The 57,671-nt window shown below is 69.2% G+C and carries 52 protein-coding genes (1 of these 52 running past the window's edge); 21 read left to right on the forward strand and 31 right to left on the reverse strand.

Going from position 1 to position 57,671, the window contains the following annotated elements:
- Positions 1–36 precede the first annotated feature (36 nt).
- The 4 genes from ON34_RS18395 to ON34_RS18405 form a co-directional block, all read right to left on the reverse strand.
- Complete coding sequence (locus ON34_RS18395) at positions 37–1,461, reverse strand: vWA domain-containing protein (RefSeq protein WP_245548089.1); 1,425 nt, start codon at positions 1,459–1,461, stop codon at positions 37–39.
- Between the two features lie 124 nt (positions 1,462–1,585).
- On the reverse strand, positions 1,586–1,717 hold the full coding sequence (locus ON34_RS38120) for a hypothetical protein (protein WP_281032457.1): 132 nt from the start codon (positions 1,715–1,717) through the stop codon (positions 1,586–1,588).
- A 48-nt stretch (positions 1,718–1,765) separates the two neighbouring features.
- Positions 1,766–2,656, reverse strand: a complete 891-nt coding sequence (locus tag ON34_RS18400) for an AAA family ATPase (RefSeq protein ID WP_040780848.1) — start codon at positions 2,654–2,656, stop codon at positions 1,766–1,768.
- A 30-nt stretch (positions 2,657–2,686) separates the two neighbouring features.
- Positions 2,687–3,736 carry an acyl-CoA thioesterase gene (locus tag ON34_RS18405; RefSeq protein ID WP_245548090.1) on the reverse strand — a complete coding sequence of 350 codons (1,050 nt, stop codon included), beginning with the start codon at positions 3,734–3,736 and terminating at the stop codon, positions 2,687–2,689.
- 451 nt (positions 3,737–4,187) lie between these two features.
- On the opposite strand from ON34_RS18405, the gene ON34_RS18410 reads away from it, so the two are divergent.
- Complete coding sequence (locus ON34_RS18410) at positions 4,188–4,472, forward strand: hypothetical protein (protein ID WP_157172330.1); 285 nt, start codon at positions 4,188–4,190, stop codon at positions 4,470–4,472.
- 127 nt (positions 4,473–4,599) lie between these two features.
- On the opposite strand, the gene ilvC is transcribed toward ON34_RS18410, so the two are convergent.
- The 3 genes from ilvC to ON34_RS18425 form a co-directional block, all read right to left on the reverse strand.
- Positions 4,600–5,601: a ketol-acid reductoisomerase gene (ilvC, locus tag ON34_RS18415; RefSeq protein WP_174372052.1), complete on the reverse strand. Its 1,002-nt coding sequence runs from the start codon at positions 5,599–5,601 to the stop codon at positions 4,600–4,602.
- Between the two features lie 228 nt (positions 5,602–5,829).
- Positions 5,830–6,333 carry an acetolactate synthase small subunit gene (gene ilvN / locus ON34_RS18420; protein ID WP_040780853.1) on the reverse strand — a complete coding sequence of 168 codons (504 nt, stop codon included), beginning with the start codon at positions 6,331–6,333 and terminating at the stop codon, positions 5,830–5,832.
- A gap of 7 nt (positions 6,334–6,340) precedes the next feature.
- Positions 6,341–8,263 carry an acetolactate synthase large subunit gene (locus ON34_RS18425; protein ID WP_040780855.1) on the reverse strand — a complete coding sequence of 641 codons (1,923 nt, stop codon included), beginning with the start codon at positions 8,261–8,263 and terminating at the stop codon, positions 6,341–6,343.
- A gap of 393 nt (positions 8,264–8,656) precedes the next feature.
- Here ON34_RS18425 and ON34_RS18430 point away from each other — a divergent pair, with 393 nt between their 5' ends.
- A complete protein-coding gene (locus tag ON34_RS18430) occupies positions 8,657–9,160 on the forward strand; it encodes a PH domain-containing protein (RefSeq protein ID WP_245548091.1) in 504 nt (167 codons plus the stop codon).
- 133 nt (positions 9,161–9,293) lie between these two features.
- Here the strand turns inward: ON34_RS18430 and ON34_RS36800 are convergent, their stop codons facing one another.
- A complete protein-coding gene (locus ON34_RS36800; RefSeq protein WP_169333880.1) occupies positions 9,294–9,641 on the reverse strand; it encodes a hypothetical protein in 348 nt (115 codons plus the stop codon).
- On the opposite strand from ON34_RS36800, the gene ilvD reads away from it, so the two are divergent.
- The gene (gene ilvD / locus ON34_RS18435) at positions 9,526–11,367 is read left to right on the forward strand and encodes a dihydroxy-acid dehydratase (protein ID WP_040780859.1); all 1,842 of its coding nucleotides are present in this window, start codon (positions 9,526–9,528) and stop codon (positions 11,365–11,367) included. The two genes, ON34_RS36800 and ilvD, sit on opposite strands and share 116 nt — an antisense overlap.
- Before the next feature lie 186 nt (positions 11,368–11,553).
- Here the strand turns inward: ilvD and ON34_RS18440 are convergent, their stop codons facing one another.
- The gene (locus ON34_RS18440; protein WP_051022860.1) at positions 11,554–12,420 is read right to left on the reverse strand and encodes a DoxX family protein; all 867 of its coding nucleotides are present in this window, start codon (positions 12,418–12,420) and stop codon (positions 11,554–11,556) included.
- 134 nt (positions 12,421–12,554) lie between these two features.
- On the opposite strand from ON34_RS18440, the gene ON34_RS18445 reads away from it, so the two are divergent.
- Positions 12,555–13,661 (forward strand): PQQ-dependent sugar dehydrogenase, encoded by a 1,107-nt coding sequence (locus ON34_RS18445; protein ID WP_040780861.1) that lies wholly within the window; start codon positions 12,555–12,557, stop codon positions 13,659–13,661.
- Between the two features lie 297 nt (positions 13,662–13,958).
- Here ON34_RS18445 and gatB read toward each other — a convergent pair whose 3' ends face one another.
- The 4 genes from gatB to ON34_RS18465 all read right to left on the reverse strand — a co-directional run bounded on the left by gatB (position 13,959) and on the right by ON34_RS18465 (position 18,969).
- A complete protein-coding gene (gatB, locus tag ON34_RS18450) occupies positions 13,959–15,464 on the reverse strand; it encodes an Asp-tRNA(Asn)/Glu-tRNA(Gln) amidotransferase subunit GatB (protein WP_083889557.1) in 1,506 nt (501 codons plus the stop codon).
- A 57-nt stretch (positions 15,465–15,521) separates the two neighbouring features.
- Positions 15,522–16,898, reverse strand: coding sequence for an alpha/beta hydrolase family protein (locus ON34_RS18455; RefSeq protein WP_040780864.1), 1,377 nt, complete (start codon positions 16,896–16,898; stop codon positions 15,522–15,524).
- A 63-nt stretch (positions 16,899–16,961) separates the two neighbouring features.
- Positions 16,962–17,996: an ATP-dependent 6-phosphofructokinase gene (locus ON34_RS18460; protein WP_040780865.1), complete on the reverse strand. Its 1,035-nt coding sequence runs from the start codon at positions 17,994–17,996 to the stop codon at positions 16,962–16,964.
- A gap of 82 nt (positions 17,997–18,078) precedes the next feature.
- Entirely contained in the window at positions 18,079–18,969 is an 891-nt protein-coding gene (locus ON34_RS18465; protein WP_040780866.1) for a serine hydrolase, read from the reverse strand.
- A gap of 799 nt (positions 18,970–19,768) precedes the next feature.
- Between ON34_RS18465 and ON34_RS18470 the strand changes: the two genes are divergently transcribed.
- The 5 genes from ON34_RS18470 to ON34_RS18490 all read left to right on the forward strand — a co-directional run bounded on the left by ON34_RS18470 (position 19,769) and on the right by ON34_RS18490 (position 24,165).
- Entirely contained in the window at positions 19,769–20,770 is a 1,002-nt protein-coding gene (locus tag ON34_RS18470) for a permease (RefSeq protein ID WP_040781155.1), read from the forward strand.
- Entirely contained in the window at positions 20,767–21,513 is a 747-nt protein-coding gene (locus ON34_RS18475; RefSeq protein WP_040780867.1) for a TIGR03943 family putative permease subunit, read from the forward strand. Before ON34_RS18470 ends, ON34_RS18475 begins: the two co-directional genes overlap by 4 nt.
- 73 nt (positions 21,514–21,586) lie before the next feature.
- Positions 21,587–22,195, forward strand: coding sequence for a hypothetical protein (locus ON34_RS35575; protein WP_157172331.1), 609 nt, complete (start codon positions 21,587–21,589; stop codon positions 22,193–22,195).
- Between the two features lie 184 nt (positions 22,196–22,379).
- A complete protein-coding gene (locus ON34_RS18485; RefSeq protein ID WP_040780871.1) occupies positions 22,380–22,826 on the forward strand; it encodes a CBS domain-containing protein in 447 nt (148 codons plus the stop codon).
- A 52-nt stretch (positions 22,827–22,878) separates the two neighbouring features.
- A complete protein-coding gene (locus ON34_RS18490) occupies positions 22,879–24,165 on the forward strand; it encodes an ArsB/NhaD family transporter (protein ID WP_040781157.1) in 1,287 nt (428 codons plus the stop codon).
- Between the two features lie 200 nt (positions 24,166–24,365).
- Here ON34_RS18490 and ON34_RS37190 read toward each other — a convergent pair whose 3' ends face one another.
- From ON34_RS37190 to ON34_RS18510, 3 genes are all read right to left on the reverse strand, one after another.
- Positions 24,366–26,720: a serine/threonine-protein kinase gene (locus tag ON34_RS37190; protein WP_245548092.1), complete on the reverse strand. Its 2,355-nt coding sequence runs from the start codon at positions 26,718–26,720 to the stop codon at positions 24,366–24,368.
- Positions 26,721–26,790: 70 nt separating this feature from the next.
- The gene (locus ON34_RS18505) at positions 26,791–27,480 is read right to left on the reverse strand and encodes a response regulator (RefSeq protein ID WP_174372053.1); all 690 of its coding nucleotides are present in this window, start codon (positions 27,478–27,480) and stop codon (positions 26,791–26,793) included.
- 160 nt (positions 27,481–27,640) lie between these two features.
- Positions 27,641–28,954 (reverse strand): sensor histidine kinase, encoded by a 1,314-nt coding sequence (locus tag ON34_RS18510; protein ID WP_063821705.1) that lies wholly within the window; start codon positions 28,952–28,954, stop codon positions 27,641–27,643.
- 159 nt (positions 28,955–29,113) lie between these two features.
- Here ON34_RS18510 and ON34_RS18515 point away from each other — a divergent pair, with 159 nt between their 5' ends.
- The 3 genes from ON34_RS18515 to ON34_RS18525 are packed head-to-tail and all read left to right on the forward strand — an operon-like array spanning position 29,114 to position 32,671.
- On the forward strand, positions 29,114–29,422 hold the full coding sequence (locus ON34_RS18515) for a hypothetical protein (RefSeq protein WP_040780873.1): 309 nt from the start codon (positions 29,114–29,116) through the stop codon (positions 29,420–29,422).
- Positions 29,423–29,474: 52 nt separating this feature from the next.
- On the forward strand, positions 29,475–30,182 hold the full coding sequence (locus tag ON34_RS18520; protein ID WP_040780875.1) for an ABC transporter ATP-binding protein: 708 nt from the start codon (positions 29,475–29,477) through the stop codon (positions 30,180–30,182).
- On the forward strand, positions 30,179–32,671 hold the full coding sequence (locus ON34_RS18525) for an FtsX-like permease family protein (RefSeq protein ID WP_040780876.1): 2,493 nt from the start codon (positions 30,179–30,181) through the stop codon (positions 32,669–32,671). The genes ON34_RS18520 and ON34_RS18525 overlap by 4 nt, the downstream gene beginning before the upstream one ends.
- 5 nt (positions 32,672–32,676) lie before the next feature.
- Here the strand turns inward: ON34_RS18525 and ON34_RS18530 are convergent, their stop codons facing one another.
- The gene (locus ON34_RS18530; protein WP_083889559.1) at positions 32,677–34,521 is read right to left on the reverse strand and encodes a serine/threonine-protein kinase; all 1,845 of its coding nucleotides are present in this window, start codon (positions 34,519–34,521) and stop codon (positions 32,677–32,679) included.
- Positions 34,522–34,789: 268 nt separating this feature from the next.
- Between ON34_RS18530 and ON34_RS18535 the strand changes: the two genes are divergently transcribed.
- A complete protein-coding gene (locus ON34_RS18535; protein ID WP_040780877.1) occupies positions 34,790–35,683 on the forward strand; it encodes a serine hydrolase in 894 nt (297 codons plus the stop codon).
- Between the two features lie 7 nt (positions 35,684–35,690).
- On the opposite strand, the gene ON34_RS18540 is transcribed toward ON34_RS18535, so the two are convergent.
- Entirely contained in the window at positions 35,691–36,356 is a 666-nt protein-coding gene (locus ON34_RS18540; RefSeq protein ID WP_040780878.1) for a response regulator, read from the reverse strand.
- 144 nt (positions 36,357–36,500) lie between these two features.
- The gene (locus tag ON34_RS18545) at positions 36,501–37,721 is read right to left on the reverse strand and encodes a sensor histidine kinase (protein WP_051022823.1); all 1,221 of its coding nucleotides are present in this window, start codon (positions 37,719–37,721) and stop codon (positions 36,501–36,503) included.
- A gap of 168 nt (positions 37,722–37,889) precedes the next feature.
- On the opposite strand from ON34_RS18545, the gene ON34_RS18550 reads away from it, so the two are divergent.
- Genes ON34_RS18550 through ON34_RS18560 form a run of 3 tightly spaced genes read left to right on the forward strand, consistent with a single transcriptional unit; the run spans position 37,890 to position 40,540 of the window.
- Positions 37,890–38,675, forward strand: a complete 786-nt coding sequence (locus tag ON34_RS18550) for a hypothetical protein (RefSeq protein WP_051022824.1) — start codon at positions 37,890–37,892, stop codon at positions 38,673–38,675.
- On the forward strand, positions 38,672–40,051 hold the full coding sequence (locus ON34_RS18555) for an alpha/beta-hydrolase family protein (protein ID WP_051022825.1): 1,380 nt from the start codon (positions 38,672–38,674) through the stop codon (positions 40,049–40,051). The genes ON34_RS18550 and ON34_RS18555 overlap by 4 nt, the downstream gene beginning before the upstream one ends.
- Before the next feature lie 42 nt (positions 40,052–40,093).
- Positions 40,094–40,540 (forward strand): SRPBCC domain-containing protein, encoded by a 447-nt coding sequence (locus ON34_RS18560; RefSeq protein ID WP_040780882.1) that lies wholly within the window; start codon positions 40,094–40,096, stop codon positions 40,538–40,540.
- A gap of 192 nt (positions 40,541–40,732) precedes the next feature.
- Here the strand turns inward: ON34_RS18560 and ON34_RS18565 are convergent, their stop codons facing one another.
- Positions 40,733–41,320, reverse strand: coding sequence for a TetR/AcrR family transcriptional regulator (locus ON34_RS18565; RefSeq protein WP_040780884.1), 588 nt, complete (start codon positions 41,318–41,320; stop codon positions 40,733–40,735).
- Between the two features lie 109 nt (positions 41,321–41,429).
- On the opposite strand from ON34_RS18565, the gene ON34_RS18570 reads away from it, so the two are divergent.
- Positions 41,430–42,362: an SDR family NAD(P)-dependent oxidoreductase gene (locus ON34_RS18570; protein ID WP_040780886.1), complete on the forward strand. Its 933-nt coding sequence runs from the start codon at positions 41,430–41,432 to the stop codon at positions 42,360–42,362.
- 83 nt (positions 42,363–42,445) lie between these two features.
- Here ON34_RS18570 and gatA read toward each other — a convergent pair whose 3' ends face one another.
- Both gatA and gatC read right to left on the reverse strand, forming a co-directional pair.
- The gene (gene gatA, locus ON34_RS18575) at positions 42,446–43,927 is read right to left on the reverse strand and encodes an Asp-tRNA(Asn)/Glu-tRNA(Gln) amidotransferase subunit GatA (RefSeq protein ID WP_040780888.1); all 1,482 of its coding nucleotides are present in this window, start codon (positions 43,925–43,927) and stop codon (positions 42,446–42,448) included.
- On the reverse strand, positions 43,924–44,223 hold the full coding sequence (gatC, locus tag ON34_RS18580) for an Asp-tRNA(Asn)/Glu-tRNA(Gln) amidotransferase subunit GatC (RefSeq protein ID WP_040780891.1): 300 nt from the start codon (positions 44,221–44,223) through the stop codon (positions 43,924–43,926). Before gatC ends, gatA begins: the two co-directional genes overlap by 4 nt.
- Before the next feature lie 439 nt (positions 44,224–44,662).
- On the opposite strand from gatC, the gene ON34_RS18585 reads away from it, so the two are divergent.
- On the forward strand, positions 44,663–45,313 hold the full coding sequence (locus tag ON34_RS18585) for an ACT domain-containing protein (RefSeq protein ID WP_040780894.1): 651 nt from the start codon (positions 44,663–44,665) through the stop codon (positions 45,311–45,313).
- A 77-nt stretch (positions 45,314–45,390) separates the two neighbouring features.
- Here the strand turns inward: ON34_RS18585 and ON34_RS18590 are convergent, their stop codons facing one another.
- Genes ON34_RS18590 through ON34_RS18600 form a run of 3 tightly spaced genes read right to left on the reverse strand, consistent with a single transcriptional unit; the run spans position 45,391 to position 47,533 of the window.
- On the reverse strand, positions 45,391–45,915 hold the full coding sequence (locus tag ON34_RS18590; protein WP_083889536.1) for a GNAT family N-acetyltransferase: 525 nt from the start codon (positions 45,913–45,915) through the stop codon (positions 45,391–45,393).
- Between the two features lie 23 nt (positions 45,916–45,938).
- Complete coding sequence (locus tag ON34_RS18595) at positions 45,939–46,268, reverse strand: hypothetical protein (RefSeq protein ID WP_040780901.1); 330 nt, start codon at positions 46,266–46,268, stop codon at positions 45,939–45,941.
- Positions 46,269–46,288: 20 nt separating this feature from the next.
- A complete protein-coding gene (locus ON34_RS18600; protein WP_040780903.1) occupies positions 46,289–47,533 on the reverse strand; it encodes an AAA family ATPase in 1,245 nt (414 codons plus the stop codon).
- 222 nt (positions 47,534–47,755) lie between these two features.
- On the opposite strand from ON34_RS18600, the gene ON34_RS18605 reads away from it, so the two are divergent.
- Positions 47,756–48,304 (forward strand): Uma2 family endonuclease, encoded by a 549-nt coding sequence (locus ON34_RS18605; protein ID WP_040780906.1) that lies wholly within the window; start codon positions 47,756–47,758, stop codon positions 48,302–48,304.
- Positions 48,305–48,439: 135 nt separating this feature from the next.
- Positions 48,440–48,766, forward strand: a complete 327-nt coding sequence (locus tag ON34_RS18610) for a hypothetical protein (RefSeq protein WP_157172332.1) — start codon at positions 48,440–48,442, stop codon at positions 48,764–48,766.
- Between the two features lies 1 nt (position 48,767).
- Here ON34_RS18610 and ON34_RS18615 read toward each other — a convergent pair whose 3' ends face one another.
- The 6 genes from ON34_RS18615 to ON34_RS18640 form a co-directional block, all read right to left on the reverse strand.
- Entirely contained in the window at positions 48,768–49,802 is a 1,035-nt protein-coding gene (locus tag ON34_RS18615) for an S-adenosylmethionine:tRNA ribosyltransferase-isomerase (RefSeq protein ID WP_040780911.1), read from the reverse strand.
- Positions 49,799–50,494, reverse strand: coding sequence for an SDR family NAD(P)-dependent oxidoreductase (locus ON34_RS18620; protein ID WP_040780913.1), 696 nt, complete (start codon positions 50,492–50,494; stop codon positions 49,799–49,801). The genes ON34_RS18615 and ON34_RS18620 overlap by 4 nt, the downstream gene beginning before the upstream one ends.
- A gap of 70 nt (positions 50,495–50,564) precedes the next feature.
- Positions 50,565–52,679 (reverse strand): NAD-dependent DNA ligase LigA, encoded by a 2,115-nt coding sequence (ligA, locus tag ON34_RS18625; RefSeq protein ID WP_040781174.1) that lies wholly within the window; start codon positions 52,677–52,679, stop codon positions 50,565–50,567.
- Positions 52,680–52,801: 122 nt separating this feature from the next.
- Positions 52,802–53,836, reverse strand: coding sequence for a methionine synthase (locus ON34_RS18630; RefSeq protein WP_040781176.1), 1,035 nt, complete (start codon positions 53,834–53,836; stop codon positions 52,802–52,804).
- Positions 53,837–54,016: 180 nt separating this feature from the next.
- The gene (mnmA, locus tag ON34_RS18635) at positions 54,017–55,132 is read right to left on the reverse strand and encodes a tRNA 2-thiouridine(34) synthase MnmA (protein WP_040780916.1); all 1,116 of its coding nucleotides are present in this window, start codon (positions 55,130–55,132) and stop codon (positions 54,017–54,019) included.
- The gene (locus ON34_RS18640) at positions 55,132–56,358 is read right to left on the reverse strand and encodes a cysteine desulfurase family protein (protein WP_040780917.1); all 1,227 of its coding nucleotides are present in this window, start codon (positions 56,356–56,358) and stop codon (positions 55,132–55,134) included. Before ON34_RS18640 ends, mnmA begins: the two co-directional genes overlap by 1 nt.
- A 322-nt stretch (positions 56,359–56,680) precedes the next feature.
- On the opposite strand from ON34_RS18640, the gene ON34_RS18645 reads away from it, so the two are divergent.
- Positions 56,681–57,671, forward strand: partial view of an erythromycin esterase family protein gene (locus tag ON34_RS18645; protein WP_040780918.1) — the 5' portion only. The gene runs 236 nt beyond the window's last position; only the first 991 of its 1,227 coding nucleotides appear in the window; the start codon lies at positions 56,681–56,683; its stop codon lies off the right edge, out of view.

Raw genomic sequence — 57,671 nt, forward strand, 5'->3', positions numbered from 1 at the left:
GCGAGATAGACCCGGTGGCGGCATGACTCCTAACGTCTATGCAGGTAGAAGCCGCGCGATGACCTCGGTGAGTTGTTTGACGTTGCGGCACTCGTGCATCGTGACGCACTCCGCGTATGCATGGGCGGCGGAGTCTCCGGTGGACCAGGAGCGAGAGGGTTCCGGATTCAGCCAGTAGGTGTGTTTGGCGCGGTCGGCGATCGTTTGCAGGGCAGCGAGGTTCGGATCGGTGCGGTTGGTGCGGGCGTCGCCGAGGATGAGCACGGACGTGCGGGGACCGAGGGCGTCGGCGTAGTGGTCGAGGAAGCCTTGGAGTGCTTCACCATAGTTGGAGCTGCCGAAGCGGGCGACCTTGGTGGAGCGGATGATTCGGGCTGCTGTGCCGGGGGTGGGTGGTTCGCCGGGGGTGAAGAAGTCGGTGATTTCGTCGCAGGTGTCGATGAAGCCGAAGCTGCGGACCTTGCTGAATTGGCCTTGGAGGGCCTGGATCAGGTGGAGGGTGAATTCGGCGAAGCCGGTGACCGAGCCGGAGAGGTCGGCGAGGACGACGAGGTCGGGGCGGCCGTGTTTGCGGGCGCGCAGGACCGGGTCGATGGGGACGCCTCCGGTGGACATGGAGCGGCGCAGGGTGCGGCGGAGATCGATCTGGCCGCGCACGGCTTTGCGGCGGCGGACGGCGAGGCGGGTGGCGAGTTTGCGGGCCAAAGGGTGGACCAAGCGGCGCATTTCGGCGAGGTCTTGTTCGCGGGCGCCCAGGAAATCGATCTGGTCGGTGCTGGAATCGACGCCGCGGCGGGCGATGTATTCGGTGCCGCGCAGCTGTGCCGAGCGCAGGCGGGCCTCGGATTGGACGGCGGCGCGGAATTCGGCGAGGCGGCGGTTGGCTTCGATCGTGTGGACGGTGGTGTCGAGCTGGGAGGTGCCATTCATGCCCGCGACAATGCGATCGATGAGGTCGTCCGGCTGTAGGGCTTTCATGGTCAGGTAGGAGGACCAGCCCGCACCGGAGGCGGTGGTGACCGGACCTGAGGTCTGCCCGGTGCCGATCCCGCCATAGCCGCCGAGTTCGGTCAGCGCCTGGCGAGCGAGAGCAACCACCGCCTCCGAATCATCTCGGGCCAGAGCGGAAACGAGTTGATCCCGTAATGCATCGACAGATTCGGGCGTCGACGGGGACGCGGGCTGCGGCTGTTCCGCGGTAAGGAAGTAGAGGTCGAAGAGCTGGTCGAATACGGCGCGTTGACCGTTGCGGCGCAGTAAGCAGGCTGCCATGCCGGAGCGCAGGCGATTGCGATCGGCGATCCCGAGGGCGACCATCGCCTCGGCCGCGTCGATGGTTTCACTCGGCCCCGCGTTGATGCCGTGATCACGCAGCAACCCGACGAATTCGACGAGCCGATCGCTCATCGTGTCGGCGATTCGGGACCTCGTCTCGTCCCGGCCCGCTTCCGCCGTGCTCATGGCGTGCCGCGAGTTGTCGAAGGCAGGCCAATGGTGGCCGGACCGTTCCCTTCCGCGTCCAAATCACTACGCTCGCCGGAACAGTCGAGAAATGCGAGGTCGGGTTGCACCGCGAGGACGAGCTTCATCGCGCCCTCCCCGGTTCGGCGTCCGGGTCCAGAAGCCCCAGACGTTCGCGGTGCTCGATCAACAGCACGCCGACGGTTGACAGGCCAAAGGCGACCAGGCCGTTCCGCGGCCAAATCACCACGATCACCGGAACAGTCGAGAAAAGCGAGGTCGCGTTGCACCGCGAGGACGAGCTTCATCGCGCCCTCCCCGGCTCGGCGTCCGGGTCGAGAAGCCCCAGACGTTCGATGGCGACGCGGTGGTCGGATTGATACTTCAACAGCACGCCGAGGGTTGAGCGGACAACAGTTCCGGTCAGGGTGCGAGCACCGAGGGCGACCAGGGTCTTTGCCCAGTCGACGGATTCGGCGATCGACGGGGCCTTGCGCAACGACAGCTGCCGGAGCGCGCCGACCACCTGGACCACCGGCTCGCCGAGCGCCTCGTCCAGTTCGGGCACCTTCATGCGCACGATCGCCCGCTCCAACTCGGCGGTCGGGTAGTCGATGTGCAGGTACAGGCAGCGTCGTTTCAGCGCCTCGGACAACTCGCGGTTGGCGTTGGACGTCACGATGACGAACGGCTTGCGCACAGCGGTGACGGTACCGAGTTCGGGGATGCTCACCTGATAGTCGCCGAGCACCTCGAGCAACAGACCCTCGAGCTCCACATCGGCCTTGTCCAGTTCGTCGATGAGCAGCACGGTGGAGCGCGGGTTGCGGATGGCGGCCAGCAGAGGCCGGGCGAGCAGGAACTCCTCGGTGAAGACGTGGTCGCGCGTGCTGTCCCAGCTCTCGTTGTCCGTGGCGGTGATGCGCAGCAGTTGCTTGGCGTGATTCCACTCGTAGAGCGCGCGGGCCTCGTCGATGCCCTCGTAACACTGCAGGCGCACGAGATCGGAGGTGGTCGCGGCGGCGACGGCCTTGGCCAGTTCGGTCTTGCCGACGCCCGCCGGACCCTCGATCAGCAGCGGCTTGCCGAGGTGCCCTGCGAGGAACACCGCGGTGGCGATGTCGAGGGACGGGAGGTACCCGGCCTCGGTGAGGCGAGCGGTCACCTCGTCTACCGACGAAAAGAACTTACTCATCGGTAACTAGTTTAGCCGCGAGGTCGCGACCTACCTCGGCACCGGTACCCGGTAAAGACCGGGCTCGGCGTCGTCCGGCACCGCGCTCGCCGGAGTGAACGGCTCCACCAGCGCACGCAGTTCGACCAGATGCCTGGCATGCGCGTCGAGCGCCTGGTCTTCCTCCGAGACCGGCACCCATTGCCGCACAGCCCGCGCCTTTCCGTCCTCATCCATCGCGACCACCACCGCTAGACCGTGCGCGGCGAGCGCGGGTTCGTCGGAGTGCGTATCGGCGGACGTCACGTGCACACTCATATGCATGCTGCGTGGGCCGGTATGGATCAGCCGAGCGGTGACCTCGACGACGTGGCCGATGACGATCGGGCGGTAGAAGCGGATCCCGCCGAAATAGGACGTGATGACGCGCTGTCCGGCCCAATCGGCGCCACACACGTAGGCGGCCTCGTCGATCCAGCGCATCGTCCGTCCACCATGGACCTTGCCGCCCCAGTTGATGTCCGAGGGCGCTGCCAGGAACCGGAGCGTGGCGCTCGGTGCGGTGCCCGCGACCGTGTACCGCTGCGCGGACATCGCCTCCTCGATACGCTTGCGCACCGAAATCCTGGCCCGCGCTTGCCGATGCCGCCGCAGTTCCAGGATTGTGGTCGGATTCCATTGCGGGACTGCGACGGTGCGCCGGTCGGCATCCATCGCGACGAAGATCGTCAGGCATTGGGCCGACTGCACCGGCTTCACCCGCGTGGGATCGGTCGAATACACGGTGACGAGGATGTGCATGCTGGTGCGGCCGGTGTGGACGAGATTGGCATGCAGTTCGACCAGCTCACCGACCGCGATCGGCCGGTCCAGATGGATATTGCCGACATAGGCGGTGACGCAGTAGTGGCCGCTCCACTGCGCGGCCGCAGCGTAGGCGACCTTGTCGATCCATTCGAGCAGTTTGCCGCCGTCGACGGATCCCACGATCCCGGCGTCGGCGGGCTGGACGAGAAAGCGGTGGATCGCCTCGGGGCGGCGACCGGCCGAGGCCGGACCCGGCACGGTCGCAAGGAGGTCGGGATTCGTCGAGTTCGGCAAGGTGCACAATCCGTTCGGGCGGAGAATCTTCGGGATAGACAATTCCTCGACCCCGTTGTCCCGGAGAACCTTAAGCCCCCGCGACAGTACGAGCGAGTAACGAGCCGACGCCAGCGGCGATCTCTCGCACGCGGTCGTTCAATCCTGTCCGGAAGCCGAAGTCTGAGGTCATCGGCCGCGCCGAGATGTGAGACCGAGCCGAACAACTCGGTGGATAGGGGGATACCCCTAATTCCGCGGATTGAATTTTCCCCAAGGGGAGCCAACCCCCGTGACCTTTCTGGACAAGTGCGCAAGAGTGGAGACGTGCGGTCGCTGCCCCGTCGGTAAACCTGCCCGCGAAGCAGCGACGACACGGTCATTGCGACTTGTCCGCGGGTCGCCGTGGCCAGAACCCACAACGGGGGTTGGTGAGCCGATGGCTCACCGGAGAGTGAAAGAAGGATCCACGTTGTTCTCGACAACCAGCACCGCGCGCCGCAACCTGGCCCGGGTCGTCGTCGCAGGTGCGATCGCCGCAGTTCCGTTGACTGCTTTGACGGTGCCCGCCTCCGCGGACCCCTCCCCGGGGGTCACCGAGGTCAGGCATAACCGCCATTGGAACGACCGCGACTGCGACTTCGGCCCATTCCAGGACTGGAGCTGCGACAACGGACCGTTCTCCGGATGGGGCAAGAACATCCCGTTCGGTCAGTTCCGGCGACTCGTGCCGCCCGGCACGTTCGGCAGCAGCTAGAAACCGTCCGGCACCACCGCGACGGCCCGGCGCTCACCTAGTGCCGGGCCGTTGCGTGTGAGAACCCACATACGCCGGTGGCCCGCTCCGAAACCGGAGCGGGCCACCGTGCGAATCAACCTGGAAATCAGGCGGTTTCGGTGATCGGCCGGTCGACCCAGCTCATCAGGCCGCGCAGCTTGGCGCCGGTGACCTCGATCGGGTGCTCGGCGTTCTGCTTGCGCAGCGCCTCGAGCTCCTTGTTGCCGCCCTCGACGTTGGCGACCAGGCGCTTGACGAAGCTGCCGTCCTGAATGTCCTTGAGGATCTCCTGCATGCGCTTCTTGGTGTCGGCGTCGATGACCCGCGGACCGGACAGGTAGCCGCCGAACTCCGCGGTGTCGGACACCGAGTAGTTCATCCGCGCGATGCCGCCCTCGTACATCAGGTCGACGATCAGCTTCAGCTCGTGCAGCACCTCGAAGTAGGCCATCTCCGGCGCGTAACCGGCCTCGACCATGACCTCGAAACCGGTCTTGACCAGTTCCTCGGTGCCGCCGCACAGCACGGCCTGCTCACCGAACAGGTCGGTCTCGGTCTCTTCCTTGAAGGTGGTCTTGATGACACCCGCGCGGGTGCCGCCGATGCCCTTGGCGTAGGACAGCGCCAGCGCCTGGCCCTCACCCTTCGGGTCCTGCTCGACGGCGATCAGCGCCGGAACACCCTTGCCGTCGACGAACTGGCGACGAACCAGGTGGCCGGGGCCCTTCGGCGCGACCATGCCGATGGTCACGTTGGCGGGCGGCTTGATCAGGCCGAAGTGGATGTTGAGGCCGTGGCCGAAGAACAGCGCGTCGCCGTCCTTCAGGTTCGGCTCGATGTCATTGGTGAAGATCGACGCCTGCGCGGTGTCGGGCGCCAGCAGCATGATGACGTCCGCCCAAGCCGACACCTCGGCCGGAGTGCCGACGGTCAGGCCCGCCTCCTCGGCCTTCGGACGCGACTTCGACCCCTCCGCGAGACCGACCCGCACCTCGACGCCCGAGTCGCGCAGGCTCAGCGAGTGCGCGTGACCCTGGCTGCCGTAGCCGATGACAGCGACCTTGCGGCCCTGGATGATCGACAGGTCGGCGTCGTCGTCATAGAACATCTCGACTGCCACTGTGGTTCCTTCCGAGGTCATCCCCGCGCCAAGCGGGGCACACCGTTCTCCGGTGTTGCTTTACGTTGTTTCTGGATCGGATCACGCCCGCGCGTGCGGGAGGTGATCATTCCCGCGTACGCGGGGAGGGCGGCACACCAACCGTCGATCGCAGAAAGGTTAGCGTGTGGCCGCCGCTGGGCGGTCGGCCCCATCGGGGTGCGCCGCCCCGCCGCGTCATCGGGTGGCGGTGATGGACTTCGGTCCACGTCCCACCGCGACGACACCGGACTGCACGATCTCGCGAATGCCATACGGTTCCAGCATCCGCAGCAGCGCGTCGAGCTTGGACCGGGTTCCGGTCGCCTCGACGGTGAGCGCGTCCGGGGACACGTCGATGACCTTGGCGCGGAACAGCCCGACGGCCTCGATCACCTGGGTCCGCACGCTGGCGTCCGCGCGGACCTTCACCAGGATCAGTTCGCGGGCCACGGAGCTGTCGGCGTCCTGCTCCACGATCTTGATGACGTTCACCAGCTTGTTGAGCTGCTTGGTGACCTGCTCCAGCGGCAGGTCCTCGACGGTGACGACGATGGTCATGCGCGAGATCTCGGGCAGCTCGGTGCCGCCGACCGCCAGCGACTCGATGTTGAAGCCGCGGCGGGAGAACAGCGCCGCGACCCGCGCCAGCACGCCCGGCTTGTCCTCGACGAGAACGCTGAGGGTGTGGGTGGTACTCATCCGTGGTTCACCTTGTCTGCTCATGCGACATCGCCGCGTGGATGACCGCGGGTTCGGCGGCCTGCTCGTCCTCGTCGAACAGCGGCCGGATACCGCGCGCGGCCATGATCTCGTCGTTGCTGGTGCCCGCGGCGACCATCGGCCACACCTGGGCGTCCTTGCCGACGATGAAATCGATCACCACGGGGCGGTCGTTGATCGACTGCGCCTCGCGGATGGCGGCCTCCACGTCCTCTTCGCGCTCGACCCGGATGCCGTGGCAGCCGAGGGCTTCGGCGAGCTTGACGAAGTCGGGGATGCGCTTGGTGTGCGTGCCCAGGTCGGTGTTGGAGTAACGCTCCTGGTAGAACAGCGTCTGCCACTGGCGGACCATGCCGAGGTTGCCGTTGTTGATCAGCGCGACCTTGATCGGCACGCCCTCGAGGGCGCAAGTGGCCAGCTCCTGATTGGTCATCTGGAAGCAGCCGTCACCGTCGACCGCCCACACCTCTTTGTCCGGCGCGCCCATCTTGGCGCCCATGGCGGCCGGGACGGCGTAGCCCATGGTGCCGAGGCCACCGGAGTTCAGCCAGGTGCGCGGCTTCTCGTACTTGATGAACTGCGCGGCCCACATCTGGTGCTGACCGACACCGGCGCAGTAGATCGCGTCGGGTCCGGCCAGGCGGCCGAGCGCCTCGATGACGAACTCCGGCGACAGCGACCCGTCCGCGGGCGGGGTCCAGCCCAGCGGGTAGGCCTTGCGGATGCCGTCGAGGTAGGTCCACCATTCGCCGAGCGCCAGCGGCAGCGCGTCGCCCGCGGCGGGGTCGGCCTTGAGCGTCTCGATGAGCTCGGCGATCACCTCGCGGCAGTCGCCGACGATCGGGACGTCGGCGTGCCGGTTCTTGCCGATCTCGGCCGGGTCGATGTCGGCGTGGATGACCTTGGCGCCGGGCGCGAAGGAATCCAGCTGACCGGTGACGCGGTCGTCGAAGCGCGCGCCGAGGGTGATCAGCAGGTCGGACTTCTGCAGCGCGGCGACGGCGCCCACGGTGCCGTGCATGCCGGGCATGCCCATGTTCAGCGGGTGGCTGTCGGGGAACGCGCCGCGCGCCATCAGCGTGGTGACCACCGGAATGCCGGTCAGCTCGGCCAGTTGCCGCAGCGCGGCCGATGCTTCGGCCTTGATCACGCCGCCGCCGACGTACAGCACCGGCGCCTTGGCCTCCATGATCATCCTGGCGGCCTCGCGCACCTGCTTGCCGTGCGGCTTGGTGACCGGGCGGTAGCCGGGCAGGCGCATCTCCGGCGGCCAGCTGAAGGTGGTCTGCGCCTGGAGCACGTCCTTGGGGATGTCGACCAGCACGGCGCCGGGGCGGCCGGAGGCGGCGAGGTAGAACGCCTCCGCGATGATGCGCGGGATATCGATGCCGTCGGTGATCAGGAAGTTGTGCTTGGTGATCGGCATGGTGATGCCGGAGATGTCGGCTTCCTGGAACGCGTCCGTGCCGATCAGGCCGCGACCGACCTGACCGGTGATGGCCACGATCGGGACCGAGTCCATCTGGGCGTCGGCGATCGGGGTGACCAGGTTGGTGGCGCCGGGGCCGGATGTGGCCATGCACACCCCGACCTTGCCGGTGGCCTGCGCGTACCCGGTCGCCGCGTGACCCGCGCCCTGCTCGTGCCGGACCAGGACGTGGCGCACCTTGGTCGAGTCGAACAGCGGGTCGTAGACGGGAAGGATCGCACCGCCCGGAATGCCGAATACGGTGTCGACGCCGAGCTCCTCGAGCGAACGAACGACCGACTGCGCGCCGGTGACCCGCTCGGGCGGGACCTGGCGGCGGTTGGCCGCGGACGTCGCGTTGGCAGCGGGCGTTGCCTGCTGATTCGCCGAAGGCGCTGACCTGCGGGCCGAGGGCCCGGGCCGTGCGGTAGGTGCGCTCACCGTCTTCGTTCCTTACTGGTTGTCGTTCCGACCCCGGAATGGACATTAGTCCGAACATAAAAAAGCCCCCGACAGCACAAGGCTGATCGAGGGTGGCGCGTCGCAACGCGAGCTGACGTATTCGACTCAGTGTGTCAGGCTCAACGCTGGACGCGCCGGCCGATTACGAGCAACTCGTTTCGATTCACGCGCACGACGTTAAGCGTGTGTGAACCGAAGAGTCAAACAGAGGACCCCTTGTGTCCCATTATGTGGGACAGTGCGGTTGCTTGTGTCCGTTCACCAGGATGCGAGGATGGTGGTGTGTCATCACCGCATCAGTCCGTGCCACCTTCTGAATCGTCCCATACGTCCGCCGCGACGACGGATACGGGTAGCGCACGGGACGCCCATGTGATCCGCATCCCACGACTGGCGTTCCTCGGCGTGTTCATCCTGCTGATGTGCGTGTTCTTTCCGTTCGTCGGCTGGCCCGCCGGACTGTGGTGGCTGCTGCTCATCCCGGTCGTGGTGCTGGCCTGGGTGCTGCGGACGCAGACCACGGTGTCGGACGCCGGACTGGACCTGCGGACGCTTTTCGGCTCGCGTCATCTGGACTGGGCACAGGTGAAGGGCGTACGGATCCCGAAACGCGGATACGTGCGCGCCGACCTGACCGACGGCACCGAGGTGAAGTTGCCCGCGGTGAGCTATGACCGGCTGCGCGATCTTGCGACGGCGTCCAATGGGCGGATTCCGGACCCGTTCGCGAGGCCGGAGGAAACCGAGGCGCGCAGCGCCGATGGCGAGACCGCGGACGGTGACCGGGAGGCGCAACCCGCCGACGACGCCTCGCGCACCAACGGCGTCCCCAAGACGGCCGAAGCCGAGGACACCGACGGCAAGGGCGCGCAGTAACTCCGCGATACACCGCATCGATCCGCAGGCGACCGAGACCACAACGCGGCCGCCCCGGCAGGGAACATCCGGGGTCGGTCGGGTGTTGCGGCCAAGTGATGGGATGATTTCACCGGGAGCACCGATCCCCCCATCACTCTCGACGGTCCGGCACCTCCGGCGACACCGTCAGCGTCGACCACACCACTGGCGGCGACGAACCGAAAAGGCCGAGACCGAAACACGGACTGATACCCAGCGACACACACAGCGCGTCGGCCGTGACCGACATGTCGGCGCGACCAGCGGCGGGAGTAACGTAAAGCCGCCGCCGAGCGAGCTCTGCGCCGTCGCACGTCAGCCCCCGCGACCCGAGGACCATCGAAATGCCACCGCTTCGTTCACGAACCACGACCATCGGCCGCAATGCCGCAGGCGCCCGCGCACTCTGGCGCGCCACCGGCATGACCGACACCGACTTCGGCAAGCCGATCGTCGCCATCGCGAACTCCTACACCCAGTTCGTGCCCGGGCACGTGCATCTGAAGAACGTCGGCGAGATCGTGGCCGACGCGGTGCGCGCCGCCGGTGGCGTGCCGCGCGAATTCCACACCATCGCCGTGGACGACGGCATCGCCATGGGACACGGCGGCATGCTCTACTCGCTGCCCTCGCGCGAGATCATCGCCGACTCGGTCGAATACATGGTGAACGCGCACACCGCCGACGCGCTGGTCTGCATCTCCAACTGCGACAAGATCACCCCGGGCATGCTGAACGCCGCCATGCGACTGAACATTCCGGCCGTGTTCGTCTCCGGCGGACCGATGGAGGCGGGCAAGGCCGTGGTCGTCGGCGGCGTCGCGCAGGCCCCGACCGACCTGATCACCGCGATCTCCGCGAGCGCGAATCAGGCCGTGTCGGAAGAGGGTTTGGCCGAGGTCGAGCGGTCCGCGTGCCCGACCTGCGGCTCGTGCTCGGGCATGTTCACCGCCAACTCGATGAACTGCCTCACCGAGGCGCTGGGTCTCGCCCTGCCCGGCAACGGCTCCACGCTCGCCACGCACGCCGCGCGGCGGGCCCTGTTCGAGAAGGCGGGCACGGTGGTGGTGGACATCGCCAACCGCTGGTACCGCGAGGACGACGCGTCCGTGCTGCCCAGGAACGTCGCCAACGCCAAGGCTTTCCGCAACGCCATGGCATTGGATGTCGCGATGGGCGGCTCGACCAACACCGTGCTGCACACGCTGGCGGCGGCGCAGGAGGGCGAGATCGACTTCGATCTGCACACCATCGAGGAGATCAGCCGCCGCGTGCCCACGCTGTCGAAGGTGTCGCCCAACTCCGACTACCACATGGAGGACGTGCACCGCGCCGGCGGCATCCCCGCCATCCTGGGCGAGCTGCGCCGCGCAGGCCTGCTGGAGACCGACGTCACCACGGTGCACACCAAGACCTTCGACGAGTGGCTGGACACCTGGGACATCCGCTCCGGCAAGGCATCCCAGGAAGCCGTCGAACTGTTCCACGCGGCGCCTGGCGGGGTGCGCACCACCGAGCCGTTCTCCACCGACAACCGCTGGTCGTCCCTGGACACCGACGCCGAGGGCGGGTGCATCCGCGATCTGGAGCACGCCTACACCAAGGAGGGCGGCCTCGTCGTCCTGCGCGGCAACATCGCGCCCGACGGCGCGGTGCTCAAGACCGCGGGCATCGACGAGGAGCTGTTCTCCTTCCAGGGTCCGGCCGTGGTGGTGGAGTCGCAGGAGGAGGCCGTGTCGGTCATCCTGGGCAAGAAGATCAAGCCGGGCGACGTCATCGTGGTCCGCTACGAGGGCCCCGCCGGTGGCCCGGGCATGCAGGAGATGCTGCACCCCACCGCCTTCCTGAAGGGCTCGGGGCTCGGCAAGCAGTGCGCGCTGATCACCGACGGCCGATTCTCCGGCGGCACCTCGGGTCTGTCGATCGGGCACATCTCCCCCGAAGCGGCCAGCGGCGGCGTCATCGGCCTGGTCGAGAACGGCGACCAGATCCGCATCGACGTCGCCACCCGCACGCTCGAGGTGCTCCTCGACGACGCCGTGCTCGCCGAGCGCCGCGCGAAGATGGAGGCCTCCGAGCGTCCGTGGCAGCCGGTCAACCGCGATCGTCCGGTCACGACGGCCCTTCGCGCCTACGCCGCGATGGCGACGTCGGCCGACAAGGGTGCCGTGCGCCAGGTGCCGTAGCGGTCGCCCCTGCGGCGCTGACGGTCTCGTTTCCGCCCGCGACGGATCAGCGCTGTCCACTGAGCGGCGCTGTTCAGTCCCGCTCGCCGTGGTCGAGCCGTCGCGGACGACGCCGGTGACTCGCTACCCGCGATACCTCCACACCAACTGCCGGGTGAACCCGCGAACAGGGTGACCGCGCGGGCCCTAGTCGAACGGGCCGATGCCGGTGAGCGGGTTGCCTCCGTGCAGGTACCAGTAGGCGCCGACCGCGGCGGCGATGGCGAGGAGAAGGACGACGAACGAGCCCCCGGCGGGCCGCGTGGCCCAGCCGCGGTTGCGGTCGAAGGACCAGCGGCCCGGGCCGGTCAGGATGATGGCGGTGGCCGCACCGGCGAGAATGCTCTCCAACTCGACCGCGCCCTGGCCCTCCATGTACTGGAACCCGGGGGCCATCCCCTGCTTCCAGGCCCAGGCGTCCAGGACGACCGCGAGCACGGCGCCCGCCGCCAGCGGGGTGGCCAGGCCGAGGATCAGCAGCGCGCCGCCACCGACCTCGCCAGCGGTGAGCAGGATGGTGGACACCGTCGGATGGTCCCAGCCACCGCGCTCCATCATCTCGCGGGTGCCGTCCAGACCGGGGCCGTGGAACCAGCCGGTGAGCTTCTGCAACCCGTGGTAGAGGAACGTGCCGCCGACGACCAGGCGCAGCAGGAACAAGCCGAGATCGAGGGTGCCGCGGCGGTTCTCGGCGGTGCGGCGGCGCAACCTGCCGGTGTCGGTCGGCGGGGCCGCCGCGGGCGGGATGCTCGCGTAGTCGTAGGTGGGCGTGGCCTTGGTCTCCGCCGTGGTCGGAACCTCCGGGTCGAGCCCGAGTTCGTCGTCGGTGCGGGGGACGTCCTTGCCCAGCCGTGGGCGCCCGGACGGATCCACGCGATCGAATTGCTCGGTGGGCGAGTCGAACGGGCTGCTCACGCCTCGACCAGTGGACGACGCCGCCGACTGCTGGGCCGTGGACGGCGCGGTGGCCTCGGCTCGCGGAGGTTCGGGCGTGTCTTTCGGCTTGTCGGTCACGGCCACTACCCTAGGCCGCGCCGCGCTGCCACGGGCGGGTAAGCGGTACGGCGTGTCAGTCGCTGACCGGCTGTGTGCGCGCAACACCCACCCGGAGGGGGCGCGCGCGACCGTATTTCCGTAACGTCTGAGCTATGAGTTTGGTTGTCGTTGGCCGCCTCGCGGCGAGCTTGGCGCTCGGTGCCGCGCTGCTGGCCGGTTGCGCCCGGTTCGATGATTCGGCGTCCAGCCCGTTCACCCCGGAACCGACCCTGCGCGGAGCCAACATCGACCCGAAGAAACCGAACCAGCCGCCCACCTCGACCACCCGGCCGAGCGGGCCCTGCATCGATCCGGACCCCGCGGTGGTCGCGACCTGCCTCGACACGCTCGGCGGGCTGGTCACGCTCGGCGACGGCGCACTGGTCGCCGAACGCCGCACCGGACGGATCCTCAAGGTCGCCCCGGAGCAGCCGCCGGTCGAGATCGCCCAGCTCGACGTGGACGGCTCCACCGACGGCGGCCTGAGTGACATCGCGCTGTCCCCGACCTACCGCGAAGACGGCCTGATGTACGCCTACATCACCACCTCCAGCGACAACCGGGTCGTCCGCATCGCCGAGGGCGGCGCGCCGAAGGACATCCTCACCGGAATCCCCAAGGGGCCCAGTGGGAATCGCGGCGCGATTGATTTCGCCGGCCCCGACCGGATGCTCGTGTTGACCGGCGACGCGGGCAACCCATCGGCGGCGGCCTCCGCCGGCTCGCTCGCCGGCAAGCTGCTGCGGGTGAACTCGCTGGTGCCCGGCCGCACGTCGCAGCCGGAAATCGCCGTCTCCGGCATCGGCACCGCGGGGGATGTGTGCCGGGACACCAAGGACAGCATCTGGATCACCGACCGCACCGCGGCCGAGGACCGGTTGCAGCGCATCGACGGGGACGGCGTGGTGACCACCGCGTGGACCTGGCCCGACCGCCCCGGCGTCGCTGGTTGCGCCGCGGCCGTCGACGGTGTCGCGATCTCGCTGACCCGCGCGAAGGCACTCGCCATCACGGCCGCCGACCCGAACACCCACGCGGTCACCGCGGCGCCGACCCTGGTCGCCCAGGACCGATACGGCCAGCTCGGCGGCGCCGCGGTCGGCGCGGACGGCACCATCTGGGTGACCACGGTGAACAAGACCGACGGACAGCCCGGCCCGTTCGACGACCGCGTCGTCCGCATCCCGCCGCCGCAGGCCGGAGGCGGCGGACCGGACTAGACGCGAAAGGGGCCGATTCCGCGGAGTCGGCCCCTTCGATCGATCGCCACCCGGTAGCTGCGAGCCTTCCGACCGCCGATGGCGGCCCGGCCCGCGTCCGAGTGGCCGCGTCCGGTCCCTGAGCAGCGCTCGTCAGCCCTAGCCGCGAAGAGGCTGTTGCGTCCGCACGAGGTCCGTCGCTTGCGCTAGCCGCGGAAGAGCCGCAAATCCACGTAGTTCAGTCGCGACTCGTCGGCGCACGCCCGTTGTCCAGCGAAGCGAGACCGTACCCGTTCGCAGCGCCGCTGACGCGGCACATCAAGCACACGCGGCGAGCACGAGTTCGCGCACCCGCGCGGCGTCGGCTTGGCCGCGGGTCGCCTTCATGACGTCGCCGACGATCTTGCCCGCGGCCTGGACCTTGCCGGAGCGGATCTTGTCGGCGATGTCGGGGTTGGCGGCGAGAGCCTTCTCCACCTCGGCCTGCAAGGCGCTGTCGTCGCTGACCATGCCGAGTCCCTTGGCCTCGACGATCTGCGCCGGGTCGCCCTCACCCGCCAGCACGTAGTCGACGACCTGCTTGGCGACCTTGTTGTTGATGGTCTTCGCGTCGACCAGCTTGATCACCTCGGCCACCTGGGCGGGGGTGATCGGCAGCTCGTCCAGCGGGACGTCGCGCTCCTTGGCCTTCTCGGTGAGGTAGGCGACCCACCAGGAGCGCGCCTCGTTGGCCGGGGCGCCCGCGTCGACGGTGGCGATGATCAGGTCGAGCGCGCCCGCGTTGACCAAGTCGCGCATCACCTCGTGAGACAGGCCCCATTCGGACTGGATGCGCGCGCGGCGCAGCCAGGGGTACTCGGGGATGGTGCCGCGCAGCTGCTCGACCCACTCGGCGTCGGGCGCGATGGGCTCCAGGTCCGGCTCGGGGAAGTAGCGGTAGTCCTCGGCGGTCTCCTTGCGGCGGCCGGGCGAGGTGGTGCCGTCGGTCTCGTGGAAGTGGCGGGTCTCCTGCACGATCGTGCCGCCATTCGCGAGCACGGCGGCCTGCCTGCGCATCTCGAAACGCACCGCGACCTCGACGCTGCGCAGCGAGTTGACGTTCTTGGTCTCCGTGCGGGTGCCGAACTCGGCGGCGCCGATGGGCATCAGCGAGACGTTCGCGTCGCAGCGCAGCGAGCCCTGCTCCATCTTCACGTCCGAGACGCCGAGCGCCTTCAGCAGATCGCGCAGCGCCGTCACGTACGCCCGCGCCACCTCCGGCGCGCGCTCCCCCGCGCCGGTGATCGGCTTGGTGACGATCTCGATCAGCGGGACGCCCGCACGGTTGTAGTCCAGCAGGGAGTGACTCGCGCCGTGGATGCGGCCGGTCGCGCCGCCGATGTGCACCGACTTGCCGGTGTCCTCCTCCATGTGCGCGCGCTCGATCTCGACCCGGAAGGTGCTGCCGTCGTCGAGCAGCACGTCCAGGTGACCGTTCGTGGCGATCGGCTCGTCGTACTGGCTGATCTGGTAGTTCTTCGGCTGGTCGGGGTAGAAGTAGTTCTTGCGCGCGAAGCGGCCCCACGGGGTGATCGCGCAGTTCAGCGCCAGCCCGATCCGGATCGCCGACTCGACGGCCTTCTGGTTCACCACCGGAAGCGAGCCGGGCAGACCGAGGCACACCGGGCACACCTGAGTATTGGGCTGGGCGCCGAACTCGGTCGGGCAACCGCAGAACATCTTCGTCGCGGTGTTCAGCTCGACGTGGACCTCCATGCCGAGCACCGGCTCGAACCGGGCGATGACATCCGAGTAATCCATCAGGTCGACCGTGGGTGCGCTCATGGCCATAAGTCTAAGTAAGCGTTCGGGCCGCAGCGCAGCGGCTCTCGCGGCGCGCTGCTACTTCGCCGGGACCCGCTGCCGCAGCCAGCCGGTGACGTAGTCGAGCACCTCGGGCGCGATGGTCGTGTGGATGGAGCTGTACTCGCTGGGACGGCCGGTCTCGGTGGGCTGCATCAGGTGGTTGAGCCCAGGGAAGACGTGGACGGTCGCGTCCGGATCGGCGGCCAGGTGGTCGCGCATGGGCTGCTCACTCTGGGCGGCGGGAACCTGGAGGTCCTTGCCGCCGAAGAACGCCAGCACCGGGATGCGCAGGGCGGCGAGGGCGGGCGCGGGGTCGTAGGCGACCAGGGCGGCCAGATTCGGCGTGATTCCCGCGGCCGCCTGCTCGTCGGGCACGCGCTGATCGGCGGGCAGCGCCTGGTTCTGGCGGCGCGCCAGGTCCTTGGCGCCCGCCAGGTCGCCCGCCTTCAGCAGAGCGGCCAGCTCGCTGATCTCGCGCACCCGGGTGTCCACCTGGTCAGGGGGCGTGCCGTTCGCGGTCGCGATCAGGCGGGTCTGCTCGACGAGGATGTCCGAGCCGGGCACGCCCGGTCCGGCCATCAGGATGGCGAACGCGACGCCGCTGTCCGGGCGCGCGGCGACCAGCGGCGCGAGGTAACCGCCCTCGCTGTGGCCGAAGAGCCCGACGCGGGCCGGGTCGATCTCGGGGCGGGCACGGAGGAATCGGACGCCCGCGGCGGCGTCCTCGGCCAGGTCGGTGTAGGTGGCGTCGTCCAGCTTGCCGCTGGTGCCGCCTACGCCGCGATCGTCGGTGCGCAGCACGGCGTAGCCCGCGCGGGTGAAGGTGTCGGCCAGCAGCAGGAAGGGCTTGTGGCTCATGAGTTCTTCGTTGCGGTCCTGCGGGCCGCTTCCGGTGATCATCAGAATGGCGGGGAACGGGCCCGCCCCCTGCGGCTCGGTCAGTGTTCCCGCGATGGTGATGTCGCCGTTGCGGTAGGTGACGTCCTCGGATTTGTACGGGAACGGCGGCTTCGGCTCCTGCGGCCGGGCCAGCGGTTCGACCTCGCCGCGGCTCAGCGCGAGGCGGAAGCTTTGGCCTCCCTGCGTGAAATCGCCGGTGATCTCGTCGGATCCGGACTCGTACCGGCCGCGGAACACCGGGTCGCCCGGGATATCGGGAATCGCGAACGACACCGCGTTGCGGTCGGAGCTGACGTCCTTCAACTGCACGTCGGTCGCGCCCTGCGACGGGATGTCGATCGTGGCGGTCCCGTCGTCGCGGAAACTGACCCCGACCTGGATCGGCTGACCGGGTACCTCGATGGAGCCGTGCCAGTCGCCGGTGATCGGCTCGGGCGGATTCGACTCCGAGCACCCGGCCAGCAGCGCCGCGATCACGAACAGAACCAACGCGATCAGTCGCCCACTGCGCATGCGATTCACAGTACCGACGATCGGGATCGGTTCGGGCTATTCGCCGCGCGCATACCGCAGCCGCTATCCGAAGAACGCCTCCGCCTCGCGGTAGCGCTCCGGGGGCACGCGCTTGAGCTGCTTGGTGGCCTCCGACAATGGAACGAGGTCGATCGTGGTGCCGTGCAGTGCGACCATCTGGCCGAATCGGCCCGCGTGCACCGCTTCGGCTGCGTGCAAACCGAAACGGGTGGCCAGGACTCGGTCGTACGGGGTGGGGCTGCCGCCGCGCTGGACATGGCCGAGCACGGTGGTGCGGACCTCCTTGCCGATGCGGCGTTCGATCTCGACGCCGAGCTGCTGGGCGACGCCGGTGAAGCGCTCGTGGCCGAACTCGTCGATGCCGCCCTCACGCAAGGTGAATCCGGAATCCGGGGCCGGATGCGAGCCCTCGGCGACGACACAGATGAAATGCTTGTCGCCGCGCTGGAACCGGCGCTTGATCATGGTGCACACCTCGGCCACGTCGAACGGGACCTCCGGCACCAGGGTCAGGTGCGCGCCCGCCGCCATGCCCGCGTGGATCGCGATCCAGCCCGCGTGGCGGCCCATCACCTCGATGAGCATGACGCGCTGATGCGACTCGGCGGTGGTGTGCAGCCGGTCGATCGCCTCGCTGGCGATGCTCAACGCGGTGTCGTGGCCGAAAGTGACGTCCGTGCAATCGATGTCGTTGTCGATGGTCTTGGGGACGCCGACCACCGGGACGCCTTCGTCGGACAGCCAGCTCGCGGCGGTGAGCGTGCCCTCGCCGCCGATCGGGATGAGCGCCTCGATGCCGTTGTCGTCCAGGGTCTGTTTGATCCGGCCGAGACCGGCGCGCAGCACGTCGGGATTGGTGCGCGCGGTCCCGAGGATGGTGCCGCCCTTGGTGAGGATGCGGTCGGTGCGGTCGTCGTTCTGGATCTGGATCTTCCGGTCTTCCAATAGGCCGCGCCAGCCGTCCTCGAAGCCGACGATCGCGTCGCCGTAACGGCCGTTCGCGGTGCGAACGACGGCCCGGATGACCGCGTTCAGTCCTGGGCAGTCTCCGCCTCCGGTCAAGACTCCGATGCGCATGGCCGCTATCTTGCCCCCCATATCCGATCTCGGCAGCCTCGACCCCGTGAACGATGGGTAACAGTGACCTGGACGGATGACCTTACGCTGCGGGGCAGCGACCGCCGGGCAACTCGTCGAGATGCTCGGAGACGACCGCGGCCAGCCGGTCCAGGATGTTGATGCCGTCGCTGAAGGTTCCCGAATCCGGCTGCACCGCCACCGCGATCGCGATCTGTCCGGACGGAACCGTGATGACCCCGAACTGGCGCACCAGGTAAGACCCGGACGGTTCCGGACCCCACCCGCCCTTGAATTCGGCTCCGCTGAACTCGCCGAGACCCCAGCGCTGGCTGGCGACGACCTGCTCCATCAGCGCGGTCACGCGGCCGGACTCGGACAGGCAGGGCAGCCGCGAGGCGAACCGGACCTGATCGAGCAGCGACCACTCGGCCTGCCCGAAGGCCGAATGCTCCGGACGGGTACGGGTAGCGGGCACGACGGTCTTGGTGTCGCCCCCTTCGCGCAGCACCGCCTGCACGGCCTGGGCCGCTTCCTGCGGGCTGCCGAGCGATTGCCACAGCGTCTCGGCGGCGGAGTTGTCCGAGGCGGTGATCGCCGCGGACGCGGCATAGTTCGAGCTGCTCGGATTGCGGCGCAGCGCGGCGATGGTCAGCGGGACCTTCATCGTCGACCACGCCGGACCGCTGGTCCAGTCGCCGAAGGTCACCGGCTGAGTGCCGCCGACCGGCATGACCGCCATCCCGAGCTTGCCGCGCACGCCAGCGGCCAGGTCGGCGAAACCCGCGGCCAGCGTGCCGGGCACGATGAGGGAGAGGCCCTTTTGATCGGTCCGCGCCGCGGCCTCGGTGATGGTCGGCTCGCTCGCCGCCGGATCCTCGGGGCGGTTGGTCCCGCACCCGGCGACAACGCATGCGACAAGCGCCGCGCAGCCCAGGACTTTTCGAGCTTTGCGGAATTGATCAATAGACATTCTTCGACACATTCTTCTTGCGAACTCCCCCGGGCCTCCGTGTCAGCACGGCGTCCCGACGCCGTACCGCGTCGTCTCGCCGACTGCCCCCTCGATCGACAGGGCGGATGCCACGGGCAATGACGTACCGGGAGTTCTGATTCCGCGCGTCGCCCGACTTGCGGTGGGCTCCACCTGCCACGATCAGCTGGTTCTCGCGCGCCCCACCCCGCCGCCGATGGCTGGACCGCACCCGCCCACCACGATCTACGGGGTTCGCACGGTCGACGCCGGAGGAGGACTCATCGACACGATCGTGCTGAGCGCGCCGGATCGGACGACCGGCTGCGCACACGATCGGTTGATCCTTGTCTCCCAGCCAGGTGACGACGGCCTGGTCAACAAGCATGGACACCTCCACCTACCCGCCCGGCATCACAGGGCGGCCGGGATCAGCACCGGCCGCCGAGCACTGCCAGCTGCGGGCCTCACCCGAGAACTGCTTCTCGTTATCCCAGAGAACGTACTAGATGAATTGGTCACACCCCACCTCTCCGAATGCACCGGAGCGAACCCACCCACCCCACAGCGATCGCATAGCAAATCGTCTACAGCGTAGTAATTTTCAATAGCCGGAGCGTATTGTCGCAGTACTTATGGCCTGATCAGCCGTTGCGCAGCCCATGTCAACCTTCACCGAATAAGTGCCGCAGATTCGCCACAGTGCTGAGCCTTGACTCAAACCAGCCAATCCGTCGCAGCCCGCCGCCGGTGAACAGCGGAAACATTGCCGACCAACGGCTCCTGGCAGGATGTGGTGATGGCCGATCAGAGCCTGCGGCGCTCGCCGCGCAGCACCATGTCCTCGACCTATGTCCTCGCCGGATTGGTGGCCCTTGGCGTAGTCGTGCAATCGCAGCTCGTCTCGGTGGTCGGCGCGTCGGCGCGGCTACAGACCGCGATGACGGTCTTCGTCGGCGTCTTCGTCCAGGCGGTGCCGTTTCTGGTGCTCGGGGTCCTGGTCAGCGGGTGTATCGCGGCGTTCGTCTCGCCTGCCGTGCTGCGGAAGGTGCTGCCGCGCAACGAACCGGCGGCGATCGGTGTCGCGGGGTTGGCAGGGATGGCGTTGCCCGGCTGTGAGTGCGGTGTGGTGCCGGTGGCTCGGCGGCTGATCGAGCAGGGTGCGCCGAGTTCGGTGGCGCTGGCGTTCTTGCTGTCGGCGCCGGCGATCAACCCGGTCGTGCTGGTCGCGACGGCGGTCGCGTTTCCCGGCGAGCCGGGGATGGTGGCGGCGCGGTTCACCGGCTCGCTGGCGACCGCTGTCGTGATGGGTCTGGTGTGGTCGCGGATCGGGCGTCCGGGCTGGATGCTGCCGCACGGCGGTCATGATCACTGCGCGACCGGTCGAAGTCGCTGGGAGGTCTTCACCGAGGCGGCGCGGCACGATCTGCTGCAGGCGAGCGCCTTTCTCGTGCTCGGCGCCGCGGCGGCGGCAGCACTGCGGGTGCTGGTTCCTCCGGTCTGGTACGAGCGGTTGGCCGGACAGATGGTGATCGCGATCGTGGTGATGGCGGTGCTGGCTCTCGTGCTCGCCCTGTGCTCCGAGGCGGACGCGTTCGTCGCGGCGAGCATGTCGAGCTTGCCGCTGCTGCCGCGGCTGGTCTTCCTCGTGGTCGGCCCGGCGGTCGATGTGAAGCTGTTCGCCATGCAGGCAGGCAGTTTCGGACGGCGGTTCGCAATCCGCTTCTCGCCATTGACCTTTGCGGTGGCGGTAGTGGGCGGCACAATCGCGGGGTACGTTTTTCTCGGGGGTGCGCGATGAATCGAGAAACGCAGAATCTGTTGCTGCTGTTGATCGGCGGCGCGGTGCTGTGGACCGCGCTCGACGGCAGTTACCTGCGCTATGTGAAACCTGGTTTGTTTCCCTTCTTGGTGATCAGCGGCGTGTGCTTCCTCCTGCTCGGGCTCATCGCGATCGTTCGCGATATCCGGCGAGGCGAGGGCGCGGCCGACCATGAGCACCACACCGGCCGAGCGCAGTGGCTGCTGCTGGCACCGGCCGCCGCGCTGCTGCTCATCGCCCCACCGGCGCTGGGCGCCGGTGCCGCGACCACCGCGTCCCCGGTCCGCGTGGTGTCCCGCACGTCCGCGGACGAACCGGAATCCCGTCCGTTCCCGCCCCTTCCGGACGAGCCCGCACCGACCCTGACGATCTATGACCTGGTGAATCGGGCATTGCTCGACTCCACCCGGTCACTGGACGGCCGCGAGGTGACCATCAGCGGCTTCGCCCTCGAGACCGAGGACAGCGGACAACCGCGGCCGCCCGGCATCGATCTCGACCTGGCGCGCGTGCTGATCACCTGTTGCGTGGCCGACGCCCGATACATCTACGTCCACCTGGCGGGAATAACGGAGCCGATCGAGAACGACACCTGGCTCGAAGTTCGCGGCGTCGTCACCCCCGGCAGCGCCCACCGCGACCCCGCCCGGACACCCACGCTGGTGGTCACCGACTACCACCCGATCCCCGCCCCTGATCGCCGATACGAGCACTCCCGCTGAAACTTCCGGATCCATGCGCGTCCCACACCCATCCAGCGTGGGCGAGCATTGGACCGTCGACCGAGGAAAACGCATGACGTCGTCCACATCTCGCCGCCGATGGGGCTGCCTGTTACCGCTGGCCACCGTGATTCTGCTTGTCGTCGGATTCGCCGGGTACCTGGCACTCCAGGCCAGGTCCGAGCGGTCGCACCCGGCCGCCGCGGCCCCCGCCGACCTCTGCGAAGCGATCGGGCCCGCCGTGTTCGAGCGTTCGGTACCCGATGGAGTTCCGCAGAGGGAGTCGAATTACTCGTCGGGATCGGACGCCGCCTGCGTCTACTCCACCGCGGACAGCCGTCCCCCCACCTCCGGCATGTACGGCTTCCTGCGCGTGCGTCTGCTGCGCTACGGCCAGGTCGGCTGGGACTCGGGCGCCGAGCGAGCCGCGGCCGCTCTCGCCGATTCCTGCGCGGCCACCGCGGTAGCCGGGCAGTTCCAGAGCGCGAGCGGCCTGGGAAACGAGGCGTGCACCGCCTACAGCGAGACGGACCAGGACGGTACCGCGCACGGGTCGGCGGTGATCCGCCGCGGCGCGGACCTGATCTGGGTGGACTACTACCGGCACCCCGGAACCGCCGACCAGGCGCGCCAGGCGGTCACCGAGGTGGCGCTGGCGTCCCTGGCCGCGACCGCACAGTAGACTTGCCCGGCGAGAACCTTTACGGCATCTTTACCGATGGCGCGCCGGGAAGTCTGGTCGGCAAACGTGACCCGAGACCCGGGTGACGTGGACCGATCCTGGAGCGAGCCGGTGGCACACTCGTATTCGATCTCGACGTCTTTCGCACGGGCGATCATGCCGCGTCCGGACGTATCCTGCACATGTGCACGCCGCGCAGATAGCCGAGGACTATCCGGTGGTCGATCTCGACACCGATGCGATGGACGCCGCTCGGCTACTGGCCGAACACCGGCTACCCGGCATCGTGGTCACCGACGGGCAAGGCGCTCCGAAAGCGGTATTGCCCGCCTCGCAAGTGGTGCGGTTCTTCGTCCCGAAGTACATCCAGGACGACCCGTCCCTCGCGGGTGTGCTGAACGAATCGATGGCCGACCGGGTCGTCGACAAGCTTCGCGGCAAGAAGGTCCGCGACGTGATTCCCGAGCACCTCAGCACGGTGCCGCCGGCCCAGGCCGACGACACCATCGTCGAAGTGGCCGCGGTGATGGCGCGCTTGCGCTGTCCGCTCATCGCGGTCATGAAGGGCGACGAACTGATCGGCGTGATCACCGCCTCGCGGCTGCTGGCGGCCGCGCTGCGGAGCGGCTGAGCCGCCGCGCAGCTTCGGCCTCCGCCGCCGTTCGCCATGGGCGGTGGGCGGGGTGACGGTCACCGCGGTCGTCGTCTTCGTCGTCGCCTACCTCCTCATCGCCACCGAGCGCGTCCATAAGACCAAGGCGGCGCTCGGTGGCGCCGCGATCCTGCTCGCCCTCGGCGTGACCAGGTCCGAGCACGCCTTCTACTCCCATGAGACCGGCATCGACTGGGACGTCATCTTCCTGCTGTTCGGCATGATGGTCATTGTCGGAGTGCTACGCCAGACCGGTGTCTTCGAGTACACCGCCATCTGGGCCGCCAAGCGCGCCAAGGGATCAGCGCTGCGGGTGATGATCCTGCTGGTGCTGATCACGGCGTTCGCGTCGGCGTTCCTCGACAACGTCACCACCGTGCTGCTGATCGCTCCGGTGACGCTGCTGGTCTGCGACCGGCTCGGCGTCGATCCGGTGCCGTTCCTGATCGCCGAGGTGCTCGCGTCCAATATCGGCGGCGCCGCGACCCTGATCGGCGACCCGCCGAACATCATCATCGCCAGCCGCGCGGGCCTGTCGTTCAACACCTTCCTGATCCACATGGCACCGATCGTGGTGATCGAGCTGGCGGTGTTCACCCTGCTGCTGCCGAGGCTGTTCCGCGGCAGTTTCGAAGTCGACCCCCAGAACGCCGCCGACGTCATGTCGCTCAACGAAGGCGAGGCGATCCGCGACCGGGGGCTGCTGGTGAAATGCGGACTCGTCCTAGCGGCGGTGTTCATCGGATTCGTCGGAAACTCGCTGTTCCATATCGCACCATCGGTCGTGGCATTGCTCGGCGCGGGCGTGCTCGTGCTGATCTCCCAGGTCTCCCGAGAGGATTACCTGTCGGCGGTGGAATGGGAGACCCTGCTGTTCTTCGGCGGACTCTTCATCATGATCGGCGCGCTGGTGCAGACCGGTGTGATCGAGCGCCTCGCCGAACTCGCCACCGACGCCACCGGCGGAAACGCTCTCGTGGCGACGATGCTGATTCTCGTGGTGTCGGCGGTGCTGTCCGGTGTCATCGACAACATCCCCTATGTGGCCACGATGAGCCCGCTGGTGGCCGATCTCGTCGACAGCATGGACCACGCCCAGTCCGGTGCGTTGTGGTGGGCGCTGGCCATGGGCGCCGACTTCGGCGGCAACCTCACCGCTGTGGGCGCCAGCGCCAACGTCGTCATGCTGGGCATAGCTCGCCGCGCGGACAATCCCATTTCCTTCTGGGAATTCACCCGCAAGGGCATAGTCGTCACCGCGATCACCATCGCGGTCGCCGCCCCCTATCTCTGGCTGCGCTACTTCGCGTTCGGATAGCCGATCTCCGGACGGCGTAACCGCCGCTCAGCGGCCATCCCGGTTGCGGCGCCGGATGAGGTAGGCAATGACGAGGAACATTCCGATCAAGAGCAGCGGGAAGATCTCGCCCACAGCTCGAGCTTACCGAGTGCCAGCGGGATCACGCCGCTGAACAGCGCTTATCCGTCGATGCTTCCGGGCGGGGGTGGGAGCGGTGGTCAGTAGACGTACACCACCGCGTTCTCGCCGCCACTGCATACGACGAGCTGGCCTTCGCTCTGGCAGTTCATCGTGTAGGTCCGGCCGGTGACCGGACTGGTCGCGACCACCGTGCGGGGTGCGTCGCGGGCCGTGTTCTGCGACGTGCCGAGTTCGGCGTAGGCCCTGCGGACCTCTTCGGCGAACGCGCAGCTGGTTACGGCGGTGCCCGCCGCCGACTGGGTGAACGCCCCGGCGGCGGCTTGGCCCTGGCCGCAGGGCTTGGCGCCCGCGGGCAGTGTGACCGGTGTCGGCTTGGCCGAGGTGGACGCGGCGGACGAGGTCGGCGGGCTGGCCTGCGGCCGGATGGGGTTCACTCCCGGAGTCGGCGTATCGGACTGTCGTCCAGCGGAGGTCGTCTCGACGCCGCCGGAGCCGAGCGACTGCCAGGCGAGCGCACCGCCGACGGTCACCACCACGATGGCCAGCACCGCGACCATGATGGGCAGCGCGATGGAACGTCCCGGACGCGACGAAGAGTAATCGGCATCGTCGTAGTCGTAGGAGCCGTCCGGGTCGTCATGGCGCGACGGGTAGTCGGCACGCACCGGATAGTCATCCCGTGGCGGGTGATCCGCCTGCGGCTGGTCGCCGGTTTGCGCGGAATGGTCGGGATTCGGCGGAAATTCCACCCATGTCAGATCGTCGGCGCGCACCGGATAGCCACCCTGCGGCGGGTGATCGTCACGCACCGCATGGTCATCCAGCGGCGGGTAGTCGGCACGCACCGGATAGTCACCCTGTGGCGGATAGTCGGTGCGAGTCGCATGACCGTGGGCAGGGGCAAGGTATTGGGTCGGCGCCGCCAAGTCTTGGTGGACCGGATACCCGGATACGTCGTCCGAGGCACGCGGGCTGGTCGGAAAACCGTGGTCCGGATACTGCTCGGTCTCCGGATAATTCTCGGCTCCCGGATGCGGAGGAGTCTCGGCGAACGCGGAAAAGGCCGGTGCCTGCGGGGACATCTCGGAATACGCCTGCACCGTGGGCGTTTCCGGGTACGCCTGCTCGGGGTGCGTCCCCACGCCCGGGGCCGGATTCTCCGCCGAGGGGTACTCCGAATACGCCTGCGCGGCCCCAGCGGGTTCGTGCGGCGCATAACCTGCATAACTGCCTGGATACGCCTGCGTCGGGGGCGCCGAATACGCCTGGGTCTGCGGGTATCCCGCAGACTCCAGATATGCCTCGGTCTCCGGGTACAGGTGCGCGTCCGGGAAGGGACGCATCGGAGGCAGTCCCCCCTTGGGCGGAGACGGCGCGCTCGCCACCAACGGTGTCGGCGGTGGTTCGCCCGCCGACGGAAGCGGCGTGAACTGGGTCTCCGTCGGCCGCACGACCGTCGGCGCACTGGGGTGGATCACGGCGGCGACCGACAGCTCACCCGTCGATTCCGGCGAAACCGCCGCACCGCTCGCGGTCGGCTCACCTGGTCGCTGCGCCCGGTCGGGCGCGCGCACCACGAGCATCGGTCCGGTGGACGGCGCCGGGGCGAGCGCGGCTCGGGCGGCCTCGGCCAACGCGGTGGCGGTCGGGAAGCGGTCGGCCGGGTTCTTGGCCATGCCGCGGGTGATCACCGCGTCCAGCGCGGGCGGGATCCCGCGCGCCTGCGCGCTCGGCCGCGGCGGCGGATCGGAAAGATGCGACTTGATCAGCACATTCATGCTGTTCGCCGGGAACGGCGTTGCTCCGGTCAGGCATTCGTGCAGCACACACGCCAGCGAATAGACGTCGGCTCGGCCGGTAACCGGCCCGACGTCGAAACGCTCCGGAGCCATGTAGATATACGAGCCGACCGCCATGCCGACGAGGGTCACCGCGCTGTCGCCCTCGGTGTGCGCGATCCCGAAATCGGCGAGGTACGCGAAATCGTCGTCGGTGACCAGGATGTTCGCCGGCTTCACGTCGCGGTGCACCAAGTTGGCCGCGTGCGCGGCGTCCAGCGCCGACGCGATCTGCTCGACGATGCCCACCGCGCGAACGGGACTCAGCGGCCCCTGGCCGCGCAGGAGGGTACGCAGGTCGACGCCACGCACCAGCCGCATGTCGATGAACAGGACACCGTCGATCACGCCCCAGTCGTGGATGGGGATGACGTGCGGCTCGGCCAGCCGGGCGGCGGCCTGCGACTCGCGCCGGAAACGCACCTGGTACATCGGGTCTTTGGCGAGTTCTTCCGACAGCAGCTTGACCGCGACCAACCGGTCCTTCAGCGTGTCGTAGGCCTCATAGACCTCCCCCATTCCCCCTTTGCCCAGCAACGACCGCAGTTCGTATGGCCCGAACCGCGTCCCGGTTCTCGGCCCGGACTCCTGCACCCGTCATCCTCCACATCCCGAGTAGGGATCGCACACCGGGATCACGCGGTCCGCGACCGGAGCCCACCCGTCAACGAGTGGATTCTCCGGGTGTCACCACTCCGTGGTCAAACGCGAACACGATCGCCGCGGCCCGATCCCGGAGGTCGAGCTTACCGAAAATATGCCCGACATGGCTTTTCACGGTCACTTCCGAGATGCCGAGTTCCCGGGCGATTTCCGCGTTCACCCGGCCGCGGCCGATCAATTCGAGCACCTCGTACTCACGGGCGGTCAGTTCGGACAGGCGCGTGTCGGAGCGGGTGCTCACCGGCCGCACCATGCGGTAGGCCGAGAGCACGCGACCGGTGACCGCCGGGTCGAGCCAGGCTCCGCCGCCCGCGACCGTCCGCACCGCGCGGATGAGGTCCTCGGCGGGCGAGTCCTTGAGGATGAATCCGGCGGCGCCGGCCCGCAGCGCGCCGGACAGCAGCTGGTCGTCGTCGAAGGTGGTGAGCACCAGCACCGGCGGGGCGCCCTCGCGCGCCCGCAGTGCCCGGGTGGCGTCGATGCCGCCGACACGCTTCATGCGCAGATCCATGAGCACGACGTCGGGATGGAACTCCGCGACGGCGGCGGGCACCTCGTCGCCATCGGCGCATTCGGTCACCACGAATCCATCGCGCCTGCGCAGGATGCGCCGCAAGCCGCCGCGCACGAGTTCCTGATCGTCCACCACCAGCACGGTCACGGCGGCTTCCGCGCTCGCGGGCGAGGTCATGCTCACGAGACCGCCCCGCCGAGACGCGGCTGCCTCGTGCACGGGAGCGCGCTGCGCCTCCGGCTCCCTCGCTGACGCGCCCGCACAGCTCCGGCTCGCCCGAACGCGACTCCGTCGTGCGCGCGAGCGCGGCGTCGTCGGCTCATTCGATGACGCTCTCTCACGCACCCTCCCGTGGTGTGGTCGTGGCGCCGGGCAGTATCGAACACGAGAATCCGCCGCGAGCGGGCGCGAGCGGAATGCCTGCCCGCACCGACCAGCCGTGGTCGGTCGGGCCGACCGTCATCCGGCCGCCGAGCAACTCGGCGCGCTGCCGCATCCCGGAGACGCCCATTCCCGCGCCGCGTTGTTGCGGCACCCCGGCGGGCAACGTGTTGTCCACCGTCAGCGTCACCATAGCCGCGTCGACCGCGATCCGGATCGAGGCGGACGCGCCCGGCGCGTGTTTGACGACATTCGCCAGCGACTCCTGACCGATCCGGTACAGCGCCAGCCCGACGGCGGGCGACACCGCGCCGAGGTCGCCCTCGCATTCGTAGCGCACGTCCAACCCGGCGCGCACGAAATCGCCGACCAAGTCCCGGATGTCCTCCACACTCGGCTCCGCCACCTGCTTCCACGGCCGCGCGTCGAGCAGGCCGACCGTGCGGCGGATATCGGCCATGGCCTGCCTGCCGAGTCGCTCGGCGTCGGTCAGCGCCTCCACGGCCTCGTCCACGTCGCGGTCGGTCTCGAGCGCGTGCCGCGCCGCGGTGAGATGCAGCAGGGTCACGCTCAGCGAGTGCGCGATCACGTCGTGCACTTCGCGGGCGATCCGGTGACGCTCCTCGTCGGCGGCCTGCGCGGCGCGGATGTCCTGGTAGCCGCGTTCCTGGTAGAGGAAGCGGCGCTGATACTGCATCATCAGCCCGGCCATCCAGCCGAACGCGATGCCGACCAGGTAGGTCGGCAATCCCTCCGGCACGTGACCGATCACGTCGAACGCGACCAATTGCAGCATCATCGCCACCGTGACCGGAACGCTCACCCGCTTCGGCGCGATGGCCGCGATCTCACCCGCCGCGGCCACCAGCACGAACGGCGCGAAGTCGGCGCTGACGGGCTGGGCGAGGAACAGCGCTTCCGCCGCCATGGCGAACACACCGAGCAGCAACGGGCGGGGCATGACGCCGAGAAACGCGTACAGCGGACCGAAAGCATAGGTCAGCAGCACCGCGATGATCGGGAGCACGGTCGGGAAGTACTCGTGCCGCTGCACCGCGGCCGCCACCGCGACGACGAGCACGGCGAGATCGATGCTGATGATGACCGAGGGCGGATAGTCGAACGGCAACTGCTCGACATTGCGCCGGAACGCCGCCACCGGATCGCGTCCGAACTCGACACACCGCTGCCCGGTGCGCTGTAGCGCGGCACGCACCCGCCCGGTTCGCGGCGTACCGGGCGGTGCTTCGGAGACGCCGGTCACACCCATTCTGTAAGGCTAGCCGCCGCCCGCGAGGCGGTACATCGTCCCGCGAGCGGGCCGCAACTCCTACCGTGGTCGGAGACGCATTCGGGTCCCTGGCACGACGACAACACGGCCTTCGCGTCCGTACCGTGAGCGGTAGTTCACCGTCGGAAGGCGAAGGCCATGTCCTGGACAGATCAGCACGCGAGAACGGAGATCGTGCACACCGTGCTCACCCGCGCGGCGGCCGATCCCGCCAGTCCCGACTTGTTCGCGGACATCCCCGAGCTGGATCGGCTGTTCGGTGGCGCGGAAGGACTGCTGCTCACGCTGCGCTATCGGTGGAACATCCATTTCGACGCGAAACTCGAGCAGGGTCTCACGGAGGTCGAGGCATATCTCGAGCTGGCCGCCGAACAGCCGGTGCTGCGCGCGGTGCTGGACGCACAGTATCGTCGCCGCAACCACGCGTCGAAGGCAATGGCGCGGTAGCGCGCGAGGAACGAAGAACTGTTGATCGACCGAACGGAAACGGGGGACAAGGATGTCTGAACCGGCGGTGCTGGAATTATCCGGCGTGACGAAGGAATACCGGGTCGGCGGTCAGACCGTCCGCGCGCTCGACGAGGTGGGCTTGCACATCGAGGCCGGTGAATTCACCTCGATCATCGGGCCGTCCGGTTCCGGCAAGAGCACCCTGCTGCACCTGCTCGGCGCGCTGGACAGTCCCGACGCGGGCTCGATCCGGTTCCGGGGCGAGGAGATCGGCGCGCTCGACGAGGAGCAGCAGTCGCGGTTCCGGCGCCATCAAGTCGGTTTCGTCTTCCAGTTCTTCAACCTGCTGCCCACGCTGTCGGCGTGGGAGAACGTGGCGATCCCGAAACTGCTGGACGGCACCGGTTTGCGGAAGGCCAAGCCGCGCGCGCTGGAGCTGCTCGACCTGGTCGGCCTCGCCGAGCGGGCCGAACACCGGCCCGCCGAGTTGTCCGGCGGGCAGATGCAGCGGGTGGCGGTGGCGCGGGCGCTGATCATGAACCCGCCGCTGATCCTGGCCGACGAGCCCACCGGAAACCTCGATTCCAAGACCGGCGCCGCCATCCTCGAGCTGCTCGGCGAGATCGCCGGATCGGGCAATTCGGTGGTGATGGTGACCCACGACATGGGCGCGGTGACCTACTGCGATCGGGTGATCACCCTGCGCGACGGCCGGATCCGCTCCAACGACAGGGTCGAGCGGACGGTCAACGCATGATCGGCGCGGCGTGGGATCGCCTGCGGCTGTTCAATATCGGCGAGCTGCTCGCCCATCGCGGCCGCACCGTGATGTCGCTGGTCGTGATGGGTGTCTCGGCGTCGCTGCTGGTCGCGGTGCTGAGCATTTCCGGCTCGGTGACCGGTTCGGTGGACCGGCTGACCCGCGGTCTCGGCGGCAAGGCGCAGCTGGAGGTCACCGGAGTCACCGACGCGGGTTTCGACCAGCAGTTGCTGGGCCGGATCGCGAGCACTCCCGGTGTGGCGGTGGCGGTGCCGATGTTGCGTGTGCAGCTCGGTACCGGCGCCGACCGTGCGCTGCTGATCGGCGCCGACTCGACCATCGCCGCGTTGGGCAGCGAATTGACCGCTCCGATGAGCGCTTCCGCGGGAAAGCTGCTGTCGGTGCCGAACGGGGTGCTGGTCGGCGCGGCGCTCGGCCGCTCCGAGGGTGAGCGGTTCACGCTGGGCGGCACGACGGTCACGGTCGCGGGAGTCCTCGACGAGCAGACGTCCCGGAAACTCAACGACGGGCACCTCATCGCGGCTCCGCTCGGGCTCGCGCAGAAGATCACCGATCGGGCGGGGCGGCTGGATTCGGTGCAGATCATTCCCGCCGACGGCGCCGACCTCGGGCAGTTGCGCGCGGCGGTGACCGCCGCGGTGGACGGTCGCGCGGTGGTCGCCGAGCCGAGCTTGCGCACCGCGCAGGCGGGCGGCGTGGTGCAGATCGTCCGGTACTCCACCACGATGGCCTCGGCCGCCGCGCTGATCGTCTCGGGATTCCTCATCTACAACGCGATGAGCATGGCGATCGCCCAGCGCAGGCCGATGCTGTCGCTGCTGCGCGCCATCGGCGGCAGACGTGGGCCGATGGTGCGTGACCTGCTGGGCGAAGCGGCGCTGCTCGGTGTGCTCGGCGGCACGGTCGGCGCGGCGCTCGGCGTGTTCATGGGCCGGATCGCGATCGGCGCCCTGCCCACCGCGATCGTGCAGTCGGTGGAGGCGCGCACCGAGTATCTGGTGCCCTGGTACGTGATTCCGTTCGCGGTCGCGGCGTGCGTGTTCACCAGTGTGCTCGCGGCGTCTCTCGCCGCGCGCCAGGTGTACAAGGTCAGGCCCATCGAGGCGCTGGCTCCGGTAGGCGTCGGCCGAACGGATACGGCGAGCCCGCTGCTGCGCTGGCTCGCCGTGGCGCTGGGCGCCGGACTGGTCGGCGCCGCGGTGCTGATCGCGGGCAGCGATCTGGGCCGGTATTCGCTGACCGCCATCTCGATCTCGTTCGTCGCCGCCATTCTGCTGTGTTTCGCCGCGACCGGTCCGATCGTGCGGGCCGCCGCCGGGGTCGCACGCTGGTTCCGCGCCCCCGGGGCGCTCGGCGCGACCACGCTGGAACGCGCGCCGCGCCGCGTGTGGGCAACGGCCATGACGGTGATGATCGGCGTCGCCGCGACCGTCGGCATGAGCGGCGCCTCGAGCAACATGATCGACTCGGCCGCCGTGACATTCAAGGATCTGGCCAAGAACGACGTCTACGTCAGCCCGGCTTCGATGGCGCAATTCCCCACCGGTCCGCTGCTGCCCGCTGATCTGCCGGACAAGCTCGCGGCCGTACCCGGCGTCGCGCATCTCAGCCCGGCGCAGATGGCGTTCGCCACGCTCGGCACCAGTCGCGTGATGCTGCAAGGATTTCCGCCGGATGCCAGGGAAACCCGCATGCGGATGCTCACCGACGAGAACGTGGCCCGGCTGTCCGCCGGGGAGGGGGTGGCGATCTCCCGTGACGTGGCGCGCTCGCTGGGCGTGAGCGCTGGCGCCGAGTTGACCCTGCCGACACCGACCGGCCCGCGTACCGTGCGGGTGCTGCAAGTGATTCCGTACTTCTCGGCGATCGCGGGCGTGGTGATGATGGACCTCGACCTGATGCGCGCCTGGTACGAGCGGCCCGGCGAGACGGTCATCGCGGTCGACTTCGAACCCGGCGCCGATCCCGCGGCGGTGCTCGCGGCCATCCGCCACGTGGTGCCACCGGAACTGAACGTCGACACCGGCGCGAATACCGTGGTCGCGGCCTCGTCGAGCATTCGGCAAGGATCGGTGATGAGCAATGCCATCCTCTGGATCGTGGTGCTGGTGGCCACGGTCGCGCTGCTCAACACGTTGATGCTCTCGGTGCTGGAACGCCGCAGGGAGCTCGGGGTGTTGCGCGCCATGGGCACCGGGCGCAAGTTCCTGATACGTTCGGTGCTCGCCGAGGCGGTGGGCATCGGAGTCGTCGGCGCGGCACTGGGTTTGCTTCTCGGCGCCCTGGTGCAGTATCTGGCCGCGATCGCGATCGGGCACGCCTTGACCATCGACGTCGCCTATCAGCCGAGCCCGATGGTGCTGGTCTACGGCATGATCGCGCTGGCGCTGGCGTTGCTCGGGTCGATTCCGCCCGCGTTGCGGGCCGCCCGGCTGCCCATCGTGGAGGCGCTCGCCGTCGACTGAGCTCGCTACAGCGGCAGGTCGGCGAACCAGTCCTTGAACTCGGCGGCGGGAATGCCGAATCCCGAGGTGGGGATGCGGTCGGTGAGCGTCACCGTGGCGAACAGCAGGTAGCTGGAGCGCGCCGGGTCATCCTGGAAATCGACGACCAGGAACCCGTCCGGCAAGCCGCTGTCGGACGTCTGCCACCGGTAGGTCGAATAGGACTTGCCGTTGTTGCGTTCGGTCGCGGCGGTATTGGACGGCAGGTCGCGCACCGCCGCCTGTGCGTCCTGCGGCGATCGGAAGGCGACGAGGACGTAGTCGGGTTCGTTGATCGGCGTTCCCCAGCAATTCCAGGCCGTCGCCCATTTCGGGAAGTCCGGCACACCCTCGGCGCTGGACACCTTGCCACCCGAATCGGCCGACTTCAGGAAGCAGGTCTTGTCCCGATATCCCGGGCCGGAGCCGACGTTGTACTTCGTGTCCACACCTTGCGGCAGCAGGTTCGGAAACGCTTTCGCGAGCGTCCCGGCGTCCGCCGGTCCCGTGGGCGCTTTGGTGCCGAGATCCAGCGGTGACGCGGAGTCGGAATTGGAGAATCCGATCTTCGCGGCGACGATGCCGACGCCACCGAGCAAAGCCACCACGATCAGTACGACCATCACGATCAGACCGGTATGAGACCGGCGTTCGGGCGGGTAGCCGGGTGGCTGATGGGGTGAGTAGCCCATCGGCGGTGCATTCGGTGGAAGGGATTGCGCCGCAGGATAACTCGGAGGAGCAGTTGGGTAGCTGGGTTGCTGCGGCGCCGCCGCGTAACTCGAGGGCGCCACCGCGGATGCTCCGGATACCGGAAGCTGCTGTCCCGCAGCCTGAGTCGGGGCGTATTGCGGCGGTGCGGTGTAGGCCGGGCCGGACCCAGCCGCGATATACGTCGGCGCACTCGCATCCGGCCCTGCATAAGCCGGACTCGACGGCTGCGCGATGACGGTGGGCGCTGGTTGTTGCTGGTACTGCGACGCCACGATCGTCGGTGCGGGCGCGGTCAGCGCTTGCCGTGCGGCCGTGGCGAACTCGACGCAGGACGCGTACCGGTCCTCGGGCCGCTTGGCCATCGCCTTCGCGATCACCGCGTCGAGCGCTCCGGAGAGTCCGGCGCGCAGGGCCGCGACCGAGGGCGGCGGCAACTGGAGATGGCCGCGGATGATCTCGGCCGGGGCCGGGTTGTCGAAGGGGGCGACGCCGGTCAGCAGCCAGTACAGGGTGCACGCCAGTGAGTACTGATCGGAGCGGTGGTCCAGGTGCGCGCCGGTCATCTGTTCCGGCGAGGCGTAGGCGAGCGTCGCGGTGAACATGCCGGTCTGCGTCAGGTGGGTGGAATCCTCCCGCAACCGGGCGATGCCGAAGTCGGTGAGGAAGACGCGTTCCCCGTGGCCGCCCACCGAGCGGGCCAACATGATGTTCGCGGGCTTCACATCCCGGTGCAGCACGCCCATCCCGTGGGCGTAATCCAATGCGGCGGCGACGCCTTCGATGATCTGCACGGCCCGCTCCGGCGGCAACATCTGCGGATTCACCGTCGCCGCGTCCACGCCGTCGACGTACTGCATGCAGATCCACAACTGCTCGTCCTCGGTGCCGCGGTCGTACACCGCGACGATGTTCGGATGATCCAGCTGCGCGGCCAGGTCCGCCTCCCGCTCGAACCGCGCCCGCACCTCGGCGTCGGCGAACAGCTCGCGACTCAGCAGCTTCAGTGCGGTCAGCCTCGGCAGTCTCGGGTGCCGGGCCAGATACACCGATCCCATGCCGCCCTGGCCGAGCAGCTTCTCGATGGTGAACCCGGCGAACACCGCACCGCTGTTGAGCAACACGCCCCCTTCAGGTGACCCACGGCCGGACGTGGACGTCCGGGCGCTCCGTACAGATCCTGGAGCCTACCGGGTGTCGCCGTGGCCACGGCGTTTCGAATTCTCCGCGAAAATCGGCGAAACTATGTCCCGAGATATCGTTCTCCCGACGCGGTCGCGTGTCGCGCGACGATGTCTCCCGCCCGGTCACCCGCCGGACGGGCCCGATCAGCTATTTTGCACCGCCGACGAACAGCGAGCACGCGCAAGTGGTGGTGGGGAGGACTCGGTGGTGAGGTCGACCGGATCTGGTTCGGTGCTGCGCGCTTCGGCGATGGTGGTGCTGCTCACGCTGACCTCGTGCGCCCTGTTTCCCGGCGACCGGCCGGCCGCCGAAGCGCCCCCGATCGTCGTCGACACCGCCGGGACGTGGCGGTCGAACCTCGCGGTCTCCATGCCCGACTCGCTGGCCGCCGACTTCACTCAGCTGCAGCCGCAGCTGGCCGGGCAGGTCGGCATGGCGATCATGCCCGTCGGCGGCGGCCGGATGACCATCTTCGGCGACTGGGTCAGCGGCATCGCGTGGTCGACCATCAAGGTCCCGCTCGCGATCGCGGCGCTGCGGCACGACCGAGGAGAAGGCATCCTGCAGGAGGTGGAGGCCGCCATCACCTGGTCGGACAACGGCGCCGCCGACGCGCTGTGGCGGTCGCTCGGCGACGGTCTGGAAGCCGCCAAGGCGGTGCAGGACGTGATCGACGAAGCGGGTGACGCCGCGACCGGTGTCGCGGGTCCGCGCACCACGCTGGACTACAACTCCTTCGGCGGGACCGAATGGACGCTGGCCAACCAGGCCCGCTTCGCGTCCCGGCTGCCGTGCCTACCCGAGACGTTCCACGTCACCGAGTTGATGACGGAGATCACACCCGAGCAGGCGTGGGGTCTCGGTGTGCTGGAGGGCACGGCCTTCAAGGGCGGCTGGGGGCCGGACGACGTGACCGGCGTCTACACCGTCCGCCAGTTCGGCCTGGTGCCGGTCCGGTCCGGCATGATCGCGGTCGCGCTCGCGGCGCAGGCCGATTCCGGCACCTTCGACGACGCCACCGCCATCCTGAGCCGGATGGCGCAGCTGCTGGGACGTCATCTCGACGAGGTGCGCGGCGGGTCCTGCCCACCGCTGTGAGGGCGGGTCAGCCCGGAGTGACGAGGCCGGTCTCGTAGGCCAGGACGACGGCCTGGGCGCGGTCGCGCAGGTTCAGCTTCGAGAAGACCTTGGACACATGGGTTTTCACGGTCTGCTCGGCGACGAAGAGTGCCTCGGCGATCTCGGCGTTCGACATGCCTTTGGCGATCAGCTCCAGTACCTCTCGCTCGCGCGGGGTGAGCGCGGTCAGCTCCGGCGCTGGCTTGGCCCGCACGGCATTGCGGCGGCGGGTGACATCGGCGATGAGCCTGCGGGTGACGGTCGGCGCGAGCAGCGCCTGACCGTCGGCGACCACCCGCACCGCGCGGACCAGTTCCTCGGCGGGCGCGTCCTTCAGCAGGAATCCGCTGGCGCCGAGGCTCAGCGCCTCGTAGACGTAGTCGTCGATGTCGAAGGTGGTGAGCATCAGCACGCGCACCGGAGGATCGAATCCGGCGGCCAGGATGGCGCGGGCCGCGTCCAGTCCGTTCATCTCCGGCATGCGCACGTCCATCAGGACGACATCCGGGCGCAGCCGCTTGGCCTCGGCCACCGCGACCTTCCCGTCCGCCGCGTCGCCGACGACGCTGATGTCCGGCTGAGCCGCGAGCAGTGCCCCGAACCCCTGCCGCACCATGGCCTGGTCATCGGCGATCAACACGGTAATTGCCACCCGCCCACCCTAATTGCCGCTCGCACACGCGCTGTCCCGCTGCCCCGCATTGCTCGAGCCGATCGGTCCATCTCGCGGGCGGCGAGTACCTTCATGCGATACCCGGCGGCGAACCGGTCCGACAAACCGATCCCGTTCGAACGCTCACTGTTCCGACGTCGCGGGCGCGAGTGTGGTGGTGGCGCCGATGTTCGACAGCGCGAGTGGGAGGCGGGCCCGGACTTCGAAGCCGCCGTCGGCGCGGGGACCGGCCGACACCTCGCCGCCGACGGCGACCGCCCGCGCCTGCATGCCCGCGATGCCGTGGCCGCCGTTGCCCACCGGGCGGGTGGCCGTGGCTCCCGGGCCGTTGCCGACCGTGAGCAGCAGGTCCGCGCCGCACGCAATGCGCACCTGGACCGCGGCGCCCGGTGCGTGGCGGGAGGCGTTGGACAGTGACTCCTGGGCGACGCGATAGAGGGCGAGTCCGGTGGTCTCCGGGATCGTGTCCAGCGCGCCCTCGACCGTCCAGGTGACCTGGACTCCCGCGCGTCGCGCGCCCTCGAACAGGCCGACCACGTCGACGGCTTTCGGCTGCGGCGCGTGCTCGGGCAGTTGGCCGTCGCTGCGCAGGACGCCGAGCATGCCGCGGATCTCGTTGAGCGCCTCGCGGGCCGTGGCGCCGATCGACTCGAACTCGGCGCGAGCGGCCGGGGTGACGCCCTCGACCCGGTAGGGCGCGGTCTGGGCCTGGACGACGACCAGGGACATGTGGTGGGCGACCACGTCGTGCAGGTCGCGGGCGATGCGGGCCTTCTCCTCCAGGATGGCCCGGCGGGCCCGCTCGAGTTCGTTCTCCTCTTCCTGGCGCACCAGCTGTCGCCGCGACAGCACCAACCAGCGGATGAGCAGCCCGAACAGCACCAGCGCCGCGAGCGCGATCGGCCAGCCCCACGCGGCGCTCGCGAACGCCTCCCCTTCGCCGGGCATGGTGGTCGCGAACAACAGCGCCGTCGCGGCCCAGGCGACCGCCACGATCTGTCCCTGCGCGCGCACCGCCACCGCGAACAGCAGCACCAGCAGGCACAGCACGTGCACGACCTGGAACGGCAGCTCGTTGTTCGGCTGATGCGGAATGGCCAGCGCGATCACCAGCGCCGAGCCCGCCGAGATCGCCCACCCCAAAGCCGGGTTGATCCGTACCAGCAGCACCGGCAACGCGGCCAGCGCCGCGATGAACGGCTGCGCGGCCGACGGCACCGCGTGGGTCAGATGCAAGGTCGGCCAGGCCACCGAGTACCAGATCAGCGCGACCAGCAGCGTGCCGAGGTCGAACCAGGTGCGTGCGTCCAATCGCCGCGCCCAGGCACGACTCTGTCGATTCATGCCTACGACACTAGAAACCTCCAGCCGACCGCGGCCTCATACGCAGGGGTGATTTCTGACCCGCTACCCCGGTGCGACACCGGTACGGCCGCTCCCCCGACGGCGCGGCGCGGGAAACCTCCCCGGGTGTGAGGCGCCCGCGCGAACGCATTCCCTAACGTCGTCGCCATGAGCACACCGACCAGCGCAGGACCCGTGACCCGGTCCGCATCGGCCGCAGGAGCCCGAAAGCCTTCCGCCACAACTTCTTCCGTTACCGGACCGACGCGACGCTACGCCGCGCTGACGGCGACGGCGTTGACCACCATGGCGGCGACGGCGTTTCTCGCACCCGCGCCGCAGGCCGCCGCGGCGGCCGCGCCGGTCGAGAGCGCGCAGGCGAGCGCCGCCGTCGCCGAACTGACCGCGGGTGGTCCGGGCGCGCTCAGCGTCATCCCGCCGGACTTCGTCGCGTCGTTCGGCTACCGTCCGAGCGCCGTGGACGGCCTCGTGGTGAATCCACGGGGCGACTGCTCCTCGCCGGTGACCTTGCCCGCCGAGTTCGATACCGCGTGCAAGGCCCACGATCTGGGCTACGACCTGCTGCGCTACGCCGACCGGAGGGGCGAGCCGTTGGGGCCGTGGGCTCGGCAAGCTCTGGACGCGACGCTGGACCGGCAGATGCACGAGGCATGCGCGACCCGGGTGGATCCGTTCTCCCGCGCTCGCTGCGATGCGATGGCGTCGATCGCGAACACGGCGGTCGATTTGAATTCCCGTCGCCAGGACTACGGCGCGCCGGTGGTCGAGCACCTGCTCGGGGCCGCGGATTCCGATTCGACGGCGAGCTGGCAGCTGCTCGGAGTGCTCGCCGCCGGAATCGCCGGAATCGGCGCCGTTCTCACCGTGCGCAATCGGCGGCGCGGGGGCGCGTTCGCGGCGAATACCACTGGGGTATCAGGGGTTCGGAGATGACAGCTGCGCTCCACTGGGCTACCACACCGTGCGGGGCTGTGCGCCGGATCCTGCCGCCACGGATCGGCACGACACTCGGGACCGGGATCGGCGTCCTGGCATCATTGGCGCCCGGGCTGCTGCCCCGTACGCCCAGCGCCCAAGCCGTGCTGACGGGGCTCCTCACGGCGATCACGCTCGGCGTCGCGGGGGTCCTGCGCGTCATCCTGCGACGGTTCGGTTTCGACATCGACCAGCGCCACGGCTGGGTGCGGCTACCCCTGCTGATCGCGATGTCGGTGCTGATCGTGGGTGCGGCGGCGAACGCGGGCCACTGGCAGAACCGGCTGCGCGCGGCGATGGGAACACCACGGATCGGAACGGACTACTGGTTGCGGTGTGCGCTGGGCGCTGCGCTGATCGTCGGGCTGTTCGTCGGCACGACCCGCTCGATCGCCTGGGCACTGCGCAGGCTGGGCTGGGCGCGGGGAGTTTCGCTGACCGCGGTCCTGGCGATTCTGCTGTATCTCGTCGGTGTGCCCGCTGTCGTCGGGTGGCGGGAGTCGGTGTACGCCAGCGCCAATGCCGAGCTGGATCCCGCTCTGGTCCGGCCCCTTTCGCATACTGGGTCGGGTAGCGCCGCGTCGGCGGTGAGCTGGTCGTCGCTGGGCGCGCAGGGACGTAAGTTCGTCAGCGACGCGCCGGTGCGAGCCGTGCGGGTCTACGTCGGGGTGGCTTCGGCGCCGGACCTGGACAGCCGCGTCGCCTTGGCGATTCGGGAACTGGAGCGTTCCGGCGGCTTCGCACGCTCGCATCTGGTCGTCGCGGTGCCGACCGGGTCGGGGTGGATCGACGCGAACGCCGTCGCGGGATTCGACCAGCGCTTCGATGGCGACGTGGCGCTGGTCGGTCTGCAGTACTCCTATATGCCGAGCTGGGCGACATTCGTGTTCGGCCGCGACGCCGCGGTCGCCGCCGCGCGCAGCCTGTTCACCGCCGTGGAGAACCACCTTCGGGGCCTGACGCACAAGCCGAAGCTCTATGTGTACGGCCAGAGCCTCGGCGCGCTGGGCGGCAACGCCGTCTTCGCCGACGACGCCGACCAGGACAACCGAACCTGCGCGGCGCTGTGGGCCGGACCCCCGGCCAACCACGTCCACCACGGCGGCGCGACCGTGCTGGCCAACACTTCCGACCCGGTGATCCACTGGTCGCTCGCACAGCTGTGGCGCGCTCCGGATCTCACCGGCGCCAGGGTCGACGCTCCGGTTCCCCAGTGGCTTCCGCTGATCAGCTTCGCGCAGACCACGGCCGACCTGCTCGCCGCTCTCGACGCTCCTCCCGGGCACGGCCACCGCTATGGGTTCGACCAGGGGACCGCCATGGGCGTCTGCTGAGCCGCTCCCACCCGCATTCGTAGAACGTGTTCTAATTTCCTCATGGCCTTTGTCATCGACCTTGCCGTCGACATCGATGCTCCCGCCGAGCTGGTCTGGCAGGTGATCACCGACCTCCCCCGCTACGGCGAATGGAATCCGTTCGTCTCGGAGTGCCGCAGCTCCCTGGTTCCCGGCGAGCCGATCGACATGCTCGTCCACCTCTCCGGTGCCAGCCCGCGCAAACAGCGCGAATGGATCCGCTCCCACACGCCCGGCCGCGAATTCAGCTACGCGATGAAACCGGTCCCCCTCGGCGCGCTGCACAGCCTGCGCTCACACACCGTGACTCCCCTCGCGGACGACCGCACCCGATACGAGTCGCACTTCGAACTCGGAGGATGGCTGCATCCCGTGGTCGTCGCGCTGCTCGGCAAGAATCTGCGACGCGGCTTCGAGGGCATGACCGAAGGCATCCGCGAACAAGCCGAGTCGCTCAGAACCGCCTGACAGGGCTACACCCTCGCCCTCCGCACCTTCGCGTCGCATCCTGTCCGCGAGATCACCCCACGATAAGCGGCGTGGCAGTTCGCAGCGTCAACGGGACCATGACACCGGATGTGGCGACCGCCGACCTCCAGAACCATCGCCAGGACACTCCCGCCGAAGTCGGGTGCGGCCTCGTCATGCGCGAGGAGGAATTCATGCGCGCATATGGGCCAGTGCCGCATCGAGAGCCGCATCGGCATAGGACTCGGTGAGCCCGCCGAGACCCAGTGACCACCGGGTTTGGATCGGGCCGAGCAGCAGATCGATCGCGAGCTCCAGATCCAGGCCCGCGCGGAGTTCACCCGCGTCGACGGCGGCGGCGAGCCGGTCGGCGATGGCCGAGCGCTGCGGCAGCAAGAGGCGTTCGCGGTAGGTGGCGGCCAGCTCCGGGTCCTGCTGGATCTCGATGTACAGGGCGCGGAGGAAGGATTCGTACCCGGGGTCGGTCAGCGCGGCGATCGAGCCGCGCAGCAATTCGCGCAGATCGGCGGCGACGTCGCCGGTGTCCGGCAGCGCGAGCCCCGCGGGGCCGGAGTCGGATTCGAGCATGGCGTCGAAGACCACCGCTCCCTTCGACGGCCACCAGCGGTAGATGGTCTGCTTGCCGACACCCGCACGGGCCGCGATGGCTTCGATGCTCAGTTTCACGTAGGGCAGCTCGCGGATCAGCTCGGCGGCAGCGGCGAGAATCGCGGCGCGGGCCCGCTCGCTGCGCCGCGCGGCGGTGGGCCTGTCGGGCATGCCGTCACCCTAGCAGTCAACGAGACGAAACGTCTCGTATTGACAAGGCGTTGTTCCGCTCGGCATAGTCGCAAACGAGACGGAGCGTCTCGTGACGAAAGGATCTTCCGTGACCAGAACCTGGTTCATCACCGGCGCCAACCGCGGACTCGGCCGGGCGTTCACGACGGCCGCGCTCGCCGAGGGCGACCGTGTCGTCGCGACCGCGCGGAACCCGGAGTCCATGGCGGGGCTCACCCACGACCGACTCACCGTGCTGCCCTTGGACGTTCGCGACCGCGAGCGCGTGACCGCCACGGTGGACAAGGCGTTCACGCTGATGGGCACGATCGATGTGATCGTGAACAACGCGGGCTACGGCCTGGTCGGCGCAGTCGAGGAACTGACCGAAGCTCAGATCCGCGACCAGATGGACACCAATTTCTATGGCGCGCTGTGGGTTTCGCAGGCGGCCGCACCGCGTCTGCGCGCCCAGGGCCGCGGGCACATCGTGCAGATCTCCACGGTCGGCGCCGTGGGCAGCCTGCCGCTGTTCGGCATCTACAACGCCAGCAAGTGGGCGCTGGAAGGTCTCAGCGCCGCACTCGCCGACGAACTGCGTCCCTTCGGCGTCCGGGTAACCCTCGCCCAGCTGGGCGGCTTCGACACCGACTGGGCCAAGTCGAGCATGCGGTTCGCCACCGGCATTCCGGCCTACGCGGACCTGCGCACCGCGATCCTCGGCATGCCCGACTATCCGACGGCCGCACCCGCCGACGTCACGCCGACCGAACACAGCGGACCCGACCCGGCTGGCGAGCCGGGGGAATCCGCCGCTCCCCGAGACGACTCGGCGACGGATACCGACGCGCCCGGCACCGAATCCGAATGGATCGAAGCGCCGCCGGAAGTCGGCGCCGCAGGCCTGATTGCGCTCGTGAACATGCCGAATCCCCCGCTTCGCAAGATCATCGGCCCAGGCGCGCACCAGATGGTGTCACTCGCACTGGGCCAGCGACGCCAGGACTACGCGACCGACCCCGAATTCAGCTGGCCCGCATAGGTCCGGCCGCTCCCGCACGCTCAGCCTCGCAAAGCTGCTCGGTTCTTCACCCGGAACCGAGCGGCTCCGCGAGGACCAGCGCGTCAGGCGACGGGGCCGCGCGCGGCTTCGTAGGCGGCGCCCACCCGGTAGAGGCGGTCGTCGGCGAGGGCGGGGGCCATGATCTGGAGGCCGACGGGCATGCCGTCGTCCTGGCTCAGGCCGGACGGAACCGACATGGCCGGGTGCCCGGCCAGGTTGGTGGGCAGGGTGCACAGGTCCGACAGGTACATGGCCAGCGGGTCGTCGACCTTCTCACCCAGCTTCCACGGGGTGAACGGGCTCGTCGGCGAGACGAGCACGTCGACCTGCTCGTAGGCCTTGTCGAAGTCGCGGGCGATGAGCGTACGCACCTTCAGCGCCTGGCCGTAGTAGGCGTCGTAGTACCCCGCCGACAGCGCGTAGGTGCCGATCATGATGCGCCGCTTGACTTCCGGACCGAACCCGGCCGCGCGCGTGGCCGCCATGACCTGCTCGGCGCTGTGCTGCCCGTCGTCGGCCACACGCAGGCCGTAGCGCATGGCGTCGAACCGCGCCAGGTTCGACGACACCTCCGACGGCATCACCAGGTAGTAGGACGCCAGCCCGTATTCGAAGTGTGGACAGGACACTTCGACCACCTCGGCGCCGAGATCCTTCAGCACCGCCACCGCGGCGTCGAACGAGGCGAGCACGCCGGGCTGGTAGCTGTCGGAGTGCAGTTCCTTCACAACACCGACTTTCACCCCGCGCAGATCGCCCTGCGCCCCCGCGCGCGCGGCGGCCACCACCGGCGGCACCGGCACATCGCGGGAGGTGGAATCGCGCGGGTCGTATCCGGCGATCACCTCGTGCAGCAGCGCGGTGTCCAGCACCGTCCGGCCGCACGGACCGCCCTGGTCCAGCGACGACGCGCAGGCGACCAGGCCGAAGCGCGACACCGTGCCGTAGGTCGGCTTGGTGCCGACGGTCGCGGTCACGGCGGCGGGCTGGCGGATCGACCCGCCGGTGTCGGTGCCGATGGCCAGCGGCGCCTGGTTCGAGGCCAGCGCGGCCGCGGAACCGCCGCCCGAGCCGCCCGGGATGCGGGTGGTGTCCCACGGGTTGCGGGTCGGTCCGTAGGCGGAGTTCTCGGTGGAGGAGCCCATCGCGAACTCGTCCATGTTGGTCTTGCCGAGGATCGGGATGCCCGCGGCGCGCAGCTTCGAGGTGACCGTGGCGTCGTACGGCGACACCCAGCCCTCGAGGATCTTCGACGCGCACGTGGTGGGCATGTCCGTGGTGGTGAATACGTCCTTGAGCGCCAAGGGAACTCCGGCCAGCGGCGAGGCGGGCGCGGCGCCCGACGCGATCGCGGCGTCCACCTCGGCCGCGGCCGCCAGCGCCCGCTCCGGCGCGACATGCAGGAAGGCGTGGTATTCACCGTCGACCGCGGCGATCCGATCCAGATGCGCCTGGGTGACCTCCACCGAGGAGAGTTCGCCGCCGTGGATCTTCTCGGCCAGCTCGGCCGCCGACAGCGTGGTCAGGTCCGATGCCGCGCTCATTCGGCCTCTCCCAGGATCTGCGGCACCATGAACCGCTGCTCTTCCACCGCGGGCGCGCCGGACAGCGCTTCCTGCGGGGTCAGTCCGGGCACCACTTCGTCGGGGCGGGTCACGTTCGTCGCCGGGTTCGGCGACGCGGTGGCCGGGACGTCGGCGGCGGCGACCTCGGAGATGGTCCGCACGTGGCTCAGGATCGAATCCAGCTGTCCGGCGAACTGATCCAGTTCGGCGTCGGACAGGGCGAGCCGGGACAGCCGGGCGAGGTGTGCGACCTCGTCACGGGAGATGGCGGGCACCGCGGGACCCCTTTCGGCTTCGGTTCAATAGTTCAGACCGGCTCCGCTCACGGCGGACGGCGTTCAGCATGCGCAACACGCTATTGCGTGTATGACATGCAATAGCTTAATGGCGCGGCCGAACGCACTCCGCCGCAGCCCGGACGGGGCCGCGCCGAGGAGAGGCATCCGGCTGATCACCGGCGACGACCGTCCCATCCCGGCACCCCGCGCTACGTCCGACCGGGCGGGCCATCCCTGCCGAGCAGGCAGCTGGCAACCACGCCCGTCTCACGACACGAATTCCCCGAATAGCCCGACACGCCGCCTTTGCTCGAATCTTCCCAGTGGCGTGTGTCACTGGAGGCGCTTCGACTCGATAACCGGCCCGTAGGGGTGTAATTATTGCGTTACCCGGGTATCCGTTCAGAACCTCGGCCGCCCAAGGAAAGGAACGCACGTGTCGTATCTACTCCGCGTGCAACTTCCGGATCGACCGGGAAGCCTCGGTTCGCTCGCTCTCGCACTCGGCTCCGTCGGCGCCGACATCCTGTCGCTGGATGTGGTGGAGCGGGGCGCCGGCTACGCCGTCGACGATCTGGTCGTCGAGGTGCCCGCGGGCGCGCTGCCCGACACCCTGATCACCGCGGCCGAATCGCTCGGCGACGTGCACGTGGATTCGATCCGCCCCTACTCCGGCGTACTCGACACCCACCGGGAACTCGAACTCATCGATCATGTGGCCAGCGCCCGCGACGACCGGCTACAGGTGCTGGTCGACGGGGTGCCACGGGTCCTGCGGGTCGGCTGGAGCACGATCATCGACGTCGGCCCGCACGGCGCCTACCGGGTGGTGGGGAGCCCCAGTGCGCCGCAGACACAGGCGGGTTCGGCACCGTGGATGCCGCTGGAGAAGCCCACCGTGCTCGATCCCGAGGCCGACTGGGTGCCGCAGATCTGGCGCGACATGGACACCAAACTGGCTGCCGCCCCACTCGGCAACACCGGCAAAGTCCTGCTGCTCGGCCGCCCGGGCGGCCCCGACTTCCGCCCCTCCGAGGTAGCCCGCCTCGGCTACCTCGCCGGCATCGTCGCCACCGTCCTCGGCTGACTCCCGTTCCCTTGCGGCGAGTGGCACGTCGCTGCGGCAAAGTGCGAGAAGGCCCCTCCGTGGTGTGCCACTCGGCGTTATGCCGCCAGGTGGAGGGGTAGGCGGAGGACGTGGAGGGGGTCGCCGAGGGTGGTGTGCCAGTCTCGGCTGGGGATGGGGAGGAAGCCGAGGCGGTCGTAGATCCGGCGGGCCTCGACCATGGCGGGCATGGTTGTCAGGGCCACGGCGGTGAATCCTTCCGCTCGGGCCAGCTGGATCACGGTGCGCACCAACGCGCTTCCGGCGCCGAGACCACGCGCCGACTTCGCCACGGCGAGCATGCGGAACTCGAGTTCACCCGGCAACGCGGTCTCCGCGTACGGGGTGCCAGGGCGGGCGACGGTCAAGGAGCCGACGATCCGGTCGGCGTGGGTGGCGACGAGGATCTGGGTGGAGGCCGCGCGGCGGGCCGGATCGGCCAACTCCTCCACATAGGGGCTGTTCGCGCGGACATAACCCTCGCCGACGTAGACCTCCACCGTCAGCTCCCCGACGGCGCCGTACTCCTCCGGTGTCGCCGTCCGGACGACGACGCCGGTGTCCCGCACATCCATACCCGGCATGATGCCACCAGCCGTAGTGGGGGCTACGTCACGTCCGGCTGAGAGATCTGCCACCGTTCCGGCTTGCCCGCGGGATAGACGACGGTGAGCAGATCGCCGATTTCCGGCCAGGAGCTGGTGTCCCAGGTGAAGCGGCCGTAGACGACCGTGCCCGGCACCGAAGGGCCGGTGAGGTTGCCCGTGATGGTCACGTACTGCTCGCCGGGGAGGTCGGGGCGCGGGCTCACCCCGGTGATGTACAACGTCCCCTGCTCCGGGTTCGTCGGCCGGACGCCCGTGCGGCCGCGGAGGGCGAGCACGATCATCGACGCCAGCGCCGCGGTCAGGATTACCAGCGAGACGAACTCCAGCATGCCCCCATGCTAGGTGCGCGCTACACCGGCGCCAGCTCACTGGTGCCGTGACCGGTGCGCCGAACCTGCCACACCGAGCTGCGGGTGCGTTGCGAGCGGCCGTTGCCCCGATCGATGAGCCCGCGATTGCTGGTGGTGAAGATCAACTGCGCGCCATGGGAATTGGTCTCCGGATTCTGGAACAGCTGGATCAGCCGATCGGCCTCCTCGGCGGGCAGGCATGCGCCGATGTCGTCGACGGCGAGGACCCGGCCCGCGTCCAGCGCATCGAGCATGGCCGGTAGCACCCGCAGCAGCGACAGCGTCGCCGACGATTCGTCGCGGATGTCGAACGGGTTGGGGATGCCGTCGTGGACCAGGCCGAGGCCGACGCCGCGCCGGGCCACCATCCGCGCGTACAGGGCGTCGCGGGCGGCCTTCAGGTTGGTCAGCTCACGGTCGAGCAGGACGCCGGTGAGGCCGTTGTCGCGCAGCAACTGGTCGGCGTAGCCGGGTGAGGTGGCGCACAGCTCGATCTGTTTGGCCAGCCCCGCGATGTCCGCGTCCAGTTCGCGCAGGTAGTCGGCGTACATGGGGTCGTTCTCGGCGAGGAGCAGATCGGTGATGCCAAGGTCGGCGGTGCGCAGCAGCATCAGCAGTCGGGCCGCGTTCTCCGGCGATCGGGACAGGTGACCGCCCAGCCGGTGGGCGATGGCGTCCGGCTCGGCGGGGCCGTGCTGGACCTCGAGCATGGAGTCGAACCATCGGTACGCGGGCACCAGCGCGTCGGAGTACATCTGCCCGGCCAGGCTGAGCAGCAAGGCGTTCGGACGGACCAGCGGCACCAGCGCCGCGATGCCGTAGCGAGCCGCCTCGAACATCGGGCCGATCTTGATCTGTTCCCCGCTGCGCTCGAACACGATTCGCTTGCGCGAGCGCGGGTGGGTGTGCAGCCATTCCGCGCTCACGTCGGCGTTGTCCAGCCGGAACCCGTAGGTGTAGGGCACCCCCTCGGCGACGAACGCGGCCACGAATTCCGAAGGCCGATCCGGGAATCCGAGATGCGGCGCCCGCACCGGCCCCGCGTACGGGTCCCACCCGGTGACCGAGTGCAACACCGCGTCCCGCATCTGCGCGAGCGCATCGATCAGGTTCGTCTTGCCCGCCGCGGCGCCACCGTGAACGGCCGTCACCGGCACGGCCACCGGCCCGCTCCCCTTCGTGAACCGCAACTCCTGCTTGTCGGCCAGCGATCTGTGATTGGTCACCTGAAAACTGCGCAGCATGCCGCCATACTTCCGTCTGCGCCCCAACCCGGCGACACCAGGCCGGTCGTGTCCGCGATCCGCCGGTGAGCACGACTCGTCGAATACACGCGTGCCAACCACACACCCGTTCCCGACGCGCGGACAGGCCCTGGATCAGCAGACCTGATCATGGCCGCAACCTCCGCGGGACAAGCCTGCGATCGATAGCTCGGCGCACGGCGGCGCGGTACCCTGAACCGCATGACCGGGGCTTCGATCGCCTACCGCTGGACGCGCAGCGAGTTCCTGCGCGCGTGGGAGGCGGGCGCGTTCGACCATCGCGTAGAACTCGTCGAGGGGGAGGTATGGCCCGTGGTAATCGGGTCTTGGCACGGCCGGGCAGTGTTCCGCATCGCGCGAAAACTTCCGACCGACGGTGTCGAGGTGACCGGTGAGACGTTACCTACGGCCCAGTCCCTGCCGGATCCTGATTGCTGGGTTCTGCGCGCCGACGCGGATCAAGTCGATTCGATCGGTTCGAAGATCGCCGTGTGGGATCCGTCCGACGTACTGCTGGTCATCGAAATCTCCGACGAGACGGTGATGCAAGACCTCAGCGTCAAGGCGAAGCTTTATGGCCGCGCTGGATACTCGGCCTACTGGGTGGTCACCAAGACGGTGATCTACGAGCACACCGAACCGACAGCCACCGGATACCGAACGCGCAAGGAGTATCGTCCCGGCGACCGCATCCCGGTGCACTACGCGGGCACCGAGCTTGCCGTGGACGAGCTGTTGTCCTCCCCGTAGCGGGCACCTATCGCCAGGACAACTGCCGTGATAGCGGGTTAGCATGCCTGCACGCTGCGGTCATCGCGCGGCGTACTGCCGAAGTTGTTCGATGGGATGAGGGTATCGATGGGACCGACGGTTCGTCGTCTTGTGGTGGGAAGCTCCGTCGTGGCCGCGCTCGCGCTGGGCACGCTGGTCGTGGCGCCGGACGCGGTGGCCGACGCGCCGTGTCCGGAGGGCACCGCGCGCGTGTTCCTGGCCGACAGCACCAACACCTGCCAGGGTGGCGGGACGGTCAGCTACGACCCGCCCGGCGTGGTGTCGAAGGTGTGCTCGACGGCGACCGCCGATGTGACCGCCGAGGCCACGTTCAAGAATCGCCGTGGGAAGCTGATCACCCAGAAGCTCGAGCTGAGCAGCGGCCGCTGCGGACGGTTCGACATCGCGGGCCAGCTCGGCGCCACAGTGACGGTCAGCTGAGCTACCTGCCCGCGCCGAACAGCAAAGCGCTGTCGCCGAACTCGTGCCACAGATAGCCGGTGGCCACCGCGACGTCGTAGGCGGAGGCTACGGTTTGCTCGCCCGCCACGGCGACCAGTAGATCCAGGTGTGACGCGCCGGGAGCGTGCCATCCGGTGATCAGTCCGTCGACCACCCGAGCCGGGCGGTCCGCCCCTAGTACGAGCTCGGTCCAACCGTCGGCCGCGTGCACCAGCCCGGATGGGTCGGCGGCGGTCTCCAGCGCGCGCGTCACCGTCGTACCCACCGCGATAATGCGTCCACCCGCGGCTGTGGTGGCGTTCACCAGTCTCGCCGTCGCGGCGGGGACGACGAACCGTTCCGGGCTCGGCGGCTCCCCGGACTCCGGTGAGGAAACGCCCGTGTGCAGGGTGACCGGCGTGAGCGCGACGCCCGCGGCGATCAGGTCCAGCACCAGACGCTCGGTGAACGGACGTGCCGCACTGGGCATTTCCGCGCTGCCCGGCACCCTGCCGAACACCGTCGAGTAGTAGGACGCCGACCACCGCTGGGGCACATACGAATACGTGATCGGACGCCCGTGCGCGGCCAGCAACCGGGGAACATCGGTGGTGACTTCCGTGATCCAGAGCCGTCGCGCTCCGGGCAACCACGGCGCGCACAGGGTTGCCGCGGCATCTGGAAGTCGCAGCAGGACCCCTGGCGCGAGTCCCTCCGACGGATAGGGAGTGCGCTGTGTGGTGCGCACCTCCACTACCCAGCGGCCGTCGTCCAGCCAGGTGGAGAAGTGGAGCACGACCGGCTCGCCGTCCAGCGTGGCGTCGACCGCGGCGGACATGGTGGCCGAATTGTTCACCACCACCAGGTCGCCCGGCCGCAAGTGATCCGGCAGTTCCCGGAACCGGGCGTGGGTCAGCCCGGAGTCGGCGACGAGCAGCCGGACCTCGTCCCGCGCCAGGCCCCGCGCCTCGGGCGGGGCGGCGGCGTCGCGCTCCGGGCGCAGGACGAAAGACGGCCGGTCGGCCTGCACCGTCATGACACCCGCCCGACCCGGAAATCCGCTGCCGCGTAACGCCCGCTCTTGGGTTTGTCCGCCAGCAGCCGCAGCAGAGCGGGGACCACCGTCTCCGGTTGCGGCCGATCCGAGATGTCGACGCCGGGGAACGCCGCCTGATGCATCTCGGTGCGCATATCGCCGGGATCGAACGCGTAGATCGACAGCTCCGGATGCTCCGCGGCCAGGATGGCCGTGAGTTGATCGAGCGCGGCCTTCGACGAACCGTATCCGCCCCATTCAGGGTAGGGCTCCACCGCCGCGTCGGAGCTGATGTTCACCACGCTGCCGCCGGGGCTCAGCAGCGGCAGCGCGAACTGCAGGATCGCCAGCGGCGCGACGACATTCGTGCGGAACACGCGCTCGAGCTCGTCGAGCGGGTAGTCCGCGAGGCGCGGCAGCGGACTCGGCCCCAGCCTGCTGGCGTTGTTCACCACCAGAGCGAGTCCACTCGCGCCGCGGGCCGTGTCGGCCAGCCGCGCACGATGGACCGGGTCGGTGACGTCGCCGGGGACCGCGACGAACGCCGGTCCCAGCTCGGCGGCCACGGTCGCCAACCGGTCGGCGCGACGCGCGGTGCCGAGCACTCGCCATCCCTGCCCGATCAGCGCCCGCGCGAGCGCCGAGCCGAATCCGGCCGATGAGCCGGTGATCAGAGCGGTCGGACGAGACATGATGACCTCCTGGTAGTTCGTCCTACCGGTCGATCCTCATACCTCGAGTTACCTTCAGGTCAAGCGCCGGTCACTCCTCGGCGGCGGCGTCTTCCGCGGCCGTCTCCGGCGTCACCGCCTCGGGGCCGCCCTCCAGCAGCCGCCGGAACCCGTCCTCGTCGAGGATCGGCACCCCGAGTTCCTCCGCCTTGGCGGCCTTGGATCCCGGCGCGTCGCCGACCACCACGAACGCGGTCTTCTTCGACACCGAGCCCGCGGCCTTGCCGCCGCGCAGCAGGATCGCTTCCTTCGCGCCGTCACGGGTGAAGCCCTGCAGCGAGCCGGTCACCACGATGGACAGGCCCTCAAGCGTGCGTTCGATGGACTCGTCGCGCTCGTCCTCCATCCGCACGCCCGCGGCGCGCCACTTCGCCACGACCGCGCGATGCCAGTCGACGGTGAACCATTCCGACAGCGCCGCCGCGATGGTCGGGCCGACACCGTCGGCGGCGGCGAGCTCCTCGACCGAAGCCTGCTGGATGCGATCCAGGCTGCCGAACTCGGCGGCCAGCGCACGCGCCGCGGTGGGACCGACATGCCGGATCGATAGACCGACCAGAACCCGCCACAGCGGCCGGTTCTTGGCGGCGGCCAAATTCTCCAGCAGGCGTTTGCCGTTGGCGGACAGGCTGCCGTTCTTGTTGGCGTACAGCGATGTGGTGAGCAATTTCGCCTCGTCCAGATCGAACAGGTCGCCCTCGTCGGTGATCGCGCCGGATTTCAGCAGATCGATCGCGCCCTCGTAACCGAGCGCCTCGATGTCGAAGGCGCCGCGGCCCGCCACGTGGTAGACGCGTTCACGCAACTGCGCCGGGCAGTACTGCTGGTTCGGGCAGCGGATGTCGGCGTCGCCCTCCTTCTCGGGCCGCAGTTCGGTGCCGCATTCGGGGCAGTGCGTCGGCATGACGAACTCGCGTGCGTCCTCGGGGCGCGCGTCCACCACCGGGCCGAGCACTTCGGGGATCACATCGCCCGCCTTGCGGATGGTCACCGTGTCACCGATCAACACGCCCTTGCGCTTGACCTCGGCGGCATTGTGCAGGGTGGCCATCGCGACCGTGGATCCCGCGACGGACACCGGTTCCATCACCGCGAACGGCGTCACCCGGCCGGTGCGGCCGACGTTCACCTTGATGTCCAGCAGCTTGGTCGTCGCCTCTTCGGGCGGATATTTGTAGGCGATCGCCCAGCGCGGAGCACGCGAGGTGGAGCCGAGACGGCGCTGCAACGCGGTCTCGTCGACCTTGATCACCTGGCCATCGATCTCGTGCTCGATATCATGCCGGTGCTCGCCCCAGTGGGCGACCCGTTCGATCACCGCGTCGATGCCCTGCACCCGCCTGGTGTGCTCGGAGACCGGCAGGCCCCACGTGGCGAGCGCGCGGTAGGCGTCGTATTGCGAGGTCGGCGTGTAGCCCTCCATGCGGCCGAAGCCGTGGCAGATCATCCGCAGCCCGCGCCGCGCGGTGACCGACGGGTCCTTCTGCCGCAGCGAACCGGCGGCGGTGTTGCGCGGGTTGGCGTACGGCGGCTTGCCCTCGGCCACGATGGCGGCGTTGAGCGTCTCGAAATCCTCCAGCCGGAAATAGACCTCGCCACGGACCTCCAGCAGCTCCGGGATGGGGAACTCGTCGCTGGGCGTCAGCTCGCCGGGGATGTCGTCGATGGTGCGGGCGTTCAGCGTCACATCTTCGCCGGTGCGCCCGTCGCCGCGGGTGGCGCCGCGGACCAGGCGCCCGTTCTGGTAGACGAGGTTCAACGCGACGCCGTCGATCTTGACCTCGCAGAGGTAGTGCAGATTCGGCCCGGTCTCCGCCTCCACCCGGGCGGCCCAGGCGCGCAGCGCGTCGAGATCGAACACGTTGTCCAGCGACAGCATCCGCTCGAGGTGGTCCACCGCGGCGAAATCGGTGGCGAATCCGCCACCGACGATCTGCGTCGGCGAATCGGGCACGCGCAGGTCGGGGTGCTCGTCCTCCATGGCCTGCAGCCGCCGCAGCAGCGCGTCGAACTCGCCGTCGGAGATGACCGGCGCATCCTTCACGTAGTAGCGGAACTGGTGCTCGCGCACCTCGTCCGCGAGCCGCTGCCACTCCACCCGCTGCTCCGGCGTCGCCGGGGGCGCCGCACTCTCGCTGTCACTCACCCATCGCACATTAGCCGAGCCCACCGACAGGACACCGCCGTGTTCCCGCACGTCCCCGCCCTGGCCAGCAGGAAATCCGAACGGTTCGTTTCCATGGCCTGCCGTGGCCGAGTCGCTGGTTCTCAGGAGAACGACAGCTCTTCCGGCTCCTCGGCATACGCTCGCGCGACCTCGCTGACGAGACGAAGCGCGCGGCGGCTCCACTCCAGCGAACCGCCCGCCAGACCGCAGGCGGGACTGACCGCGACCCGCTGTGCCAGCGTGCTACGGGCGAAGCCGAGCCGGTCGATCAGCCGGACACCGGGCTCGGCGTAATCGCGCCAGGTCACGCGGGTGGCCGGTACGCGAGTCGGAACGACGCCGAGCACCAACTGCTTACCGGCTTCGAGGGTTTCCCCGACTTCGTCGAGTTCGCGGGTGCCGATCGCGTTCAGGTCGAAGCCGATCGCGGCGGCGGCGCTGCGGCGCAGCAGGCCGAGCGCCGGCGGCTCGGCGCAGGTGTGCACGAGCACCGGGGCGGACTGGCCGGTGATCACGGTGTCCAGCACGGCCAGCGCTTCCGGCTCGGGCAGGGCGCGCACGGTGTTCAGCACGCTCACACCCGGCAGTGAGCCGTCGAGCACCGCGGTCGAGGATGGTTCGTCCAGCTGCAGGACGACCTGCGCGCCGAGCCGCTTGCCCACCTCCGCGACATGCTGGGCGAGCCCCTCGGCCAACGACTCGGACAGATCCCGCACCGCGCCCGGATCGGTGAGCACACGATGGCCGCCGGGCAGCTCCACTTGGGCGGCCAAGGTCAGTGGGCCCGCGGCCTGCACCTTGACGACGCGGCCGCGGCCGGACGAACCGGCGTTCTCCCAGGCTTCCTCGAGCGCGTCCAGATCGGTGCGCAGGAGGTCGTGGGCCCGCCGCGACACGGCTCCCGGGCGCGGCGCGAGCCGGTAACCGCGGGGCGTGGTGTCGAAACGCAAATCCACCAGCAGCGCGGAGGCGCGCCCGATCAGATCGGCGCCCGCGCCGCGATTCGGCAGCTCGACCAGGTGCGGCAGCTCGCCGAGTTCGCCGACGATGGTGGCGGCGGCTTCCCGCGGATCGGTACCCGGCCAGGACCCGACTCCGGTCGCGATTCCGCCCCGTATGCGCAGGGGCTCGGTCACCACGTCCGTCTCGCCGTCTCGCGCCACGTCATCCCTGCCGGTCTCGTGCACCGCTGCCGTACTCCGTCCGTTCGATTCCGCCATTACCGGACTCCGCCGACTTCAGCGGCGCCACCGGCCTCCCCGTTCGTCGTCACCGCACCCGCAGCAGGCCGAACGACAACAGCGGCCGGGTCACGATCACCGCGCCGCCTCGGACCCCGCTTCGCTCGTGACTCGCTCGCGCGCCGTCGCGGAGATGGTCCCGCTGCCGATCACCTCGTCGCCCGCCGGATCGGGACGGTAGAGCACCACGGCCTGGCCGCGTGCGACACCGGTCAGCGGCTCACGCAGCCGCACCACCAAGCCGTCGCCCACCGCCTCGGCCACCGCGGGCGCGGTGCCGCCGTGCGCGCGCACCTGCGCCACGCAGTCGATCGGGCCCGCGGGCGCCGAGCCCGAGGTCCAGATGGCGCGCTCCGCCTCGACCGTCCAGACGCGCAGGTCATCGGCCGAACCGACGCGGACCGTGCCGGAATCGGGATCGATGCCGGTCACGTACCGCGGCTTGCCGTCGGCCGCGGGGCCCGGCAGACCGAGGCCCTTGCGCTGCCCGATGGTGAACCCGTGCACGCCCTCGTGCCGCCCGAGCACCTGACCGTCGGCGTCGACGACCGCACCGGGCCGGACGCCGATCTTCGCGCCGAGGAAGGCGCGGGTGTCGCCGGACGGGATGAAGCAGATGTCGTGGCTGTCCGGCTTGTTCGCGACGGCGAGCCCGCGTTCGGCGGCCTCGGCGCGGATCTGCGGCTTGGGGGTGTCGCCCACGGGGAACATCGCGCGGGAGAGCTGCTGCGCGGTCAGCACCGCCAACACGTAGGACTGGTCCTTGTCGGCATCGACGGCGCGGCGCAGCACGCCGTTGTCCAGACGCGCGTAATGGCCGGTGACCACCGCGTCGAAGCCGAGCGCCACCGCACGGTCGGCCAGCGCGGAGAACTTGATCTTCTCGTTGCAGCGCAGGCACGGATTCGGCGTCTCGCCCGCCGCGTAGGCGGCCACGAAATCGTCGATCACGTCTTCCTTGAAGCGGTCGGCGAAATCCCAGACGTAGAAGGGGATGCCGAGCACGTCGGCGGCGCGCCTGGCGTCACCGGCGTCCTCCTTCGAGCAGCAGCCGCGCGCCCCTGTGCGCAGCGTGCCCGGTGTCGCCGACAGCGCCAGATGCACGCCGACCACCTCGTGACCGGCGTCGACGGCACGCGCCGCCGCCACGGCCGAATCCACACCACCGCTCATCGCGGCGAGTACCCGCATCAGACACCTCCTTTCGCACCGGCCAGACCCGCGGCCTTGGCCCGTTCCACCACCTGCGGCAGTACTTCCAGCAACGCGTCGACGTCGGCGCGGGTCGAGGTGTGCCCCAGCGAGAAGCGCAGCGACCCGCGCGCCTGCCACGGCTCGACGCCCATGGCGATCAGCACGTGGCTCGGCTCGGCCACACCCGCGTTGCACGCCGAACCGGTCGAGCATTCGATCCCGGCCGCGTCCAGCAGCATCAGCAGTGAATCCCCTTCGCAGCCGGGGAAAGTGACGTGCACGTTGCCGGGCAGGCGCCGTTCGCCGAGAGGTCCGTTGAGCACCATGTCCGGGGCCGCCGCGCGGACACCCTCGATCAGCGCGTCCCGCAGCGCGACCAATTCCGCTGTGCGCGCGGGCAATTCGACCGCCGTCTGGCGCAGCGCGGCGGCCAGGCCGACGGCAGCGGCGGTGTCCGAGGTCCCGGAGCGCAGGTCGCGCTCGTGTCCGCCGCCGTGCAGCAGCGGCACGCACGGCACATTCCTGCCCAGCAGCAGCACGCCCACGCCATGCGGGCCGCCGACCTTGTGCCCGGCGAAGCTCGCCGCGGACAAGCCGCTGGCGCCGAAATCAATCGGCAGCTGGGCGGCCGCCTGCACCGCGTCGCTGTGCATGGGCACCCCGAATTCCTGGGCGACGGCGGCGAGTTCGCCGATCGGCTGGATGGCGCCGACCTCGTTGTTCGCCCACATGATGGTGACCAGCGCCACGTCGTCCGGGTTCTCGGCGAGCGCGGCTCGCAGCACACCGGGCGCGACCATGCCCTCGGCGTCCACCGGGAGCCAGGTGACCTCCGCGCCCTCGTGCTGCCGCAACCACTCCACGGCGTCGATCACCGCGTGGTGCTCGATCCCGCTGGCGATGATCCGGTTGCGGCCGGACTCGGCGCGGCGCGCCCAGAAGATGCCCTTGACCGCCAGGTTGTCGCTCTCGGTGCCGCCGGAGGTGAAGATGACCTCCGAAGGCCGGGCGCCCAGATCGGCGGCGATCGACTCGCGCGCCTCTTCCAGCACCCTGCGGGCGGCGCGGCCCGAGCCGTGCAGCGACGACGCGTTGCCCGTGGTGTGCAGGGCAGCCGTCATCGCCTCGATGGCCGCGGGCAGCATCGGTGTGGTGGCCGCGTGATCGAGGTAGACCGTCTGGGGCGCCGCACCGTTGACCGGACCCGAAAAAGCCGACTTCATGACCGATAAAGCCTATCCCACCCTGACCTGCGCACCTTTGGCCGTCCTCCAGCCCGCTTCGATTTACCCACGATTCGCAACCCGCTGACTACCTTCCGGTATTCCCGAGGGCCGACCGTCGATCGCGACGGCGCGGCCGACCGAGTGGGCGGCATGCATGGACCGGACCGGCTATCCGGTCCGCGGGGATCGTGGAACCCCTCGTCGTTGACATCGGCAATACCTCGAATTACCTTTGCTATCAAAATTGATTTGTTAGCAAAGTAATTCCCTTTTCCCGCGCCCCGCGCGGCGCGATCACCACGCACTGGAGGACGGCACCATGGCCCGGCCAGGAACAGACACCATCGAGGTCACCCAATGGATCCGCGATACCGCCCATCCGCTGGACGGCACCGACGTGGACGCACCGACGACCGACCTCGACGCACTGGCCGATCAGGCGAACGGCGTAGTCGTCGCCGGGGTCGGCACGACCACCCGCGCGGGACACGAGCTGTCCCAGATGGCCCACCGCGTGCTCCGAGTACTGGTGGAGCGGAAGGGATTTCGCGCACTTGCGCTGCTGGACGACGAGACCGTCGTCACGGCGATGGACGACTACATCCGCACCGGCAACGGTGATCCGCGGGCACTGCTGCGGGATGCCTGGGTGCCATGGCGCACCAGCGAGACCCTGGCGGTGCTGGAATGGGCACGCGAGTTCAACCGCGCACACCCGGATGACCCGCTGCGGTTGTTCGGGTTGACACCGGAAGCCGCCAAGCCCTCGCACTATGCGCGGGTAACGGAGTTCGTCGCCGCCGTCGCACCGGAGCGGCTCGACGAGCTCACCGCGCACTACGCGCCGATCATCACCGCTCACCAGCTGGGTGAGCACGTCCAGCGGGCCAACGGCACCCATCCCGGACGCCCCTTCGTCGACCACGCCCGAGACGCGCTGACACTGGTCCGGTCGCTGCGCGGCGCGGACGCCGCGGTGACGGACGCGGCGCGACTGATCGTGCGATATCACGAATTCAGCACCGCCTCGGGCCGCCGCGACTTCGCCGCCGAAGCCGCGGACGCCGCCGACCGTATCGCCGACTGGCACCGGAACACCGGCCACCGCATCGTGTACTGGGAAGGGGCATCCAACACCGCGGTCGCGGAGCGGCTCGAGCTCGCCGCGATGTCCCAGCACTTCCCCACCACGGGATTCCTGCTGCGCTCGAGGTTCGGCACCGGCTATCTCTCGATAGCGATCGCCTTCCACGCAGGCGAACTGCGCGCGAACCTCACCGCCCCGACGCCCTCCGCGGAATTCGCCGACT

The sequence above is a fragment of the Nocardia pneumoniae NBRC 100136 genome (assembly GCF_000308755.1).
Taxonomy (GTDB): domain Bacteria; phylum Actinomycetota; class Actinomycetes; order Mycobacteriales; family Mycobacteriaceae; genus Nocardia; species Nocardia pneumoniae.

Excerpts from the sequence above, each read along its gene's own strand:
- ON34_RS18460 (WP_040780865.1), bottom strand. The coding sequence starts at position 17,996 with ATGCGCATCGGAGTCTTGACCGGAGGCGGAGACTGCCCAGGACTGAAC.
- ON34_RS18520 (WP_040780875.1), top strand. The coding sequence starts at position 29,475 with ATGTCTGAACCGGCGGTGCTGGAATTATCCGGCGTGACGAAGGAATAC.
- ON34_RS18510 (WP_063821705.1), bottom strand. The coding sequence starts at position 28,954 with ATGGGTGTGACCGGCGTCTCCGAAGCACCGCCCGGTACGCCGCGAACC.
- ON34_RS18600 (WP_040780903.1), bottom strand. The coding sequence starts at position 47,533 with ATGCTGCGCAGTTTTCAGGTGACCAATCACAGATCGCTGGCCGACAAG.
- ON34_RS18465 (WP_040780866.1), bottom strand. The coding sequence starts at position 18,969 with ATGTCTATTGATCAATTCCGCAAAGCTCGAAAAGTCCTGGGCTGCGCG.
- ON34_RS18455 (WP_040780864.1), bottom strand. The coding sequence starts at position 16,898 with ATGCGCAGTGGGCGACTGATCGCGTTGGTTCTGTTCGTGATCGCGGCG.
- ON34_RS18545 (WP_051022823.1), bottom strand. The coding sequence starts at position 37,721 with ATGAATCGACAGAGTCGTGCCTGGGCGCGGCGATTGGACGCACGCACC.
- ON34_RS18615 (WP_040780911.1), bottom strand. The coding sequence starts at position 49,802 with ATGACGGTGCAGGCCGACCGGCCGTCTTTCGTCCTGCGCCCGGAGCGC.
- ON34_RS18590 (WP_083889536.1), bottom strand. The coding sequence starts at position 45,915 with ATGCCGGGTATGGATGTGCGGGACACCGGCGTCGTCGTCCGGACGGCG.
- ON34_RS18560 (WP_040780882.1), top strand. The coding sequence starts at position 40,094 with ATGGCCTTTGTCATCGACCTTGCCGTCGACATCGATGCTCCCGCCGAG.
- ON34_RS36800 (WP_169333880.1), bottom strand. The coding sequence starts at position 9,641 with ATGGCGACGATCGGCTTGCCGAAGTCGGTGTCGGTCATGCCGGTGGCG.
- ON34_RS18550 (WP_051022824.1), top strand. The coding sequence starts at position 37,890 with ATGAGCACACCGACCAGCGCAGGACCCGTGACCCGGTCCGCATCGGCC.
- ON34_RS18470 (WP_040781155.1), top strand. The coding sequence starts at position 19,769 with ATGGCCGATCAGAGCCTGCGGCGCTCGCCGCGCAGCACCATGTCCTCG.
- ON34_RS18400 (WP_040780848.1), bottom strand. The coding sequence starts at position 2,656 with ATGAGTAAGTTCTTTTCGTCGGTAGACGAGGTGACCGCTCGCCTCACC.
- ON34_RS18640 (WP_040780917.1), bottom strand. The coding sequence starts at position 56,358 with ATGAAGTCGGCTTTTTCGGGTCCGGTCAACGGTGCGGCGCCCCAGACG.
- ON34_RS18620 (WP_040780913.1), bottom strand. The coding sequence starts at position 50,494 with ATGTCTCGTCCGACCGCTCTGATCACCGGCTCATCGGCCGGATTCGGC.
- ilvN (WP_040780853.1), bottom strand. The coding sequence starts at position 6,333 with ATGAGTACCACCCACACCCTCAGCGTTCTCGTCGAGGACAAGCCGGGC.
- gatA (WP_040780888.1), bottom strand. The coding sequence starts at position 43,927 with ATGAGCGCGGCATCGGACCTGACCACGCTGTCGGCGGCCGAGCTGGCC.
- ON34_RS18515 (WP_040780873.1), top strand. The coding sequence starts at position 29,114 with ATGTCCTGGACAGATCAGCACGCGAGAACGGAGATCGTGCACACCGTG.
- gatB (WP_083889557.1), bottom strand. The coding sequence starts at position 15,464 with ATGAGCGCACCCACGGTCGACCTGATGGATTACTCGGATGTCATCGCC.
- ON34_RS18595 (WP_040780901.1), bottom strand. The coding sequence starts at position 46,268 with ATGCTGGAGTTCGTCTCGCTGGTAATCCTGACCGCGGCGCTGGCGTCG.
- ON34_RS35575 (WP_157172331.1), top strand. The coding sequence starts at position 21,587 with ATGACGTCGTCCACATCTCGCCGCCGATGGGGCTGCCTGTTACCGCTG.
- ON34_RS18475 (WP_040780867.1), top strand. The coding sequence starts at position 20,767 with ATGAATCGAGAAACGCAGAATCTGTTGCTGCTGTTGATCGGCGGCGCG.
- ON34_RS18555 (WP_051022825.1), top strand. The coding sequence starts at position 38,672 with ATGACAGCTGCGCTCCACTGGGCTACCACACCGTGCGGGGCTGTGCGC.
- ON34_RS18605 (WP_040780906.1), top strand. The coding sequence starts at position 47,756 with ATGACCGGGGCTTCGATCGCCTACCGCTGGACGCGCAGCGAGTTCCTG.
- ON34_RS18525 (WP_040780876.1), top strand. The coding sequence starts at position 30,179 with ATGATCGGCGCGGCGTGGGATCGCCTGCGGCTGTTCAATATCGGCGAG.
- ON34_RS18565 (WP_040780884.1), bottom strand. The coding sequence starts at position 41,320 with ATGCCCGACAGGCCCACCGCCGCGCGGCGCAGCGAGCGGGCCCGCGCC.
- ilvD (WP_040780859.1), top strand. The coding sequence starts at position 9,526 with ATGCCACCGCTTCGTTCACGAACCACGACCATCGGCCGCAATGCCGCA.
- mnmA (WP_040780916.1), bottom strand. The coding sequence starts at position 55,132 with ATGCGGGTACTCGCCGCGATGAGCGGTGGTGTGGATTCGGCCGTGGCG.
- ON34_RS18505 (WP_174372053.1), bottom strand. The coding sequence starts at position 27,480 with ATGACCTCGCCCGCGAGCGCGGAAGCCGCCGTGACCGTGCTGGTGGTG.
- ON34_RS18395 (WP_245548089.1), bottom strand. The coding sequence starts at position 1,461 with ATGAGCACGGCGGAAGCGGGCCGGGACGAGACGAGGTCCCGAATCGCC.
- ilvC (WP_174372052.1), bottom strand. The coding sequence starts at position 5,601 with ATGTTCTATGACGACGACGCCGACCTGTCGATCATCCAGGGCCGCAAG.
- ON34_RS18445 (WP_040780861.1), top strand. The coding sequence starts at position 12,555 with ATGAGTTTGGTTGTCGTTGGCCGCCTCGCGGCGAGCTTGGCGCTCGGT.